Raw genomic sequence first — 55,519 nt, forward strand, 5'->3', positions numbered from 1 at the left:
CCCATCGACGGCGCAACCGGCTTGAGCCGGGAGAGCTCCGACCACGACATGACACCCGGGTTCAGGTGCGGCAGCAGCCCGGTCTCCTCCAGCACCCGGATCGACATCGCCCGAACGTAGTCCAGCGTTGAGTCGTACCCCCGCTCGTCGAGCCACTGTCGAGCTTCGTCCCAGCGCTCCTCCGGCCGGTCACCGAGGGTGAAAAGTGCTTCCTTGCAGCCCAACTCGGCACCCCGGCGGGCGACCTCGAGAATCTCGTCGGGCTCCATGTACATGCCCATGCCCGCCGCGCGCAGCTTGCCGGGCACCGTGACGAAGGTGCAGTAATGGCAGGTGTCGCGGCACAGGTGCGTCACCGGGATGAACACCTTGCGCGAATAGCTGATGGGCAGCTTGCCAGTCGGCCCGACCCGGCCCGCCGCCTCCAGACCCGCGTCGCGCACCCGCGCGGCGCTGGCACACAGGTCGGCCAGATCGTCGCCGCGGGCAGTCATCGCGATGGCGGCTTCATCGACATTGAGCGCCACCCCGTCGCGGGCCCGTCTCAACACCCGCCGCAGCGCCGCGGCACTAGGACCCGCGGCGCTAGGCCCCTGGCTGGGCTTCGGTGGAAACACGGGGCTGGGCAGGTCGGAGCCGCGCTGGGGGTTCAGAGCCACTCCCCTGTAACCCCGGAGTCGTCGAGAATCATCCGCATGTCCCCAAATCCGACATCACTGCGCCTCGCATAGGGGTCACAGTAGTCCCAGCGCGGTGGGCCGGGTCGGTGCCATATCGCCACCGATGCCCTGACACGCGCGTAAGTTCCTTGCCATCGGGTCTAGGGCGAGGGAGAGGCCCCCATGAGCGTTTCATTCCGTTCCCATCTAACCGCCGGGGTGGCCGCAATTGCCGTCTCAGCGACGGTGTTGGCGCCCGTGGTGGTGTCCGTCCCCACTCCCGAGTCGCCCGTGCTGGCGCCGCGCGTCGACCTGGCAGCCTCTGTGAAGCCGCTGGTCACCGGGCCGCTGAGCCCGGAAGCCGTCGCCACGGCGCGCGCCGTCATCGAGCGGATCGACCCGGAGGCGCAGCTTCCGCTGCAGACAGCCGCCATCGTTGTGCCGACGCCGCAGAACCCGGCGTCCGACGCGATCATCGCGGGCTACCAGTTCATTCAGTACTGGGTGGACTACGGCGTCCAGGTGGCCGACTACGTCCTCGGCTTCATCCCGTACGGGTACCTGATCGGCGACCAGGTCAGCATCGTCTACTTCAACCTGGTCAGGCCGATCTCCGACAGCGTGGTCTATGGGCTCATCGTTCCCGTGGTCAACGACCCGCTGAACATCTGGTCCTACATCAACGGGGCGGCCATCATCGGCCAGACCACGATCACCGCGCTCATCAACACGGGGATCGCCGAGTTCAACTACTTCTTCGGCTGGTTGATCCCGCCCCTGCCGCCCCTGCCGCTCGCCGCGACCGAGGCGACGGAGGCGACGACCCTCATGACGCTCAAGACCGCCGCCGTTACCGACGAACCCGCGGCCGAACCCGCCGCCGAGGCAGCCACCGTCGACAAGCACGACGCAGGTGCCACCGATGCCGGCGAGACCGTACCGGCGGAGCCGGCATCGGCCGAGACCCCGAAGGACGAAGTAACCCCGGCCGAACCCGTCGCTGCCGAGCCGGAAACCGAGACAACGACGCCGGAGTCGACCACGACGTCGGTGGGTGGCGTAGACGCTCAAGGTGAGGTGCGCGGCGGTGACGAAACCGCCAAGCCCGCCGAAAAGGCGAAGCCCGGTAATGCGAAGGCTGACGAGAATGGCCAGGAGAAGGTGAAGCCCGCAGCGAAGTCCGCCGAATCAGGCACCGACGGGACGAGCACGGATACCGACGCTGGCAAGGACACGACGAAGGACACCGGCAAGGACAGCACCAAGAAGACCGGCACGGAAGCCGGAAGCGCCAAGGACTAAACCCGCGGGTGCAGATGGCGCCACAGCAGGTACACCGGTGGCGCCGCACCCACGGCGACGAAGATCAGCGGCGCGAACTGCATCACCCCCGCACCGCCGAACACGATGTCTCCGCCAGGGCCGCCGAGCGTCAACGCGCCCACCGTCAGCAACCAGGTCCACACCGGTAGCGCAGCCACTCGGGGCGCCGAGGTCCACTGCAGCGCCGCCCACACCAGTGCGGCGTTGACCAGACCACTGATCAGGGCGCTGATCGGAAGGGGAACGGGACCGACGTAGAGCGGCAACAGCAGAGCACCCGCCACCGCCGACAAGACACCGTCGAACGCGAGAACCGCCAGGATGACGCTGCGCTTCCAGTCGGGAGCGCTGCTGGTCAGGTCGGGATGCTGTCGAGGAGCGAAACGAGCGAACCGACGACCCACTGGTAGCTGTCCACGCGGTCCTGCCAGTGCTGCAGGTTGGGATCCAGGTCCGGGTCCATCGCCATCCCTTCGTCGCGCCGCCGGTAGAGGAGGAGCTTACCGCGTCCCGTTGCCGCTATCCCAGGTTCAGTCCGGCAAGCAGGTCGGTCTCCCAGCCGTCACCGTTGCGTTCGCCTGCCGTTCCGTGCACCAGGACGTAATGCTCGGTCGGCCAAATGGGCAAGGCGAAGCCGTTCGACAGCGCGCATGCCCGTCCTTGCGCGTCCACCATGACCTGCGTCGCGTGCGCCCGAAGCGCCGCCACCTTGGCGTCCCGACTCTCGGGCGCGTCGACGACGGCGTCGATCTTGTCGTCCTCGAATCCGAACGGAAACTCCCCCGGCGACAACACCGTCCACTCCTCGGGAAGGGCGACGTCGGCCAGCTCTCGGAGGCCTGCGTCTATGGCGCTGCTCGCGATGACCGTCCAGTAGAACTTCGGCACCGACCACGGTTCGCCAGTATGGTCCGACCCAGCCGCTGCCGCGACCGCGGCGGCGGTCACCTCGTGGGCGCGGATGTGGTCCGGATGTCCGTAGCCGCCGTTCGGGTCGTAGGTGACGACGACGTGCGGACGCAGGTCCCGGATGATCGCGACCAGCGCGGCGACGGGCTCGGCGGGATCCGCATCCACGAACCGATGCCCACCACGCGGCGGCGTGTCCGCCATCCCCGAGTCGCGCCACCGCCCCGCACCGCCGAGGAACGTCGGCCCGTCCGCCCCCAAAGCGGTTAAGGCGGAGGTCAATTCGCCGATCCGGTACCCGCCGAGCTGATCTCCGGCGTCGGCAGCGAGCAGGGCCCACCGGTCGCCGATCACCTCACCCTCCTCACCGAGCGTGCATGTCACGACGCGTACGTCGGCGCCGCGCGAGGCGTAGTGCGCGATCGTGGCGCCGGTCGTCAGTGTTTCGTCGTCGGGGTGGGCGTGAACGAACAGAAGGCGAGGAACATCCATTGGCACAAGATAGATTCAGCCCGTGGCGCGGCGCACTCTGGAGTACGCATGCGCCGTTTTGATCATCGGACTGCTCGCCGGAATCGCGGGCGCGGCCACCACCCTCCTGTTGCACGCGATCGAACATCTGACCTACCACTACGACTTCGGCACGCTGCTGACGGGCGTCGGCGATAGCAGCCCGGTGCGGCGCGCCGTCGGCCCGATGCTCGGCGGCGCGCTGGCCGGGTTCGGCTGGTGGCTGCTGCGGCAGCGGGGCGACGTGCCGGGGCTGACGGCCACGATCGCCGAGCACCGTCCGATCCCGCGCTTGAAGATGTCGATCGACGCCGGACTGCAGGTGCTGCTCGTCGGCTCCGGCGCATCGCTGGGACGCGAGGGCGCACCACGACAACTCGCGGCGGCGTCCGGTGACCTCGGTACGTCCCGGCTGTCACTGACCATGCGTGACCGGGAGATCCTGTTGGCGTGCGCCGCCGGAGCCGGTCTTGGGGCGGTGTACAGCGTGCCGCTCGGTGGGGCGTTGTTCGCCGCGCGGATTCTGCTGCACACCTGGCATCCGCGGGCCGTGGGCACGGCGTTGATCACGTCGAGCCTCGCCGTCGCGGTGGCCGCCCCCGTCACGCACCTCGTGCATCCGCTGACGTGGCCCGATCAGCGGCTGTCGTATCTGTTCGTGTTCCTGGCGCTCGCGATCGCCCCGCTGGCCGTGGCGGTAGGCCTGGTGTTCGACAAGGTGATGTCGCTGGCCCGACCGAAGCCGCAGATCCGGTCGTGGGCGCTGATTCCCGCGATCGCCGCCGCCGGGTTGGCCACCGGCATCTGCTCGATCTGGTGGCCGGAACTTCCGGGGAATGGCCGCAGCATTCTCACGGTCAGCGTGAACGCCGGCCTGACGCTGGGCGGCGCCGCGATCATCTTGGTCCTCAAGCCTCTGCTGACCGCGTTGTTCCTCCGTGCGGGCGCGGTCGGCGGGATGATCACGCCCGCCATGGCGACCGGCGCGGCCGCGGGATCGGTTGCGGCGCTTGCCCTCAACCACGTGGCCGGCACCGATCTGAACGTGCCGGCGGTGTCGTTGACGTGTGCGGCGGGGGTGCTGGCAATCACGCAGCGGGCGCCGGCGTTCGCCGCGTTGTTCGTCTGGGAACTCGCGCGGCCGCCCTACTGGTTGTTGATCGTGTTCGTCGTCGCCGCGTTCACCGCACATGGCATCAGGGTGTTGCGCGATCGACGCGCGGCCCAGCAGGCGATGTCGGCTACTGCGCGAGCTTGACCCAATTGCCCGCGTCGCCGACGATCCCGACCGGCACGGCACCCGTCAGGCTGACGTTCTGCACGCTCGGGCCGGACGCCACGATCGTGGTGTCCTGCAGGATCGGCAGCACCGTCGACATGTTCCACAACCGCGGTTCGACCGCGTTGAGCACCTCGCCGATGTTCTCGGAGCCCAACAGTGCGGCGTCGATCTTCGGTTGGATGCTGCGGTCGCAGATTCCGGTCAGGTTGCTCGGTGCCTGGACCAGCTGGCCGGACTCCGGCTCGGGGCTCGGACTGGTCACGGTGCTCGGGGGTGCCGGCGGTGGCCGCGTCGGGGTGGGCTGCGGCGACGTCGTCCTGGAGGTAGTCGTGGAGGTCGTCGTGGACGTCGTCGGCGTCGGCGTGCCCTGACCGGTCGTCGTGGGAACGGCGGTGGCCTCCAATGCCGGGCAGCCGTACCGGGACGCCAGCACGGTGGCGAGATCCCCACCGGCCTGGTGCCAGCCGATGATCGCGTCGTACCGGTTCTGATCCAGCGCTTCCCCGTACAGCGCGGGCGGGTCGAGCGGCAGGACCGACGCCGAGATGCCGACGCTGCGCAGTTGGTCGGCCGCCGTGTTGGCCACCGCGACCGACGTCTGATCGTTCGCGGCGACACCGAGGACCAGCGTGAGCGGCTGGCCGTCCTTGGTGATGCGGCCGCGGTTGTTGTCCGGTGCCGGGGTGCCCGGCGTCGACGGCGGCGGCGTCTCCACGGGCTGAACCTGGTAGCCGGCCCCGGCGAGCAGCGCCAGCGCATCCTCCTTGGCCATCGCGGGCGGGGCCGTCGGCGTGTAACCCGGATCGGATGGGGAGCGGACCTGCGCCTGCGCCAGTGTCACGGTGTTGTCGCTGCCCGCGCCGACGGATGCCAGCAGGTCGACGTCGAGCAGACCCAGAATCGCCTTGCGCACTTGGGAATCCGCGAGCGCCGGCTGCTGCGCCCGCAACGTCAGCTGCATCACGCGCGGCGTCACGATGCGAGCGGTGCGTACGTCGGGGATCGCGCTCAACTGCGCGAAGGCGGCCTGACCGCCGTGCACCTGGGCCACCTGGGTGTCGCCGTTGCGGATCGAGTCCGCGAGCGCTGCCGGCGCACCACCGCGCCGGAACAACACGAGGTCCGGCTTGGCCGGGACTCCCCAGTAACGGTCGTTGCGGGCCAACAGGATCTCATCGCGTTGCGGGTCGATGCTCTCCACCCGGAATTGCCCGCCCGTGACTGGCAACGCCCGCACCAGACCGGCGGCGAATCCACCGGGCACGTCCTTGACGATGTGTGCGGGCAGGATGTCGTTGAACAGTTCGCGCCACGCGGGGTACGGCTGCGAGAACGTCACGACCGCCGTCTTGCCGCCCTCGACGGACTGCACGCCGGTGATCAGGTCGTAGCCCGCGGGGTCGACGACGCCTGGCTCGCCGACCATCTGCCGCCAGAGGTACCAGTAGTCGTCGGCGGCGATCGGGGCGTTGTCGGTCCACTGCGCCTCGGGCCGGATCTTGTAGGTGACCGTGAACGGCTCCTGGCTGGTCACCTCCGCCGACACCAGCAGCGTCGTGTCGAGTTCCCACCGGGAGCCCGTCGGCGACGCCGGATCGGGAACCGGCCGGAACGAGCTGGGCAGCACCAGCGACGAGATTGCGGCGTTCACCGGCGACTGATCGGACAGCAGATGCGAGTTGAACCCGGGGCCGATCGAGTCGATCGCCACGATGATCTGCGTGGCCTTCGTCGGCGGCGGTGGCGTGCTCTCCGAAGTCTCGGTGCTCTGCGGCGCAGGCGGCGGGCTGACGGTGCACGCGGTCAGCAGCAGCAGAGCTGCGGTCAACGAGCCGACGACGCGGGCTGGGCGTCGTGAGGTCGTCGGCACGCCGTTCAGGTTATCGGCCTGCGCTCAGACACTCGTCGCGCCTCAGTTGCGTGCCTTGGCCCGAGCCTTGGCGCGGGCCCGCAGGCTCGCCACCAACTCGACCTTGCGGACGCGCACGATCTCCGGCGTGACCTCGACGCATTCGTCCTCCGCGCAGAACTCCATGGCCAGTTCGAGGCCGAGTTCCATTGGTCGGGCGAGCGTCTCGAAGACGTCGGCGGTCGAGGACCGCATGTTGGTCAGCTTCTTCTCGCGGGTGACGTTGACGTCGAGGTCCTCGGCGCGCGGGTTGATCCCCACCACCTGACCCTCGTAGGTGTCATCACCCGGCTCGACGAAGAACTGGCCACGATCCGACAGCTGGGTCATCGCGAACGGCGTCACCTTGCCGGTTCGGTCGGACACCAGCGACCCGGTATGGCGCGCGCGGATCTCGCCCGCCCACGGCCGGTACCCGTCGAACACGGCGTTGGCGATGCCGGTGCCACGCGTCAAGGTGAGGAAGTCGGTGCGGAAGCCGATGAGCCCGCGGCTGGGCACGATGAAGTCCATCCGGACCCAGCCCGCCGCGTGGTTGGCCATCTCCTCCATGCGGCCCTTACGTGCCGCCATCAGCTGCGTGACGGCGCCGACGAACTCCTCGGGGCAGTCGATGGTCATGGCCTCGAACGGCTCGTGCAGCTTGCCGTCGATGGTCCTGGTGACCACTTGTGGCTTGCCGACGGTCAGCTCGAAGCCTTCGCGACGCATCTGCTCGACGAGAATGGCCAGCGCCAGCTCACCGCGGCCCTGCACCTCCCAGGCGTCGGGGCGATCGATGTCGACGACCTTGATCGACACGTTGCCGACCAGTTCGCTGTCCAACCGGGACTTGACCATGCGTGCCGTCAGCTTGTGTCCGGAAACCTTGCCGGCTAGCGGCGAGGTGTTGGTGCCGATGGTCACCGAGATGGCGGGCTCGTCGACCGTGATGCGGGGCAGCGCGTGCGCGTGATCCGGATCGGCCAGCGTGTCGCCGATCATGATCTCGGGCATGCCCGCGACGGCGACGATGTCGCCTGCGATCGCCTCGTCGGTGGGCCGGCGGTCGACGCCCTCGGTGGCGAGCAGTTCGGTGATCTTGGCGGTCGTGATGACGGGATGGCCGTCCACCTCGCGCATCCACGCGACCTGCTGGCCCTTGCGCATGCGGCCCTTGTAGATGCGGACCAGCGCAAGGCGGCCGAGGAACGCCGACGCGTCGAGGTTGGTCACCAACGCCTGCAGCGGGGCCTCGGGGTCGCCCTGCGGCGGCGGGATGTGCTCGAGCAGGACGTCGAACAGCACGTCGAGGTTCTCGCCGTCCGGGTTCTCGCCGTTGGCGGGCTCGGTGGTGCTGGCGATGCCTGCGCGGCCGGAGGCGTACAGGACCGGCAGTCCGAGCGCCTCCTCGGCGGCCTTCTGGGCTTCGTCATCGAGGTCCGATGCGACGTCGAGCAGCAGGTCGTGGCTTTCGGAGACGACCTCGGCGATGCGGGCGTCGGGGCGGTCGGTCTTGTTGACCACCAGGATCACCGGGAGGTGCGCGGAAAGCGCCTTGCGCAGGACGAACCGCGTCTGAGGCAGAGGCCCCTCGGAGGCGTCGACGAGCAGCAGGACGCCGTCGACCATGGACAGGCCGCGCTCGACCTCTCCGCCGAAGTCCGCGTGCCCTGGGGTGTCGATGACGTTGATCACCGTCATCGAGCCGTCGGGGTGCTGGCGGTGCACCGCGGTGTTCTTCGCCAGGATGGTGATGCCCTTTTCCTTCTCCAGGTCACCGGAGTCCATCAGGCGCTCGACGGCGTCGTCGCCGCGATGGCTCAGCGCCCCCGACTGCCGCAGCATGGCATCGACGAGCGTCGTCTTGCCATGATCGACATGGGCGACGATGGCTACGTTGCGAAATTCAGGGCGAGCATCCACTACAGGATTGTCGCAGCGCGGGTATGCATTCGCGAAAACGGCGGAAGGGTCACGTGAAGTTCAGCAAGCTCGCGAAGTTCGAACCCAAGAAGAAGTGCTGTCGCAGCAAACCACGCTGCAAACGCTGCCCAGTGGTGCTGCACAAGGTTCGCAAGGCCGAGCATTCCGGTATCCGCGGAAAGGAGCTCGAGAAGGTGTTCAAGCGGGCCAGAAAGTCCTGACGACCTCGCAGAACATCGGCGTACGGTGGATGTGTCCGACGCTGGCTGGAGGATCGATATGACTGTTTACGAAGTGGGAACCATCGCTCTCGTCGTGTTGATAGGAACTGCGGCCACCGCGGCGATCTACCTCGGTCTGCTGAACTGGATCGGTGCGTTCTACGTCGTGCGGTGTGCGGCATGTCACCACCTGACGTTCTCGTCGGCCAACGAGTCGCAGGCGTCGTGCGCGCATTGTCGGCACCCGGTCCTGCTGCATCCGATGTACACCGCCCGCCATCCGCACTCGGTGCGCGTCATCGAGGACCGCCTGCGGTACTAGCCACTAAGGCGTGGACAGCACGACCAGGACGCGACCCTCGCCCGAGGGCGCCGGGAGGTCGTGCGGGTCCAAGCCCGAGGCGGGCAAGGCGGCGAACCGGATGAACCTCGGCCACGTAGCTGCTCGCGCACCTGCGCCTCGCCGCCCCCCCCGGGTCGAGGGGTGGTGAAAATGCCCGCCTGTGAGCGACTTTCGCGGTCGACGCGGTTTCCGCCCGCAAAAAGTCGCGCTGAGGTGGGCGCATCGGATGTCGGTGGTCCTGGCGACGCGCGTGGACCTAATGGGAGCGCAGCGCGGCGGTCAACGCCGGTAGCCACCCGCGGTCGGCAGGCACCCATGCCAGGCCGTCGAGCTCCTCGGCGGTCACCCAGCGCAGTGCGCGGTGATCGCGGGGTGCCACGGTGCCGCGCGTCCGGGTGACGAGATAGGCGCGCAAGGTCATGGTGTCGCCGAGCGGCACGTCGTGACCCAGCCGCTCCCCCACGACGACGTCGATGCCGAGTTCTTCTTCGAGTTCGCGCGCGAGGGCGTCGGCGTCGCTCTCCCCCGCCGCAACCTTGCCGCCGGGCAACTCCCACAGCCCGGCCAGCTCCGGCGGCCGGGCGCGCTGCGCCACCAGCAGCGTGTCGCCGGTACCCTCCCCCGTCCCTTCGCCCGCCCTGGCGATCAGCGCTCCTGCGACGACGATCTGGTTTGGCACGGCAGCGACGGTATACCGTCGAATCATGGCTGTGTTAACGGACGAACAGGTAGACGCCGCACTGCCCGAGCTCGACGGCTGGGAGCGCTCCGACGGTGCGCTGCGCCGGTCGATCAAGTTTCCCGCGTTCCTCGACGGAATCGACGCGGTGCGGCGCGTCGGCGAGCACGCCGAGCAGAAGGATCATCACCCCGACATCGACATCCGTTGGCGGACAGTGACCTTCGCGCTCGTCACGCATTCGGAGGGCGGCATCACCGACAAGGACGTGGAGATGGCCCGCGACATCAACGGGATCGTCGCCGACTAGCGGCGATCCAGCCGAGCGTCGCCAGCGTCGCCACGATGTAGACCAGGCCGGCCCAGGCCAGATACCAGGGCCGGTCGATCCGCCAGATCGTCGGCTGGGCGAAGCTCAGCAGCCACGGCACGCCGATCAGGGTCAGCGCCAGCCAGCCCCAACCCAGGACTCGCGCGCCACTGCGTTCGCGCAGCGCGCCGTGCAACAGCCAGATCATCAGCGGTATCAACCACACCCAGTGGTGGGTCCACGAGATCGGCGAGAGCAAAAGCCCGAACAACTGGACGACGACGATGGCCCCGAGCCGGTCGTCGGCACCCACGGCACGCCACGCCAGAAACGCCAGCACCGCCGTCAGCGCCACCGCTGCCAGCACCAACGGTCCGTACCCGGCGTCGTGACCGAGGATGCGGGAGATGCCGCCGCGCCACGACTGGTTGAACGACGTACCGATCGGCCCGATCCGGCTGGCGTCGCCGAGCAGGTCGGTGAAGTAGAACTTCGCCTGGTCACCGAGCACCACGACCGACACGCCGATGGTCGCGAAGAACACCACCGCCGAGAACAGTGCCGCACCCCATCGTCGGGCTCCGACGAAGTAGAGCCCGGATATCGCGGGCGTCAGCTTCACCCCCGCGGCGAGCCCGACCAACAGTCCGGACACCCACCACCGGCTGCTGTAGACCGCGAACAGCACGGCGAGCACTAAGACGACGTTGATCTGGCCGTAGTCGAAGGTGCTGCGCAGCGGTTCCGTCCAGATGCCGACCGCGGTCCACAGCATCGCGAGACGGTGATCGGAGCGGCCGAGAAGCCGAAGGGACAGCCACACCACTCCGTACAGCGCGACGACGATCCCGACCTGCCATGCGAACGCGAGCACGCCGAACGGCACCAGGTGCAGCGGGGCGAACACGACGGCCGCGAACGGCGGATACGTGAAGGGCAGCGGAAAGTCGGGCGTCTGGTCGGCGTAGACGTAGTCGTAGAGCGGATCACCGGTGCCGATGGTGGCCGCTCCGCCGACGTAGACGTGCAGGTCGACGAAGTTCGCGCCGTTGGACACCAGGTAGGTCCATGCGAACCGTGCCGCGACGCTGGCCACGAACAGCCACGGCGCCATCGTCGCCAGGCGCGTGGCGGCCCGTTTCGCCACGGGTGGGACGGGTTGGACGTCTATGCGGACGACTGTAGCGATCGGTCACGGTATGCCGTCTTGTCCATAACGGTTGCGTTAATGCCACACGTGTCACTTGAGTAACTTCAGTAACTCCGTAGCTTCGGTGGCGGACATGCCGTCAACGGATCGGGAGAACCATGCACTTCACCAGAAAACTGTTCGCCACCAGCGTCATTGCGGCCGCGGGCGCGATCCCCGTCGCCTTGGCCCTCAGCGCTCCGGCGATGGCCGAACCGGCACCGGCACCGGCCCCCGCGCCCGCGATCCCCGGCATGCCGGGGATGCCGTTCCTCAACAACGCGCCGCAGATGTTGCAGGGCCTCGCGTCGATGTTCTCCGGCGCCTCGGCAGCACCGGCCGCAGCGGCCGCTGCCGCACCCGTCGCACCCGCACCCGCGGCGACCGCCTCGGTGACCCTGCCGCAGGCGCCCGCCGTGCCCGCCGCCCCGCTTAATACGCCTGCCCTTCCTGCCGCCGCGCCCGCAGCCGTGCAGGGTCTGGTGCCCGAGGCCGAGGTGCAGTTGCCGCAGGTCCCGATGAACCCGCTGCCGCTGCCGAAGGAGCTCAGCTTCCCCGGCGACCTGGCCTCGCTGATGCCTGCCGGCACACCGTTGGCCAACCTGCTGCCGAAGTCGGCACCGGCCGTGCCCGCCGCTGCCGCGGTTCCCGGTGCCGCCGCCGCGGCACCCGCCGCGCCGGCTGCTGCGAGCGGGTTGGCGCCGCTGTCGCCGCTGATGTTCCCGACCGCTGCGCTGCCCTGAGCCATCCCGCTCTGAGCCGCTGCAACCACTGAATACACGGGGAGATTCATGTCATCGACGAGGACGCTGCTAGTCGCACTCGGTACGTCGGCCACTCTTGTGTTGGGCGGCCTCCCGGTCGCCCACGCGGAGCCGGCGCCGCCATTGCCTCTGCCCATCAGCGGGTTGCAGGCACCGGGCCTGCCAGCCATGCAGAGCCTCGGGCCCGCCATCCAGCAGGCGGCGGGCGATCCGACGAACGCGGCGTCGATGCTGATGGCCGCCGCTGCGGCGTTCGCGGGCAACAGTGCCGCGCCGGCCGATTCGAAGAACGTGGCTGCCGCGGTCAACCAGTTCGTCGCCGATCCGCAGGTGGCGCACGTGCCCGCGGCGGGTGCGGTTCCCGGCACGGAAGCGCATCTCCCCCAGGGCGTGAACCCGGCGAATGCCGTCGGGCCCGCGCCGGAGGCGGCGCCCGCTGCCGCGCCCGTCCCCGCTCCGGAAGCGGCGCCCGCCCCGGACGCCGTCCCCGTCCCCGCTCCTGACGGCGTTCCCGCTCCGCCCGCCGAGGCCGCCGCTGCCCCGGCACCGGACGGCGCCGTCGCTCCCGGCCCGGCACCCGCACCGGAAGCGACGACGACGCAGGACTTCATGTACCCGTCGATCAGCAACGGCTGCCTGGCCGACGGCGGAAACGTTCTGGCGACGGCGATTTCAGTCGCCGGGCCGGCGAAGATCCCGGCGCCGGGCCCCGGTCCGGGCCAGACGGCCTACGTGTTCACCGCCATCGGCACGCCGGGCCCCGCCACCGAGCAGAAGCTGCCCCTCAACGTCACGTGGGTGAACCTGACGACGGGCAAGTCGGGCGGCGCCACGCTCAAGCCGCAGGCGGACATCAACCCCGACGGCCCGACGACGCTGACCGCCATCGTCGACACCGGTTCGGGCAGCATCATGTCGACGATCTTCGGCCAGGTCACGACCACCGAGAAGCAGTGCCAATTCATGCCGACCATCGGGTCGACCGTCGTCCCCTGACCGCCGCCCCTTCCATGCCGAAATAGCATTCCCCGTCGTTGCAGCGGTGGCTCAACGACAGGGAATGCTGTTTCGGCGGCCGGTCAGTAGGCCATGAAGAGGATCATTTCCCGGTCGTATTCGCGGCCGGGGTGCGCCTCAGCAAGGTGAGTCTGGGCCTTCTCGACCAGATCGTCCTCGTCGGAGCCAGAGATCGCCTCACCGCACGGGCAGTTCAGATGTGTTTTCGCCATGTGTCAACGATCCCACGAGGAGGATGAGAGGCATGGAGCTATACGACGTTATGCGCACCACCGGGGCCGTCCGGCGGTTCACCGGCGACCCGCTGCCCGACGACGTCCTCGAACGAATCCTCGACAACGCCCGGTTCGCGCCCAGCGGTGGCAACCGGCAGGGCGTGCGGGTGATCGCCGTGCGCGACACCTCGACCCGCGAGGCGCTCGCCGAACTGTCGATACCGGGCGCGCAACGCTACGTCGCGCAGATCGCCAACGGTGAAGCACCGTGGAACCCGTTGCACCCGTGCGGGGTTGACGAGGAAACCATCAAGTCGGCCAAGGTCCCCGGCGCGGTCGCCGGCACGTTGCTTGGCGCCGAGGTGGTGCTGGTGATCTGCCTGAACCTCGGCGTAGCCGCGGCGTTCGACCAGGACCTCGACCGCGTCGGCGTGATCAGCGGCGCGTCGGTCTACCCGTTCGTCTGGAATGTGCTGCTGGCCGCCCGCAATGAGGGCTTCGGTGGTGTGCTGACGACGATGGTGGTGGCCAGCGAGCCGGGCGTGCGCGAGTTGTTGGGCATCCCGGCCGAGTCCGCGGTCGCTGCGATGGTGCCGCTCGGCAAGCCCGTGCACCAAGTCAAGAAGTTGACCCGCAGGCCGGTCGAGGAGTTCGCGACACGCGAGCGGTTCGACGGCGCGCCGCTCTAGGCCCCTCCCCCCTGCGCCGACACTGCTGTCAGATCGCGAAAACGGCCCGGAATGCGATCTCCTAGCAGGCTCGGCGGGAAAGAGTTAGGCCTCAGGCTCGCGCCTTCGCTGCTGCCTTGGCGGCCTTCTTGAACGACCGCACCTTGTCCAGCGAGCCCGCGTCGACGACGTCGGCCACCGACATGTGCGTGCCCGCCTTGCCGTAATCCCCCGCGGCCTCGCGCCAGCCCTTCGGCGTCACCCCGTACTGCTTGCCGAGCAGCGCCAGGAAGATCTTGGCCTTCTGCTCGCCGAAGCCCGGCAATGCCTTGAGCCGGCGCAACACCTCGCGGCCATCGGGGTCGCCTGCCGTCCACAGTGCGGCGGCGTCTCCGTCGTAGTCGTCGACGATGGTCTGCGCCAGGGTCTGCAGCCGCTTGCCCATCGACCCCGGAAACCGGTGCACCGCAGGGCGTTCCGAACACAACGCGATGAACTTCTCGGGGTCGTAGTCGGCGATCTCGCGGGCGTCGATGCCACCCATCCGGTCGGCGATCTTCTTCGGCCCGGCGAACGCCACCTCCATCGGAATCTGCTGATCGAGCATCATCCCGACCAGCAGCGCAAAGGCATTCGACTCCAGCAGCGCATCGGCCGCCGGATCTTGAACCAGCTGGAGCTTCCCCATCGGCCCAGTCTATGGTGACGACAACCGCCCAGAAGCTGTGAGGTGATATGCCGGGCGAGATCGCGCTTGCGCTGGCGGCAGCTCTCATTCTCGCCACGGTCGTCGCCGCGGTCATCGCGGTGCGCACCCGCCGGGTCGTCGCCACCCCCACCGAGCGCGCCGTCCACGCCGCGCTGCACACTGCCTCGCTGGCGGCCCGCGCCCTGCGCCACGGGCTCGACGCCGACTCGGCGCAGCGGGCCGTGCCGCATCTGCGCCAACTCACCGGCGCCGACGCCGTCATCCTGTTCGACGAATCCGGCCAGGGGTCGGCCCGCGACCCGTCGGACAAGTCGACGTGGACACCCGATGCCCTCACGGCCGCCGAGCACGCCGCCAACGAGGCGCTGGCCGGCCAACGGCGGATCATGTCCAAGCACCTGGCGGGCGCGATCATCGCGCAACCGCTGCTCACCGACGACGGCGACGTCATGGGCGTCCTCGTCACGATGACGTCCCGGGAGCCGGGGCCTGGCATGTTGGGCGCCATCGGCGAGGTCGCCCGGTACGCGGCCAGCCAGCTCGAACTCGCGGACCTCGACGCGTCCCGCGCACGGCTGGACCGCGCCGAGGTGTTGGCCCTGCGCGCCCAGATCAGCCCGCACTTCATCTACAACGCGCTCAATACCATTGCCTCGTTCGTGCGCACCGATCCCGACCGGGCCCGCGAGCTGATCCTCGAATTCGCCGACTTCACCCGCTACTCGTTCCGGGCGGCGGGCCAGTACACGACGCTGGCCGAGGAGTTGCGCAACATCGACCGCTACCTGACGCTCGAGCGGGCCCGCTTCGGGAGCTCCCTGAACGTGCGGCTGCAGGTCGCGCCCGAGATGCTCAACGTCGTCGTCCCATTCCTCGCCTTGCAACCCTTGGTGGAGAACGCCGTCCGGCACGGACTCGCGGGCCGGGGCGGCGGCACCGTCGAAATCGTTGCGCGCGACGACGGCACCGATTGCGTCATCACCGTCGAGGACGACGGCGCAGGCATGGATCCCAACGCCTTGCGCTCGGGCCCGGCCGACGCGCTCGCCGACGCACCGGATGCCGGCGACCACTCGGCCCACGTCGGCCTGACGAATGTGGACCATCGGCTGCGCGCGGCATTCGGCAACGATTACGGTCTGGTGGTCGAGACAGCGGTGGACGCGGGCACCAAGGTGATCATGCGAGTCCCGAAGTTCCGGTCGGGTGTCCGGGCCGGCGGAGGTGCGACCAGGTGAGCAGGCCCCCCGGGAAGACGCCATCGCTGAAGACACTGACGGTGCTTGCGGTCGACGACGAGGCGCCAGCGCTCGACGAGTTGGCCTTCCTGCTCAATGAACATCCCGACATCGCCGAGGTGTGCCGAGCCGGCGACGCGACGTCCGCACTGCGGGAACTGAACCGCCGCACCATCGATGCGGTGTTCCTGGACATCAACATGCCGGGTCTGAGCGGACTGGAATTGGCGAACGTGTTGACCAACTTCTCGTATCGGCCCGCCGTCGTGTTCGTGACCGCACACGACGACAAGGCGGTCTCCGCGTTCGACGTCGGTGCGGTGGACTACCTGCTCAAACCGATCCGCCAGAGCCGCCTCGACGAAGCCGTGCGCCGGGTGCTGGCCGTGCGGTCCGACACCGCGAGCGACGGCACCGGCCAGGACGAGGACAGCGACGTAATCCCGGCCGAGCTCGGCGGCATCACGCACCTCGTGCCACGGGCGAGCATCGGCTGGGTGGAGGCCGAGGGCGATTACGCGCGGCTGCATTCGGCGTCGGGTGCGCACCTGGTGCGGATACCGCTGAGCGTCCTCGAATCCCGTTGGCAGGAGCGGGGTTTCCAGCGAATTCACCGTTCCTACCTGGTCGCGCTACGGCTAGTGGTCGGCTTGCGCACCGCCGACGGCGCGGTGCTGGTCCGGTTGCGGGCGAACGGCGCCTCGCCCGCCGTGGAACTCCCCGTCAGCAGGCGTCAGGCACGCGAGCTGCGCGACCGGCTGGTCCGCGACCCCATGCGCAACCTCCGGCCTGCGGATCCGGCGATGAAAAATGAAGCGACCGGCGCCGATGACTAGCGGACGGCCGCAACGCGAGCGCGTGGTCCTCGCCCATCGCAGGGGTGCACGGAGCATCCGCACGCGTGTGGAGGTGCAGGAGCAGACCCTCGTCGGCGACGCCTTCGTGCGGGGGCTGGTGCGCGCTCAGCTCGGGTTGGCGCTGAGACTGGCGGCCGTGGCGGTGTGCTCGGTCGCCGCAATCCCCTTGCTGATCGGCGCGTTTCCCGAGATCGACGCGGTGCGGGTGTTCGGCATCCGGCTGAACTGGCTGCTTCTTGCCGTGTTGGTCTATCCCGTGCTGTACGGGGTGGGGCGGCTCTACGTGAGGCTGGCCGAACAAAGCGAACGGGACTTCGTTCGTGTCGTGGACGGTGAACCCTGATGACCGGCGCGCCACTGACTGCCGCCGCTTTGCTCGCGGCCGCGATAGCGACCGTCGCGATCGGCTTCTACGGGATACGACTGTCCCGCACGACCTCCGACTTCCTCGTCGCGTCGCGCAGCATCGGACCGCAGTGGAATGCGGCCGCCATTTCGGGCGAATACCTTTCGGCCGCTTCGTTTCTCGGAGTCGCCGGTCTCATCGCCAAGTACGGCGCCGATGCACTGTGGTATCCGGTGGGATTCACGGCGGGCTATCTCGGGCTGTTGCTGTTCGTCGCCGCGCCGCTGCGCCGCTCGGGCGCGTACACGGTGCCCGACTTCGCGGAGTTCCGGCTGAGCTCGGCACGGTTGCGCAGAGTCGCGATGCTGGTGGTCGTGGTGATCTGCGTATTCTATCTCGTCCCGCAGTATCAGGGCGCCGGTCTCGCCCTGAAAACCCTTCTCGGCTTTCCGGTTTGGGTAGGTCCGGTTGCCGTCGGCGCCATCGTCATCGCCAACGTGGTCGGCGGCGGGATGCGGTCGATCACGTTCGTGCAGGCCTTTCAGTACTGGTTGAAGCTGACCGCCATCGCGGTCCCGGCGCTGGCCCTGCTCACCGTGTTCCTGCGCGACGGTGCGGATCTGGCCGGGCCGTTGCCCCCGACCGTCCAGCAGCAGACGACGGTGACCGTCGAGACCGACGTGGTGGTGCAGGTCGCCGAACCTGCGGGGATCACGGCAATCGGAACCATCGACGGAAGACGCGTCGACGGCGCGCCGTTTCCCGCCCCCGGCCGGTTCGCGCTCGAGCGGGGTACGACGCTCACGTTGGCGGCCGGGTCGGCCACACCGGTCGTCGACGGTGCGCCGAGTGCGGGCGACGATTGGCTGGCATCCGGGGGCGGACTGGGCGGAGAGCACCCGTCGTATCAGGTTCTTTCGATCATCGTCGCCACGTTCCTCGGCACCATGGGTCTGCCGCACGTCCTGGTCCGCTTCTACACCAATCCCGACGGCCGGGCGGCCAGGCGCACCGCCCTCGCCGTCATCGCGCTGCTGTCGCTGTTCTACCTGTTCCCCACGCTGCTCGGTGTGTTCGCCAGACAATTCGTGCCGCAGCTTCTGATCACGGGCACCGCCGACGCCGCGGTACTCCTGTTGCCCAGCGCGGCGATCGGCGGGGTCGCGGGCGCCGGTCTCGCCGCACTCGTCGCGGCCGGCGCGATCGCCGCCTTCCTTGCGACGTCGTCGGGCCTACTCGTCAGCATCGCGGGCGCCTTGTCGACCGACGTGTTGCGTGGGCGCGTCCGCGACTTCCGGGTCGCGGCGCTCATCGGTGGCATGGTCCCGATTCCGCTCGCGCTGCTGGCGTCGTCGCTGGAACTGTCCCGCAGCGTCGGCCTGGCGTTCGCCGTCGCCGCGTCGACACTGTGTCCGCTGTTGGTGCTCGGGATCTGGTGGCGCGGACTGACGAGCGTGGGTGCGGCGTGGGGACTGGCCGTCGGCGGCGTGTCCTCCGGAGTGGCAACGACTTTGGCGATCACCGGCGCCGTCGACCAATACGTCCTCGGCGGCTGGCCGTCGGTCGTCATCGGCTACCCGGCCGCGGTCAGTGTGCCTCTCGCCTTCGTCACGATGATCGTCGTCAGCCGCTTCACGCGGGCATCCGTGCCGCCCCACGTGGCGCAGATCTTCGCCAGGATGCACGTCCCCGAGCGGTTGGGCATGGGCGTCGAGCGGCTGCCCGCCGGCTGACCGCTCGTCGCCGCCGATCTACCGCTCACCGCACCGGCCCCCGGCTTCACCGTGTCGACCCTCGGAAGAGCGGGTATGTGACTCACATCTCATTTAACTTCGGCCCGGAGCCGATTCACAGACGAGGTCAGGAGTCACCGTGTCCGAAACCGACTTTCCACCCCGGGAAGCGCCCACGCCCGGCGGTGACCGGTTCCTGGAGATCCAGGCCAGTTCCGAATTCCAAGACCTGCGAAGCAGACTGCGCCGCTTCGTCTTCCCGATGAGCGCAGTGTTCCTGCTGTGGTACGCGGCCTATGTGGTGCTCGGCGCGTTCTTCCACGACTTCATGGCCACCCCGGTGTTCGGCAACGTCAACGTCGGCCTGCTCATCGGCCTCGGCCAGTTCCTGTCCACCTTCATCATCACCGGCATCTACGTGCGATTCGCCAACCGCGAAATCGACCCGCGCGCCGAAGCCATCAGGTCCGAGCTGGAAGGCCGTGCATCGTGAAACTCTTGGCCGCCACCGCTGAAACGGTCGGCAACCCGGCCGCCAACATCGGCATCTTCGCGCTGTTCGTCGCCATCACCCTCTACATCGTCATCCGCGCCAGCAAGAAGAACACCACCGCAGCCGAGTTCTTCACGGCGGGCCGCTCGTTCACGGGGCCGCAGAACGGCATCGCCATCTCCGGCGACTACCTGTCGGCTGCCAGCTTCCTCGGCATCGCGGGCGCGATCGCCGTTTACGGCTACGACGGCTTCCTGTATTCGATCGGCTTCCTCGTCGCGTGGCTCGTCGCACTGCTGTTGGTGGCCGAATTGCTGCGCAACGCAGGCAAGTTCACGATGGCCGACGTGCTGAGCTTCCGGCTCAAGCAACGACCGGTACGACTTGCCGCCGCGACCACGACCCTGGCCGTATGCCTGTTCTACCTGCTGGCCCAGATGGCAGGCGCCGGCGGGCTGGTCGCCCTGCTGTTGGACGTCACCAGCAGCCTCGGCCAGGCCGTGGTGATCGCGGTCGTCGGCTTGCTGATGATCGTCTACGTGCTGATCGGTGGCATGAAGGGCACCACCTGGGTGCAGATCATCAAGGCCGCCCTGCTGATCGGCGGCGCCGCGTTGATGACGGTCATGGTGCTGGCCAAGTTCGGCGTCAACTTCTCCGAGATGCTCGGCGCCGCCCAGACGGCGGTGTCCGACTCCAGCAGCGAGGCAGTGGCCAAGCGCGACGTGCTGGCACCGGGTGCCCAGTACGGCGCATCGCTGACGTCGCAGATCAACTTCATCTCGCTGGCGCTGGCGCTGGTGCTCGGCACGGCGGGCCTGCCGCACGTGCTGATGCGCTTCTACACCGTGCCCACGGCCAAGGAAGCCCGCCGCTCGGTGGTCTGGGCGATCGCGCTGATCGGCGCCTTCTACCTGTTCACCCTCGCACTCGGCTACGGCGCCGCGGCACTCGTCGGGCCCGACCGCATCCTGGCCGCGCCAGGCGCACAGAACTCGGCAGCACCGTTGCTGGCGTTCGAACTCGGCGGGGTAGTCCTGCTCGGCATCATCTCCGCGGTCGCGTTCGCGACGATCCTCGCCGTGGTCGCCGGACTGACGATCACCGCGGCCACGTCGTTCGCGCACGACATCTACGCCAGCGTGCTGAAGAGCCACCAGGTGACCGAGGCGGAACAGGTCCGGGTCTCCCGCATCACGGTCGTCGTCCTCGGCATCGTCGCGATCGGCCTCGGCATCCTGGCCAACGGTCAGAACATCGCGTTCCTGGTGGCGCTGGCCTTCGCCGTTGCCGCCGCCGCGAACCTGCCGACGATCCTGTACTCGCTGTACTGGCGGCGGTTCAACACCCGCGGCGCCCTGTGGAGCATGTACGGCGGCCTGATCTCGACCATCGTGCTGATCATCTTCTCCCCCGCCGTATCGGGCGCGAAGACGGCGATGCTGCCCAGCCTGGACTTCGCCTGGTTCCCGCTGGCCAACCCGGGCATCGTGTCCATCCCACTGGCGTTCATCCTCGGCATCGTCGGCACGCTGACGTCGCCGGACGACGAGGATCCCGAGATCGCCGCAGAAATGGAGGTGCGGTCGATGACGGGGTACGGCGCGGAGAAGGCCTCAGCCTACTGAACTCAAGCGCACTGACGTCGCGGAATAAGGCACCGGGAAGGCGTCGCTATTCTTCAACGTGGCCGAAACCCCGATGAAGACGCGCTTCGCCTTCCCGCTGTTGGCCTATGCGTTCGCGGCGATCATGGTGGGTACCACGCTGCCGACGCCGATGTATGCGCTATACGCCGAGCACATGCACTTCGCGGTACTCACCACCACGGTGATCTACGCGACCTATGCCGGCGGCGTGCTGTTCGCCCTGTTGGCGTTCGGCCGGTGGTCCGACGCGATCGGGCGACGACCGATTCTGCTGGCCGGCGTGGTGTTCGCACTCTCCAGCGCCGTCGTCTTCCTCGTCGCGGACTCGGTGCCGCTGCTGTTGGTCGGCCGCGTGCTGTCGGGCTTCTCAGCCGGAATCTTCACCGGGACGGCCACCGCCGCCGTCATCGAGGCGGCGCCGCCAGTCTGGCGCACCAAGGCGGCGGCGGTGGCGACGGTCGCCAACATCGGCGGGCTGGGCATCGGACCACTGCTGGCCGGGCTGTTGGTGGAATACGCGCCCGCGCCGCTGCACCTGAGCTTCATCGTGCACATCGTGCTGGCGCTGTTGGCTGGGGCGGCGGTGCTGATCGTCCCGGAAACGTCCGAACGTTCCGGCAGCATCGGCCTGCAGCGACTGTCGGTGCCCGTCGAGGTCCGCACGACGTTCGTCATCGCGGCGCTGGCGGCGTTCGCGGGCTTCGCGGTGACCGGCCTGTTCACCGCGGTGGCGCCGTCGTTTCTGGCCAACGTCGTCGGGATCGACAACCACGCCGTCGCCGGCCTGATCGCCTGCTCGATCTTCGCTGCGTCCGCGGTGACCCAGGTCGCCGCCCGCAACATGTATCCGCAGCGCGCGGTCGCCGTCGGCTGCGCGATTCTGGTGGTCGGAATGGTGATTCTCGCTGTCGCGCTGCACCTTTCGTCGCTGCCGGGCCTGATCGCCGCCACCGTGGTGTCCGGCGTCGGGCAGGGCATGAGCTTCTCCCGCGGCTTGGCCGCGGTCTCCGAACTCACCCCGCCCGACCGTCGCGCCGAGGTCAGCTCCACCTACTTCGTCGTCGCGTACGTCGCGATCTCGCTGCCCGTCGTCGGCGAGGGACTGGCGGCCCAGCACTGGGGATTGCAAACGGCCGGTGTGACTTTCGCGGTCGCCGTTGCGGTTCTGTCGATCATCTGCCTGGCCGCGATTCTCGTGCAGGAGCGACGCTCGTCCCGGACTGAAGTGTCCGCCCACGTTTGAGTGGTTTTACCTATGCCGAACGCGGCGGCGCGGCCCTAGATTCGAGCCATGCCGCTCACGTTTCCCGGTGCCGCCGACATCGAGGCGAGCACTCCCGCCGCCCGCGACCGCGCCATCGACGTCATCCGGATCGCGGCGCTGGTCGGCGTCGTCATCGGGCACGCCGTCATGGCGACCAGCATCATCACGAACGACGACGTGTTCATCTGGGGCAACCTGCTCACCACGTCGGTGGTGTTCCAGGCGCTGACCTGGGTGTTCCAGATCATGCCGCTGTTCTTCTTCGCGGGCGTCGCGACCTCGGTCGGGTCCTACCCACCACCCGGCGGCAGCTGGGGCGGCTGGCTGATGAAGCGGTGCACGCGGCTGTACCGGCCGGTGTTCTACTACCTCGCGTTCTGGGCGGCGGCGCTACTCGTGCTGCACCGGCTGCTGCCCGAGCACGTCTACGAACCGGTCGCCGGGATCAGCATTCAACTGCTGTGGTTCCTCGGCGCCTACGTGCTGGTGCTCGCGGCGATGCCGCTGCTCGCCCGCATCACCACCGTCGCGCATCTGGTGACGGGAACCGTCGGGGTGTATGCCCTCGTCGCGGTGGTCGACGTCGTCCGCGTCACCGCTACCGGCTGGTCGATGATCGGCTACCTGAACCTGGTGGCGTGGCTCATCCCCGGCATGTTCGGGGTGGCGTACCGGCGCCAATTGATCTCCACCCGCGCGGCCGCGCGCCTGGGCTTGGCGATGTTCCTGGTCAACGTCGGCCTGCTGTGGTTCGGGCCCTACGAGCTGAGCCTGGTCGGCATCGAGTCGCAACAGCTGAAGAACATGACGCCACCGTCGTTGCTACTCGCCGGACACGCAATCATGCTGTGCGCGTTGGCCATTGCGGCGGCCCCGGCGATCGGCCGATGGGCGCACCGGCCCAGGGTGTGGCGGCTCGCAGTGATCGGGAACACCGGCGCGATGACGCTGTACCTGTGGCACATGCCGGTTCTGCTTGGCGTGCATCTCGCGTTCGACTACCTCGGTTTCCCGCGGTACCCCGGTCAACCGCACTTCCTGGCGCTCGGTGTCGTTCAGGTCGTCGTGGTGGGCGTGCTGGTGGCCGCGACGTTCGTGACGCTGCGGCCCCTGGAGACCGATCCGCTGCCGCTGTGGGACGGCGGCAACGTCGCGGCGCCCGGCCGGCGCAGCGCAGCGGTGGGCGCGCTGCTATGCATCGCTGGTGCGGCCACCCTGGCCTCGGTCGGATGGGGGCTGAAAGAGCAAGGGCTCTTCTGCATTTCGGTGGTGCTGCTGGCGCTGTTCGGCGCACGGCGCCTCGCCAGCCAGAGCGCTGCCGACGCCGTGGCGAAGGTGGGTTAGCCGCTCTTGCGCCGGAACTCGCGGCGGCTCTGCTCGGGGCCGTGCACCTTCGGTTGCTTCTTGCCGCCGTCCCTGTGGGCGGCGCCGCCCGCCGAGCTGGCCTTCTTGCGTTCCAGCGCTTCGCGGAACTTGCGCTTGTTCTCGTCCTCGGGTTCGTCGGCCATGTTCGCAGGGTAGCGCGCGGACCGCGGCGCCGTCGCGCGGATTACCCACAGTGACGGTGACTCAGCGGATGCCGGGCGGCAGGCCGTACACGTGTGAGATCGGCAGGGTCAGCAGCACGCGGCGATCCTCGACCATCGCGCGCCGGTAGTCGTCCCAGTCGGAGTGCTCACCGGCGATGTTGCGGTACAACGCAATCAGCGCCTCGACGGTGTCGTCGTCCGGTGACGCCGCAGGCGGCGTGAGGATCGCGTCACCCTCGGCCACCGCATATGCCCAGCCGTCGTCGGACCGCACGTGAATCGACGCCCGCGGGTCACGGCGCAGGTTGCGGGTCTTGGCCCGCGGCTCCGTGATCGACACTTGAATGGCGACGTTGCGTGGGTCGAAGTGATAGGAGACGTTCGACAGCTGCGGCCGACCGTCACGCTTGATGGTGGCCAAGACGCCGAGCGAGTTGCCACTGATCACGGCCAACAACTTGTCATCGAATACGAGCCGCGTCATGGCAGCCAGCCTACGACTGCGTGACGGGAAGCCGACCGCTTTGGGCCACCACGTCCCTACGATGAGTGCATGACCGCCAGCCACGGCAGTCCCGCGGGCACGCTGCTGGAGTTCCGATGACGCGCTACGCGGCGTTCCTGCGCGGCGTCAACGTCGGCGGTGTGAACCTCAAGATGGCCGAGGTCGCCGACGCACTGACCGCGGCGGGCTTCACGGCCGTCAAGACCGTACTCGCCAGTGGCAACGTGTTGCTGGACAGCACGTCGTCGGTGACGGCCGTGCGCACGAAAGCCGAAGCGGCGCTCCGCGAGACGTTCGGCTACGACGCGTGGGTACTGGCCTACGACCTCAAGACCGTCGCAGCGATTTCCAAGGCCTACCCCTTCGAGCGAGAAGTCGAGGGATACCACTCCTACGTCACGTTCGTCACCGACGCGAAGGTGCTCGACGAACTCGCGGAGCTGGCCGCCGACCCGGGTCCCGACGAGAAGATCGAGCGCGGCAAAGGCGTGCTCTATTGGCAGGTATCCCGCGCCGGCACGCTGAACAGCACGATCGGCAAGACCATGGGCAAGAAGCGGTACAAGTCGTCGACGACCACCCGGAACCTCCGAACCATCGACAAGGTCTTGAAGGCCTGAGCTTCGGTAAGTTCGCGACCGTGAATTCAACACCCAGGATCGACGGTGCCGCACTGACCGGTGTCTCCGAGACCGCCTTGCTGACGCTGAAGGTCCGGGCGACCGAAGCCCGCAGACCCGACGGCGTCATCGACGATCCGATGGCGATCCAACTGGTCGACGCCATCGACTACGACTACGCCAAGTTCGGCTTCACCCGGCGCCAGGACATGGCGCTGCGCGCACTGGCCTTCGACGCGGCGACCCTCTCGTATCTATCGGACCACCCGGCGGCCACGGTCGTCGCGTTGGCGGAGGGCTTGCAGACCAGCTTCTATCGCATCGAAGCAAGCGGGGTGAGCGAGCGATTCCGCTGGCTGACCGTCGATCTACCGCCCATCGTCGACCTGCGCAACCAGCTGTTGCCGACGTCGGAGCGGGTGACGGTGTGCGCGCAGTCCGCGCTGGACTACGGGTGGATGGACGCCGTCGACCAGTCCGAGGGCGTGTTCATCACCGCGGAGGGACTGCTCATGTATCTGCAGCCCAGCGAGGCGATGGGCCTGATCACCGAGTGCGCGAAGCGGTTCCCCGGCGGCCAGATGATGTTCGACCTGCCGCCGTCGTGGTTCGCGTTCTGGGCGCGCCGCGGGATGCGGACGTCGCTGCGCTACAAGGTGCCGCCGATGCCGTTCGCCATGTCGGCTGCGGAGGCCGCGCACCTCGTCGACGTCGTACCGGGCGTCCGTGCGGTGCACGACGTGCCCTTCCCTCGCGGCCGGGGCGCCCTGCTGAACGCAGCGATGTGGATGGTGCAGCGAATCCCGCTGTTGGACCCGGTGCGCCCGGCCACGACCCTGCTGGAGTTCGGCTAGCTAACCGAACGCCGCCTCCACGTAGCGCAGCGCGGTCGCCTTGTTGACCCCCAAGGCGCGCGCGGTCACCACGTAGGAGTGCGCCGCGGACGCCATCGCCGAATCCGACGGGTCCGCGCGCGCCACGAAACTGCCGAATCGGCCTCGAGTTTCGAGTAACCCGGCCGCTTCCAGCTCGCGATACGCGCGCGCGACGGTGTTCACCGCCATGTTCATCTCGACGGCCAGCTCGCGAACAGTCGGCAACCTCGTCCCCGGTGAAAGCCTGCCGTCCCTGATGCCCTCTATGATTTGGGTCCGCAACTGATCGAACAGCGGCCTTGCGGCGCGCGGGTCGACCTGGACCCATTCCCCCAAATCGGTCACGTGCCCAGTATCACAAAAACCGGCTAGTTTGGTGGCGTGCAAGTGACCGTGCTCAGTGGCGCGGGGATTTCCGCCGAGAGCGGGGTGCCGACCTTCCGGGACGTCGAGACTGGTCTGTGGGCGAAGGTCGACCCCTACGAGATCTCCAGCGCCGACGGTTGGCGCCGCCATCCCGAGAAGGTGTGGGCGTGGTACCTGTGGCGCCACCACATGATGAAATCGGTCGAACCGAACGACGGCCACCGCGCCGTAGCGGCGTGGCAGGACTACGCCGAGGTGCACGTCGTCACCCAGAACGTCGATGACCTGCACGAACGTGCCGGTAGCTCGCGGGTGTACCACCTGCACGGCAGCCTGTTCGAATTCCGGTGCGACCGCTGCGACCGGCCCTTTCACGGACCGCTGCCAGACATGCCGGAACCGGTGGAGGTGGTCGAACCGCCGACGTGTTCGTGCGGCGGCATGATCCGGCCCAACGTGGTGTGGTTCGGCGAGGGGCTGCCGAACGAGGCATGGGAGCGGTCGCTCGACGCCGTCACCGCCGCCGACGTCGCCATCGTGGTGGGCACCTCGGCGATCGTCTATCCCGCGGCGGGCCTGCCCGAGCTGGCGCTGGCCAACGGGATCCCGGTGATCGAGGTCAACCCCGAACGCACCCCGCTGTCGGACAGCGCGTCGATCTCGCTGAGGGAGACGGCGGCCACGGCGCTGCCCAGCCTGTTGCAGCGGCTGCCCGCACTACTCGGCTGACTCGTCCGCCGATCTCAGCCCTCCGCCAGTGCCTTGATCCGCGCGACGGCCTCCTGCGGTGGCACGTCGACCCCCATCGCGCCCGTCACGATGTGACCGGCACACACCGACCGCAACGCCCGGTCGGCGAACTCCTCGGCGTCGCCGAATGGCAGGTGGGGCTTCGAGATCAGTAGCGAGGACACCCCGTGCGCGACGGTCCACAGTTCCAGTGCCGCCATCGTGGGGTCGTCGCCGGGCGGGAAGATGCCTTCGTCGATCAGCGCCTCGACGGACGCGCGCATGTGCACGAAGGCCGAGCTGTCTAGCGCCGCGTCGACACTGCTGCCGGGCCGGCCCTCCCCCATCGTGGCGATGCGGTACAGCTCCGGAGTGTCCATGGCGAAGCGGACGTACGCCAGCCCCTGTGCGCGGAGCCGTTCGATGTTCGACGGTTGATCGGCCGCGACGCGTTGCATGACCTCGTCGAGTCGCTCGAAGTACCTGGCGCACACCGCATCTAGCAGCGCGTCCTTGTCCGCGAAGTGCAGGTAGATCGAGGGCGGGGTGACGCCGACGCGCTGCGCCACCGACCGGATCGAGACCGCCTTGGCGTGGCCGGTCTCCAGGAGCAGATCGGTGGTGGCGTCGAGGATCTCCTCGCGAAGCTGCTCACCAGAGCCGCGGGCGGCGCGGCGACGCTTGAGTGGCTGGACCGTCACGCTAGCCAGTGTCCGCTACAGCGACCATGGTGCGGCCGGATTTCGGTGGCGCGCCGCCGTCATCGGAGTCCGTGCCGGACTCGCTGATGCCGATCCGGCGATGCAGCCGGACCAGCGGTCCCGGCGCCCACCAGTTCCAGCCGCCCATCACGTGCATGAAGGCGGGCACCAGCACCATCCGGATCAGCGTGGCGTCGACCAGTACGGCCAGCGTCAACCCGACGCCGAACATCCGCATGAACGACACCTGTGCGGCGATCAGCGCGGCGAACGAGATGGACATGACGACCGCCGCGGCGGTGATCACCCGACCCATGCGGGCCGCCCCGAGCGCGACCGCCTCGTCGTTGTCGGCGCGGGCGAGTCCGATGGCCTGCCGGCCCGACGGAGCGGCGTCGTCGTTGGCCCTCAACTGCAGCCAGTACTCGCGGATCCGGGCCAGCAGGAACACCTCGTAGTCCATCGAGAGGCCGAACGCGATGCAGAACAGCAGCACCGGCATGTTCGCCACCAGGGTGCCGGTGGCGGTGGTGCCCAGCGCGTCGAGATGCCCGTCCTGGAAGATCCACACCAGCGCACCGAACGCCGCAGTCAACGACAAGACGTTCAGCACAACGGCTTTCAGTGGTAGAACGACGCTGCCCGTCAACAGGTACAGCAGCCCGAACATGATCACCGCGATCAGCCCGAGCACCCACGGCAGCCGTTCGGTGATCGCCTGGACGCTGTCGCGGTTGATCTGCGCGCTACCGGTCATCTCGACCGAACGCCCGTCGGGTCCCGGCACCTGGTGCAGGCGATCGAGTTGGGCTCCGGAGGCGTCGGAGAACAGCGGTGCGTTGCTGGCGACGGTGAGGAATGCGCTGCCGTCGACGGCGCCCGTGGCAGCGGTGGGCGGCCCGACCTTGGCTCCGTCGACGAACGCCCCCGTCGGCGCGGACACTGCCCGGACGTCGGGGATACGCGACAGATCGGCGGCGTAGCGCTCGATGTCCGCGGGTGCGAGCCCGGCCGCGTTCGGTACGACGATGCTGACGGCGGTCGAGGAGTCGTCGGCGAAGTCGTTGCGCAACTGGTCGCCGACCTGATGCGCCGACGCCGACGTGGGCAGCACCCGCTCGTCCGGGAAGCCCCACCGCACGCCGAGGAAGGGTGCGCCGAGGGCCAGCAGCAACACGACGACTGCCAGTCCGATGGGGACGGCGCGGCGCATCACGGCCTTCGTCGAGCGGTACCAGAACAGCTGCTCGACGGTCTTTGGCGTCGGATCGGGCCTGCCGGTGATCCGCCGAAACAGGCGGCGCACGTCGAGCCCGTCGAGCCGGTCGCCGAGCAACCAGATGGCTGCCGGGGTGACGATGACCGCCGCAGCGGCCCCGAATCCCACCGTCGCGATGCCGGCATAGGCGAATGACTTCAGGAAGTACATCGGGAACAGCAGCATCGCCGACATCGACAGCCCGACCGTCGTCGCCGAGAACAACACGGTGCGCCCGGCCGTCGACATGGTGCGGATGAGGGCGCGATCGCGGGGCATGCCCTCGGCCAGTTCGTCGCGGTATCGGCTGATGAGGAGCAGCGTGTAGTCGATGGCCAGCGCCAACCCCAGTGCGGTCGACAGGTTGAGCGCGAAGATCGAGACGTCGGTGCCGAACGTGATCAGTCGCAGCACGGACATCGACCCGACGATCGCCATGCCGCCGACGACCATCGGCAGCGCCGCGGCGACCAGTCCGCCGAACACCCACACCAGGAACAGGAAGCTCAGCGGTATCGCGATGGCCTCCATCATCACCAGGTCGCGCTCGGTCTGCGCGTTGATCTGCGCGTACACCATCGCCGCGCCGCCGGAGCGCACGGTGACGCCGTCGCGGTCGTGCACGACGTCGTCGGAGAGCGCCTTGGCGTACTTCTGCGCGTCGTTCTCCCCGCCGGTGATGCCTGCGACGATGAGCCCGGTCTTGCCGTCCTCGCTGGTGAGGCTGGCTGCGGCCTGGGGTGGCACGGTCCACGGTGACGTCACGTTGGCGACGTGGGGCGACTGCTTCAAGTGGTCGACGATGTCTCCTGCGACGGCCTTGGCGTTCGACGCGTTGACGCCGTCGGGCGCGGTCACCGTGATGAGCAACTGCATGTCACCCTGGTCGAACTTCTCGGTCAGCAGCTTCGTCGCCTGGGCCGACTCGGACGTCGGGTCCTGAAAGCCACCCGCCGAGAGGCTCTTGGCCACCGGTATGCCGAACACCGCAGCCGCCACCATGACGAGAGCCGCCACGACGAGGATGCGCCGCGGGGCGGCGATGGCCAGTAAGGCGATTCTGCGCAACATGTTCGGGTCCTCCCGAATGACGACAATACCGATGTTAAGTTATCAACGGTAACTTGAGCCCGTCAACGACTACCTCCTACCCGTCTACCACGGCATCGACCGCCCGGACGTTCACCGATTCGACTCACGAGGCTTTCCGAGCGTCTTCCCAGACACCTAGGCTCCTTGCCATGGCAACGACCGAAGTGATCTCGACCAGGCACGACCATCACCAGACGGACTCACTGAGTTCATTCGGCCTGCTCGTGCTCCGCATCGCCACCGGCGCCACGATGCTGCAAGCCGGCCTGATCAAGGCCTTCGACCTCGACGCCGCCGTCTCCTTCATGGAAGGCAGCGGCTGGAAGATGTCGAAGTTCGCCGCGATCCTGGTCACCGCCGCCGAGACCGCGGGCGGAATCGGGCTGCTCTTGGGTTTGCTGACACCGATAGCGGCGTGCGCCATCATCGCCGCGATGATCGACGCGTGGGCCGTGAACGTCTCGGCGGCAGCGTTCTGGTCGGACCCGTTCAACGTGCCGTTCCTGGCGGGATTGGGCGCAATGACCCTGCTCTTCACCGGTGCGGGCGCCTACTCGGTGGATGCCAAGGTGTTCGGCCGATCGCGCTGGCCCGGCTTCGTCACCGTCGCGCTATTCGTCGTGGCAATCGCCGCCGCAGTAGCCACCTGGGTCTTGCTGAACGGAACCAATCCGATTCACTTGGAGAAGTCGGCGGCCTGAACCTACTCCGAGGTAAGAATTGCCACCGTAGTCACAATCGTGACTCAATGAACTCTTAATAGTGATGGTTACTGTCCAGTACATGTGGATCGACGACACCAGTGCAGATGTCATCAAGGTTGACTTCGAGGCGCTCTACCACGGAGATTTCCTGGTCGAGGGCGACACCTCCGAGCAGTTCCCCGACTTCGCCCAAGCGGTCTGACGTTACGCACGCCGTTGGCGTGCAGCTAGACCCCTGACATGCGGTGATTCCGCGTATGAGGCCGCCACGGGGCCGAACGGTCCACCCATATGTCTTGACACGAAAGAGCCGCCGATGGATGCCATCGGCGGCTTCTTCGTCCCTAGCGGCTCCTCCTTAGACGGTCGCCGGAGCCGTCACCATTCCGGCGAGCCGGCCGTTGATCAGTTCCTCGGCCTCGCCAACGATCCTCGAGACCAGCTCCGCGACCGTCGGGATGTCGTCGATCAGCCCCATCACGGTGCCGACGGTCCAGATCCCGGCGTCGACGTCACCCTCGTCGAACACCCGCCGCCCGCGCACCCCGGCCACCAGATCCTTGACGTCCTCGAACTGGCCGCCGACCTTGAGGATCTCCACCACCTCGCGCGACACCACGTTGCTCGCGACGCGCGCCGTGTTGTGCAGGCTGCGGAAGATGAGCTCGGTGCCCCGCTCGTCGCCCGCGACGATGGCTTCCTTGACGTTCTGATGGATGCACGACTCGACCGTGCACATGAATCGCGTGCCCATGTTGATGCCGTCGGCGCCCAACGCCAGCGCCGCGACCAGACCGCGGGCGTCACCGAAGCCGCCGGAGGCGATCATCGGGATCTCGATCTGCTTGGCCGCCGCAGGAATCAGCACCAGACCCGGTACGTCGTCCTCACCCGGATGGCCCGCGCACTCGAAACCGTCGATGCTGATGCCGTCGACACCCAGGCTCTGCGCCTTCACCCCGTGCCGCACCGAGGTGCACTTGTGCAGCACCTTGATGCCGTGATCGTGGAACATCGGCAGATGCGGCGCCGGGTTGGATCCTGCCGTCTCGACGATCTTGACGCCGGAGTCGACGATCACCTGCCGGTACTCGTCATACGGCGGTGGGTTGATCGACGGCAGGATCGTCAGATTCACCCCGAACGGCTTGTCCGTCAGCTCGCGGGTCTTGTCGATCTCGCGGGCCAGGTCGGCCGGCGTCGGCTGCGTCAGCGCAGTGATGAATCCGAGCCCGCCCGCATTGGCAACGGCTGCAACGAGTTCGGCGCGGCCGACCCACTGCATGCCACCCTGCGCGATCGGATGCTCGACACCGAAGACCTCGGTGAACTTCGTCGTGATGGCCATCAGCGCGGCGCCATCCGGATGGCCCCGTCCAGGCGGATCACTTCACCGTTGAGCATCGGGTTCTCGACGATGTGCACGGCCAGCGCGCCGTACTCGTCGGGATCGCCGAGGCGGGCCGGGTGCGGCACCTGCTGGCCAAGGGAGCGCTGCGCCTCCTCGGGCAGGCCGGCGAGCAACGGCGTCTTGAACAACCCCGGCGCGATGGTGACGACGCGGATCAGGCTGCGCGACAGGTCGCGTGCGATCGGCAGCGTCATGCCGACGACGCCGCCCTTGGATGCCGAGTAAGCGGCTTGGCCGATCTGACCGTCGAACGCCGCGACCGACGCGGTGTTGATGATGACACCACGCTCCTCGCCGACGGGCTCGGTCTTGGCGATCCGCTCGGCGGCCAAGCGCAGCACGTTGAACGTGCCGATCAGGTTCACCTCGACGACCTTCCGGAACCCGTCCAACGGGAAGGGGCCGTCCTTGCCGAGGGTCTTGATGGCGTTGCCGATGCCCGCGCAGTTCACGTTGATGCGCAGCGGCCCAAGCGATTCCGCGACGTCGAGCGCCTTGGACACGGCGTCCTCGTCGGTGACGTTCGCGGCGACGAACTTGGCGCGGTCGCCGAGCTCGGCCACCACTTCCTCACCCTTGAGGTCGATGACGACGACGCTGGCCCCGGCGTCCAGCAGGCGTTTGGTGGTGGCGAGTCCGAGGCCGGACGCACCTCCGGTTACGACTGCTACGGCGTCCTTGATCTGCACAGATGCATTCCCTTCGGTACGGCGTCAAAGGCCGCGGCACCATGCCCGACCCACTGGTTGGTTGGGACTATACCCAGTCGCGCAGGACGGCTTCGGTGTCGGCGCCCTTTTCACCGGGAGGCGTCGGCGTCGGCGGCACGCTGCGGGAGAAGCGGGGAGCCGGCGACGGCTGCAGGTTGTCGCCGTCCGCAGAGCGATCGTGGAAGAAGGTGTCCCGCTCGGTGATGTGGAGCTCGGTCTCGACCTCGCCGAAGGACAGCACCGGTGTCACGCACGCGTCGGTGCCGTTGAACACCTTCGCCCAGTGGTCGCGGTCTTGAGCGGCGAAGGCCTCGGTGAACGCGGCGCGCAACTCCGGCCAGCGCGCCATGTCGTTCTGACCCGGCAGTTCAGCGGATTCCAGGCCAAGCCCCTGCAGCAGTAGCGCGTAGAACTGCGGCTCGATGGCACCGACCGCGACGTAACGGCCGTCGGAGCATTCGTAGGTGTCGTAGTAGGGCGCGCCGGTGTCGAGCATGTTGGTGCCGCGCTCGTCGGACCACATGCCGCTGGCGCGGAAGCTCCACATCATCTGCGTCAGGACGCTGGAGCCGTCGATCATCGCGGCGTCGACCACCTGGCCCTTGCCGGAGGTCTGCCGCTCCCACAGTGCGGCAAGGATTCCGACGATGAGGAACATCGAGCCGCCGCCGAAGTCGCCGGCGAGGTTCAGCGGCGGAACGGGCCGCTCGCCCTTGCGTCCGACGGCGTGCAGCACGCCGTTCAGCGAGATGTAGTTGATGTCGTGCCCCGCCTGCAGCGCCCGCGGACCCGTCTGCCCCCAGCCGGTCATCCGCGCGTAGACCAACCGCTCGTTGACGGCCTCGCAGTCCTGCGGCCCGAGACCCAGGCGCTCGGTGACGCCCGGTCGATAGCCCTCGATCAGCACGTCGGCCTTGGCGATCAGACGCAGCACGAGCTCGCGGCCCTCGTCGCTCTTGAGGTCGGCGGCCAAAGAGCGCCGGTTGCGCAGCATCGAGTCACGGGTGCCCACGGGCACGCCGCCCTTGCCGGGCCGCTCGACGCGCACCACGTCGGCGCCCAGATCGCCGAGAATCATCGCCGCATGCGGACCGGGGCCGATGCCCGCCAGCTCAATGACTCGCAATCCCTGCAGTGGTCCAGCCATCGCTCAAAGCCCTTCAGCAGTAGTCTCAGTTGACCGCCGACATAGCTTACTTGTATAACCAAGTCGATCGGCCGCGGGCCTCGGCTCGCCAGACAAGAGGCGAGGCAAATGACGACCACCCAGCCCAGTTCCGACTCCTATACCGGCATCGACGATCTGACCGTCTCGCTGGACGATGGGGTGCTGTCGGTGACGCTGAACCGCCCGGACAGTCTCAATTCGTTGACGGCGCCGATGCTCGAGACCATCGGCGCCACCTTCGAGCGCGCGGCCACCGACCCACGCGTCAGGGTGGCGCGATTCGGCGGCGCGGGCCGCGGTTTCAGTTCCGGGGCGGGCATCGGCGAGGCGGATCACGCCAACCCCGGCGCAGGCGGAACTCCCGACGACGTCCTCGCCGCGGCCAACCGCGCCGTCCGCTCGATCGTGGCACTGCCCAAGCCGGTGGTCTCGGTGGTGCAGGGACCGGCGGCGGGCGTCGGTGTTTCGCTAGCCATTGCGGCCGACGTCATCCTCGCCTCCGAAAAGGCTTATTTCCTATTGGCTTTCACCAAGATCGGGCTCATGCCCGACGGCGGCGCGTCGGCACTGGTGGCCGCGGCGATCGGCCGAACCCGGGCGATGCGGATGGCACTGCTGGCCGAACGGATGTCCGCGGCGGAGGCGCTGGCGACGGGTCTGGTCAGCGCGGTGCACCCGGCCTCGGAGCTCGACGCCGCGGTGGACGACGTGATCGACCGGCTGAAGTCCGGCCCGGCCGTCGCGCTGCGCAACACCAAGCAGGCGATCAACGCCGCGACGCTGACCGAGTTGGAGGCCTCGTTTGGGCGCGAGACGGAGGGTCAACTGACGCTGTTGCACTCCGGCGACTTCCGCGAGGGCATCAAGGCGTTTCAGCAGCGCCGGCCGGCCAACTTCACCGACGACTGAGCCGCAGCTTCGCGAAACTGAGGCCACGCAACAAAAGTGCGAGTGGGTTGTTGCGTGGATTCAATCTCGCGGTGACGGGACAGCTCCGGAACGCCGCACGCAACGAAAATCGCTCGACTCGACGGGGTCCGATGCGCCACCATCGTTAGGTGAGTACGCAATTCGACATCGAACAGCCGGTCCGGGGCACCGGCGGCTGGCGCGTGCTCGCACCGTTCCAGGTCCGCGAGTACCGCTTCCTGATCGGTGCCGTCGCCCTCTCGATCTTCGCCGAGGGCATGTGGGCGGTCGTCATGGCGCTGCAGGTGATCGAGCTGTCCAACGACCCGACGTCCCTGTCGATCGTCGCGACGTGCCTCGGCGCAGGACTCGTCGCCTTCGTACTGGTCGGCGGAATCGCAGCCGACCGCCTCAACCAGCGCAGCATCATCATCGTCGTCGAGACCGTGAACGTGATCGTGGTGTCGACCGTGGCGGTGTTGAGTTCGACTGGCGTGCTGCGGATCTGGCACATGGCCGCCGCCGCGGCGGTGCTGGGCATCGCTGCTGCGTTCTTCTTCCCTGCCTACAGCGCACTGCTTCCGCGGATTCTGCCCGCCGAGCAGCTGCTGGCCGCCAACGGCGTCGAGGGCGTGGTGCGTCCGGTGTTCCAGCGCGCCGTCGGCCCGGCGATCGCCGGGCTGGTGGTCGGGGCGACCTTCCCAGCGCTCGGCGCGTACGTCGTCGCGGCGCTGTTCGCCATCGGTCTGGTGCTGCTGATTGCCACGCGCCCGGCCACGACGAACTCGGCGCCGACACACGACGGTGAGCGCGCACACGTCTTGCGTGACCTGCGCGAGGGCTTCTCGTTCGTCTGGCGCACCCCGTGGCTGTTGTGGACGCTGCTGTTCGCCAGCATGTTCGTGCTCGTCGTGCTCGGTCCGATCGAGGTGCTGCTGCCGTTCATCGCGCAGGATCGCTTCGCCGACGGCGCGAGGGCGTACGGGTTCATCCTGGCGTTCTTCGGCGTGGGCAGCGCTCTCGGTGCGCTGGCGGTGTCGTCGCGGCGGCTCCCCCGGCGCTACCTGACCGTGATGATGGTGATGTGGGGCGCGGGTTCGTTGCCCCTGGTGGTCGTCGGCATCACGTCGTCGTTTCCCGCCATGGCCGCCGCGACGTTCGTCGTCGGCGTGACCGACGGTGCGGGGATGGTGATTTGGGGAACGCTGCTACAGCGGCGGGTGCCGACGGCGATGCTGGGCCGGGTGTCGAGCCTGGACTTCTTCGTCTCGCTGGCATTCATGCCGGTGTCGTTCGCGATCGTCGGTCCGCTGTCGAAGGTGGTGTCGATGGAGGCGATCTTCCTGGCGGCCGGCATCGTGCCGGTACTGCTCGGGGCGATCGCCATGGCGGCGGCGCGGATGCCGCGCGACGAGATCGCCCACCCGCTGCGGTAATTCGCCGTCAGACGCCGAACATCGGCGGTAGTGCCAGCACCATGACCAGACCCCAGAAGAAGTGGGTCAGCATGGGGGCGAGCACTCCGCCGGTGATTCGGCGTTCGTAGGCGCACACCGCGCCGAGGATGATGCCGGCGAAGCCCAGCATCGGGTTGCCGGCGGCCGATACCGCGATGACGTAGACGAGCGTCGACGCCGCCTCGGGATGGAACCCGCCGAGTGAGGTGTACAGGGCGCCGCGGAAGAACATCTCCTCGGCGATGCCGTTGATGACCGTGATGAGCACGACGAGCCACAGCGCGCCGGTGTTGGAGAACTCGAGCACCCGCACGACGAAGTCGCGGACGGGATCGATCTCGCGTGCCACCAACCCGCCGACGATGAACACGGCACCAAGGAGCAGGCCCACCACGGTCCCGGTGATGACGGGTCGCCGATTGCGGCCGCGGAAGCGCACGCATCCCAGATGCAGCGGACCAGACGCCAACGCGCCCACCGCCCAGACCGCGGCCAGCGCCAAGGTGAGCAGGATGAACGAGCCGTCACCGGGGGGACGGTTGAGCGAGAACCCAAGCAGTGTCGCGCCGATGACCAGCACGACCACCACGACGATGCGGCGCCTGCGGATCGTCGACGGCGGCTCGCTGGACGGCACGGCGGCGGAGGCGACGATTTCGCCGATCTCCGTCACCAACCGCGTCACGACATGCCCTTCGGTGCGAGACCGATCAGTGCGTCGAGTCCCGTCCGCACCGCAGCGGCGGCGGGGCCGGGCATGGCGTCGAAGAGTCCGAGGGCGGGTCTCGTCGATGCGGGCGTCACCATGGCGGCGAGTTGCCTGATGCGCGATACGTCGCCGCCGGCCCAGTCCGGGTCGGTGTCGGCGAGGTGGTGAAAGTCGGCCAGCGCGTTGACCGGAAGCCGCCGCCGGCTCGACAGCGCGCGGGCAATGGCATCGTCGATGCCGACCAGACCGCCGTCGGGGGCGGGCACCAGACCGGCCAGCCCCTGCTCGGACGCCATCATCGGATGATCAAGGGATTCAACGAGATCCGCCGCGAGACCGCCGGGCACAGGCAATGCCACCGCCGTCATGCGCGACAACAGCGCCGTGGGCACGCCCCACACCGGAACGCCTGCCCGCCACTTCCCCGACAGCCGTGCGTAGGCCAGCATCAGATCGCGGTAGGTGGTGGACTCGGGCCCTCGGATGTCGTAGGCACCGGCGGGCACGTCGTCGGCGTCCGCGGCCGCGACGAGGTAGTGCAGCACGTCGCTGATGGAGATCGGGTCGATCGGGTGGTTCACCCAGTTCGGCATCGGGATCAACACGAAGCGGTCGCCGACGTAGCGCAGCATCTCGAACGACGTCGAACCGGCGCCGATGATCATCGCCGCGCCGAGCCACACCACCTCGGGACCGTCGTCGAGCGACAGCGCGTGGGCCACCTCGGCGCGGCTGGCGAGGTGTTCTGACAGCGCGTCGCCGTCGGGCACGAAACCACCCAGGTACACGATGCGACGGACTCCGGCGTCGCGTGCGGCGGCGGCCACGTTGGCGGCGGCGCGGTTGTCGGCGTCGCGGAAGTCGGGTTGCCCGATGCCGTGGACGAGGTAGTAGACGACGTCGACGGGGCCGGCTTCGGCGAACGCCAGCTTCGCGGAAGCCGCATCGTGGGCGTCGAGTGAGACCGACGTCACATCGTCATACCAGCCGAAGTCAGCCAACTTGGCGGCGTCCCGACTGGTCGCAACGACGTCGTGTCCGTCCGCCAACAGGGCGCTCACCAGCCGTGAGCCAACGTAGCCGGTAGCGCCGGTAACCAGGGTTCGCACGTCGTTCACCGTAGGGCTGTACCCACTGCGACGCTATTGCATTGCGTCGCGGTGCAACTCGATGAGTCCCTGATACGCCTGCGCATTGAGGCGGTTGTGGGCCACCTCGTCGTCGCTGAGGTCACGCCGCACCTTGCCGGGCACGCCGGCCACCAGCGACCGCGGCGGGATGACGGCGCCCTGGGGCACCACGGCGCCGGCCGCGATCAACGACCCCGCGCCGATCGTGGCGCCGTTGAGCACGATCGAGCCCATCCCGATGAGGCAGTCGTCCCCTACGGTGCAGCCGTGCAGCACCGCGTTGTGACCCACGGTGACACCCGCGCCGATGGTAAGAGGGAAGCCGGGATCGACGTGCACGGTCGCGCCGTCCTGGACGTTGGAGCCCTCGCCGATCTCGATGGGTTCGAACTCCGCCCGCAGGGTCGCGCCGTACCAGACGCTGGCACGCGCAGCGAGTGTCACGGGACCGATCACACTGGCGTTGGGGGCAACCCAGGACTCGGCGTGGAGTACGGGGCCGCGTCCGCGGATGGATAGGATGAGCGGCTCTGGCATGGGTGTCATCGTATGCAGAGCGCGCTCAAGCTCCTTGATAGACCTTGCGATAACTCGACGGCGACATGCCGACCCCGCGGCGCAGGTGGTGACGCAGGTTGCCGCCGGTGCCGAGCCCGGAGAGCCGCGCCACCTCGTCGACGGGCAGGTCGTGTGACTCCAGCAGTTCGCGGGCGCGGTCGATGCGCCGCTGCCGGATCCACGTTCCCGGCGCCTGACCGGTCTCCTCGCGGAACCGGCGGCTGAACGTCCGAGGGCTCATGTGGGCGTGCCGTGCGAGCCGCTCCACGGTCAGGTCGTCGTCGAGCCGGCGCAGCGCCCACTCGCGGGTGGCGGCCGTCGACGAGTCGTCGCCCTCCGGGAGGTGGCGATCGATGAACTGCGCCTGTCCGCCCTCGCGCCATGGCGGCACCACGCAGTACTTGGCCACGGCGTTGGCCACCTGCGCGCCGTGGTCGGAGCGAATCATGTGCAGGCACAAGTCGATTCCGGCGGCAAGGCCTGCCGAGGTGAGCACGTCGCCGTCGTCGACGAACAGCACTCGCTCATCGACCAGGACGTCCGGGTGCAGCCGGCGCAGCGCGTCGGCGTGCTTCCAATGTGTGGTCGCGGGGCGCCCGTCGAGGCGGCCCGCCGCGGCCAACACGAACGCGCCTGTGCAGATGGACACCAGTCGCGTGCCCGGCCGGATCGAGTCCAGCGCGGCGCGGACGTCGGGCTCGAGGACGCCGTCATCGCGGGCAGGCGCATAGCGAGTGCCGGGCACGATCACGGTGTCCGCGTTCACGAGCGCCTCCGGCCCCGCAGCGGGCACCATGTCGAAGCCGTGGGTGGTCGCGACGGGCCCAGTGGTCAGGCCGCAGGTCACCACCTCGTAGAGCGGGTTGCCGTCGCCATCCTCGGCGGAGCCGAACACCATCGGCGGAATCGTCGCGTCGAACCCGACGACCGGCGGGAGGAGAAGCACGCAAACAAGATGGGCGCGGTGCACGTCGCTAGTTTGGCATGTTTTTGATGGCTGGTGTCATTCATGCCACTGGCGCGATCGGTTTCCGGACGCAACAGTGATCGGGTGACGGTCACCATTCGAGACGACACCGGACGCCAACCCCGCCTGCACTGGGCCTGGGTGGTGGCCGCCGTGAGCTTCGTCGCGATCCTCGGCGCAGCCGGGTTCCGCTCGGTGCCCGGCGTGATGATGAACCCGCTGCACCACGAGTTCGGCTGGTCGCACGGCACGGTCGGGCTCGCGATGTCGGTCAACATGACGCTGTTCGGCCTCACGGCGCCGTTCGCGGCCGCGCTGATGGACCGCCTCGGCGTGCGCCCGGTGCTCTCGGCCGCGCTGGTGCTGATCGCGTCGGGCTCGGCGCTGTCTGTCTTCATGACTTCGAGCTGGCAGCTGGTGTTGCTGTGGGGCGTCCTGGTGGGAGTCGGCACGGGCGCCATCTCGATGGGCTTCGTCGCGACCGTGGCGACGCGCTGGTTCGAACATCGGCGCGGGCTGGTCACGGGCGTGCTGACCGCCGCAAGTGCGACCGGGCAGCTGATCTTCCTGCCCGTCGTGGCGGAGGTGACCACCCGGCACGGCTGGCGCTGGGCCTCGCTGATCGTCGCCGCCGCGGCGCTGTCCGTGGTGCCGTTGGTGCTGGTGTTCATCCGCAACTACCCAAAGGACGTCGGACTAACTGCCTATGGGGCCACCGCGGACGCCCCGGCCGTGGTCCCGACGGGCAGTTTCCGCGCCGCGTTCGACGGGCTGCGGATCGGCACGCGCGTGCCGGCCTTCTGGCTGTTGGCCGGCAGCTTCGCGATCTGCGGGATGACGACGAACGGGCTGATCGGCACGCACTTCATCCCGGCGGCCAATGATCACGGAATGCCGACGACGGTGGCCGCGGGCCTGCTCGCCACCATCGGCATCCTCGACGTGGCGGGCACGGTGTTCTCCGGCTGGCTCACCGACCGCGTCGACCCGCGCCTGCTGCTCGTCGTCTACTACACGGGACGCGGCATCTCGCTGCTCCTGTTGCCTGCGCTGCTTTCGCCGCACGCCAACCCGAGCACCTGGGTGTTCATCATCTTCTACGGCCTGGACTGGGTCGCCACCGTGCCGCCGACCATCGTGCTGTGCCGCAACTACTTCGGCGCGCGGACACCGGTGGTCTTCGGCTGGGTGTTCGCCTCCCACCAACTCGGCGCGGCCGTCGCCGCCGCGGGCGCGGGCTGGGTGCGTGACCTGCGCGGCGACTACGACCTCGCGTTCTACGTCGCTGCAGGCCTGTGCGCGGTTGCCGCGCTACTTTGTCTGAACGTGCGAAAAGCCCAGGTCATCGCTACTTAAGCACCGTCAATTAGGCAATCTGACTTTGCCGTTTGACGTTGCGAGCACATACGATTCCCCAGGCGTCGCCACGAGAGTCGGGCTCTGGGCGACACGATCGAAAAACGTTGAGGAGCCGAAGTGAAGACTCGCACCAGTCGAGCCGTAGGACTTTCCGCCGCCATCGCCGCGCTTGCCGTGTCGCTGCCGCTGGCGATCACCGCGCAGGCCGATCCGCCACCGCCCGAGCCCACCGCGGTCAAGCCGCCGCCCGACCCGCAGGGCGACTGCGATCCCCTGCGCAAGGAGATCGCCCCCAACACGGTGGCCAGCCTCGACACGCTGCCCATCAGCCAGGCGCTCGCCAAGATCCCGTCGCTGAGCACCTTCACCGCGGCGATCTCGGGTGGGCTCAACCCGGCGGTCAACATCATCCCCGTTCTGGAGAACGGGCCGTACGTTCTGTTCGCGCCCAACAACGACGCGTTCGCCAAGCTGGATCCCGCGCAGTTCGACGCCATCAAGGCCGACCCGGCGGCGCTGACCAAGCTGGACTACTACCACGTGTTCCTGGGTCTGTTGGGCCCCGACGACGTGCAGGGTCAGCGGCCGACGCAGCAGGGCGAAGAGATCAAGGTGACCGGCAAGGGCGGCGACATCAAGGTCAACGGCGACACCAAGGTCATCTGCGGTGGCATCCAGGCCAGCAACGCCAGGATCTACATCATCGACACGGTGCTGGACCCGGCTGCCCCGCCGGAACCGCTGACCCCGACCGGTGCGTCGACCACGACGACGACCACCACCACGTCGACGACGGCGCCGACCCCGGCGGCCGACGCCCCGATCGGCTAGCCGGACCTACAACCCGAGGTCGCGGCCGATGATCTCCTTCATGATCTCGGTCGTGCCGCCGAAGATGGTCTGGATGCGCACGTCGACGTAATCGCGGGCCACCTTGTACTCGTTCATGTAGCCGTAGCCACCGTGCAACTGCACGCAGTTGTCGACGACGCGCTTGCCGAGTTCGGTGCACCACCACTTGGCCTTCGAGGCCTGCACCGCGGTGAGTTCGCCGTCGACGACGGCGCGCAGGCACCGGTCGACGTACTGCTCGGCGATCTCGAGCTCGGTGGCCATCTCGGCCATGACGAACCGGTTGTGCTGGAAGGTGCCGATGGGCTGCCCGAATGCCTTGCGGTCCTTGACGTATTGCAGTGTGTCGTTGAACGTCGCACGGGCACCGGCGATGGCGGCGATCGCGATCGACAGCCGCTCCGAGGGCAGGTTCTGCATCAGGTGGTAGAAGCCCTGCCCCTCCTTGCCGAGCAGGTTCGCGCTGGGCACCCGCACGTTCTCGAAGTGCAGTTCAGCGGTGTCGGCGGCGTGCAGGCCCATCTTGTCGAGCTTGCGGCCCCGGGTGAATCCCGGCATGCCGCGTTCGACGACGAGCAGTGAGAAGCCCTTGTGCCCGGCCTCCGGGTCGGTTCGGGCGACCACGATGACGAGGTCGGAATTGATACCGGCGGAGATGAATGTCTTGGAGCCGTTGAGGATCCAGTCGTCCCCGTCGCGCACCGCCGAGGTCTTGATGCCGGCCAGGTCGCTGCCCGCGCCCGGTTCGGTCATCGCGATCGCGCCGATCAGTTCACCGGTGATGTAACCCGGCAGCCAGCGCTCCTGCTGCTCGTCGTTGGCCAGGTTGGCGAAGTACGGGCCGACGATGTCGTTCTGCAGGCTGAGCCCCGGCGTGGCGGGCCCGAACTTCGAGAACTCCTCGACGATCACCGCGTTGAACCGGAAGTCGTCGACGCCGCCGCCGCCGAACTTCTCCGGCAGGTTGAACCCGATCAGGCCGTATTTGCCTGCCGCGACGTAGGATTCGCGGTCGACCAGACGCTCGCTCTCCCACTTCTCGACGTTGGGCGCGCACTCCTTCTCAAGGAATTGCCGCGCGGTCTCCCGCAGCTGTTCGTGCTCGGGCTCGAATACCAGACGCTTCATCGGGGCTCTCTCTTCTTCGCGCAAGCGCTCATCAACGTGCCTTCCATACGGGCTGGCGCTTCTGCGCGAAGGCCAGCGGTCCCTCCTTGGCGTCCTCGGACGTGATCAGCTCGGTGATCTCCCGCATGGTGCGTGACCACCCCGCCTCGTCCGCGGTGATGACGCCCTCGTCGACGCCGACAGCCACCCGCTTGCTGGCCTGTACTGCCAGCGGCGCGTTGACGGTGATCCGCTCGGCGAGCGCCAGCGCGGCATCCAATTCGGTGCCGTCGGGCACGACTTCATTGATCAGTCCCCACCTGAGCGCATCGTCGGCCGACATCGGCTCACCGGTGAACATCAACTGCAGTGCGACCTTTCGCGGCAGTTGGTCGACGATGCGGAAGACGCCACCCGCGGCGGCGATGAGACCGCGCTTGACCTCGGGCAGGCCGAACTTGGCGCCCTGCCCCGCCACGACGAGGTCACTGGCCAGCGCGAGTTCCGTGCCGCCGCCCAGCGCGACGCCGTTGACCGCCGCGATGGTCGGCTTGTCGATGAAGTGGCGTACGTATCCGGCGAATCCCCACTTGGGTTGGTCCGGGTGCATGATGTTCTCGCCCTTGGAGAGCGCCTTCAAATCGGCTCCGGCGCAGAAGGACTTGTCGCCGGCGCCGGTGATCACGACAACTCGGACTTCGGGGTCCCGCTGCGCTTCCTCGATCGCGTCGCCCACCGCGATGCTCACCGCGGCGTTGATGGCGTTGCGCGCCTCGGGGCGGCTGAGCGTGATGATCATGACGTTGCCCCGCCGCTCCGCGAGAGCGGCGGGGGCCTGCACGTCGGACGTCACAGAAGTTCGAGGATCGTCGCGTTGGCCTGGCCGCCGCCCTCGCACATGGTCTGCAGTCCGTACTGAATTCCCTTGTCCCGCATGTGGTAGAGCATCGTAGTCATGATCCGGGCACCGGAGCCGCCGAGCGGATGGCCGAGTGCGATGGCGCCGCCATTCGGGTTGAGCTTCTTCTCGTCGGCGCCGAGGTCCTTGAGCCACGCCAGCGGAACCGGTGCGAACGCCTCGTTGACCTCGAAGACGCCGATCTCGTCGATGGACAGCCCGGAACGCTTCAGTGCCTTCTGGGTCGCCGGAATCGGCGCGGTCAACATGATCACCGGGTCGGCGCCTGCCAGGACGGCGGTGTGCACCCTGGCGAGCGGCTTGAGGCCAAGGGACTTCGCCTTCTCGGCGGACATGAACAACAGCGCGGCGGAGCCGTCGGAGATCTGAGATGCGTTGCCGGCGTGGATCACCCCGTCCTCCTTGAAGGCGGGCTTGATGCCTGCCATCTTCTCGATGGTGCCGCCACGGCGAATGCCCTCGTCCTTGAGCACGGGGTTGCCGTCCTGGTCCTTGATGGCCACGATCTGATCGTCGAACGCACCGGAATCCTGTGCGGCGGCAGCCTTCTCGTGGGAGCCCAGCGAGAACTGATCGAGCGCGGTGCGGTCGAAGCCCCACTGCTCGGCGATCATCTCCGCGCCGACGCCCTGGTTCGGCGTCTGGGTGTAGCGGGCGCGGAAGGCCTCTGGGTACGGGTGCCCACCGTTGGCCAGCGACGCGCCCATCGGGGTCCGCGACATCACCTCGACACCGCCCGCCACGACGACGTCGTAGTGGCCTGCGACCACGCCGGCCGCCGCGAAGTGCACGGACTGCTGACTGGACCCGCACTGCCGGTCGACGGTCACGCCGGGCACGGACTCGGGCCAGCCGGCTGCGAGCACGGCGGTGCGGGCGATGTCGAGGGCCTGCTCACCGGCCTGCATGACGCAACCCCAGATGACGTCGTCGACGAGCCCAGGATCGACACCGGCGCGCTGGACCAGCCCGTTGAGCACCTGCGCCGACAGTTCACCGGGATGCACGCCCGACAAACCACCGTTGCGCTTGCCGACTGGCGACCGGACGGCCTCGACGATGACGGCTTCAGCCATGAGATTTCTCCTTTGAAGTGGGTTGATCAGGGTTTGTTGATCGGATGGAAGTCAACTCCGAAACTAGAACAGTAGGTTTACTAGGTCAACCTACTGGTTGGTAGGCTAGCGACGGTTCCGGCGGCGATGGCGTCGTCGAGATGGTTTACTGAGTTGTACAACATGGCCGTCTTGGCCAGATGACCGGGAGACTCGTTGCCTCGCACCACACCACTTGCGCCCATGATCGGGCCGGACTCCGTGCCGGCGTTGGCCGGCGCGGCGATCCGTTCGCCGAAGACCGCCGAGCTCGTCGCGGGGACGCTGCGCCGCATGGTGGTCGACGGCACGCTCAAGGACGGCGACTTCCTGCCCAACGAAGCCGAGCTGATGGCGCATTTCGGCATTAGCCGCCCCACGTTGCGCGAGGCGATCCGCGTACTCGAGTCCGAGCGACTGGTCGAGGTGCGACGCGGCTCGCGCACCGGCGCACGCGTACGCGTGCCCGGCCCCGAGATCGTCGCCCGCCCCGCGGGCCTGCTACTCGAACTGTCCGGCGCCACGATCGCCGACGTCATGGTGGCGCGCGCCGGCATGGAACCGATGGCGGTGCGCCTGTTGGCCGAATCCGCCAACTCGCAGGCCTTCGACGAGCTCGACAAGATGTTGGAAGAACACATTCCTGCCGGATGGCAATCGGGCCGGCTGGCCGAGACCACCGGGGACTTTCACCGCAGGGTGGTCGAGCTGTCGGGCAACTCGACGCTAGGCATCGTCGCGGGCATGCTCCACGAGATCACGGTGCGCCACACCGCGTTCGTCTTCAAGGAGGGGCGGCCGGTCTCGAAGGCGGACTACGAGAAGCTGATGCGGTCCTACCGGCGGCTGATGGAGCTGTTGCGCTCGGGCGACGGCCCCGCGGCCGAAGCCCACTGGCGCAGGCATCTGGATACCGCGCGCACGCTGATGCTGAAGGGGCTGGAGACCGTCAAGGTCCGCGACGTGATGGGCTGAGCGCGCCTTACTGCGCCACATCCCGATCCGTGCGCGGTTCCGACGCCGCAGACCACGTCACGTGCACCGGGATGTCGTCGGTCCACGGCTGCCCGGTCACCATGTCGGAGACGTTGACGTAACCGCGCTCGAACTCGCCCGTCGCAGCGTCGACCAACCGGTATTCCTGCCGCTGCCGATGGAAGGGCTGGGCGTCGAGCAGGATGACGCGCACCTCGTCCGGCTCGAAGTGGCACCGCTCCTGCATCGCGTTGATCAGCTGCTCGTTGTGCATGTGGCCGTCCCCGAAGTTCCAGCCGACCGCGGTGCTGCACAGCCGCTCGCCTTCGGTGATCACGTAGTCGTCCTCGTTGCGTCCGGCCAACGCGTTGTGCACCAGGGTGAGCAAGGCCTTGCCGTGAGAGTTGAAGCCGCGGAACGCATATCCCTTGTACAGGTAGATCATCGCCTGCTCGGGGCTGCCGTAGACCTTCTCGAGTTGCGAAGCCGGCATGCTGGCGATCGCGACGAGCCCGCGCTCGATCTTCTCGTTGGCCGACGGCTTGATGCACCACCAGGTGGTGTCCCAGTTGCCTGCGTAGTACCGCATGCCGGGCAGGAACGAGATCTTGCGCGGGAACAGGTTGCCGAGCACCACGATGGTGGCCAGCAGCACGAAGAGCATCACCGGAAGCGGCGTGGTCATGTCAGAGAGGCCGACGTCGGCGTGGCCGACGAACAACGTCACGACGCAGAACATCATGAACACGTTCCACTCCAGCGGCACCCCCATCGGGATCGCCGACAGGATGCCGAAGTGGAAGACCAGCATCACGAACGCGGCGATGGCCGTCGGCCAGCCGCCGTGGGAGAACAGCAGCGCCAACGGCACCAACATCTCGATCGCGGTGCTGAAGTGAGCGATGAACCGCGACACCGGGCCCGGCCGTAGGTCGTCGGGGAACTTCTCGAAGAACCTGCGCTTCAGCCACTTCGTCCGGATCAGTGGGTTGTTGCTCATCATCGTCGAGATGACGAACGGGAAGTGCTTGTTGAGCTTGGAGGTCGCGGCCCCCATCCAGATCGCCACGCAGACGAGCTTCGCGGCGATGATCATGTCCACGCCGTAGCCAACGAACAGGAAGGCCACGGTGAACGACGCGTACACCTCGCCGCGCGCGGCCAGGAAGATCACCTTGTCCCGCAGCCCCGCCACCGCCAGTAGACCGAGGATGGTCCAGATCTGCCACAGCGGCAGCACGCCGACGGTGGTGCCGAGCGACGGCATCGGCCCGCTGCCGTTGGTGAACAGGGCGACGACGAGCATCACCAGCAGGGCGGCATAGAGCAGCACGTCGACCGGTGTCCGGGCGGTGCCCCCGGTGAGCGGCACCCGGTTCGGCCACGGCGGTAGCCGAATGGTGCTCGGCCGCAGCCAGTACAGAATCGATCCCAGCGGGGGGAAGAAGCGGTTGTTCAGCGGGCCGAACCCGCATCCGAGGCCGACGACCTCGAACAGCATGGTGTAGAGCACGACCTTCTGGAAGACGATGGGCTCCGTCCACCAGTCGCCGATGTTGGTGAACCCGTCGACGCCGGTGGTGGCCAGCGCGAACAACCAGCCACCGAGGATGTACAGCAGGATCTTGACGACGTAGAACAGGTGCATCACGACCGGTGTGCCGAAGCCGACCTCGGCCCAGTGCTGGGCCATCGGCCGGATCTTCTCCGAGCGCGTGCCCTTGCTCCACTCGGCGAAGTCGACGACGGGCATGTCGGGCTTGAGAAATCCCATGACCACTAAGACTAGAACGTGTTCTAGATTTGCGGAACCGTTCGTCGTCCTTGGCCGTGACGGTCCTTTTAGGTGTACGCCGTCATCCCGGCATGCGGTGCGGACATCACGCTGCGAACCAGATCCCCAGCGGGTACGGCGACCCAGGCAACAAAGTCACACGACTTCCTCCACGCTGCGCATCACGGGACGACGCCCGCAGACAGGCAACAGAGGCCGAGTGCACGCGCTATCCCTACGCCCTGTGGCCTACCGGTGCGATGCACGCACCCCATGACGCCGTAGCGTCTGGCACTCGCGTTTGCTGACGCGCGCCATATCTGCCGGATATCGTGAAACCACAAGCAATACCAGGGGAGACAAATGACTGAGGACTTAGCGAGCACCGAGTGGCCGCAGCAACCAAAGAGCGGTAGGGGTTCGGCTATCTATAGGAACATCATGTTAGGACTCTTGACCGTTGCGGCCATCGCCGCAGTCGGGCTGCTGTCCACGTTGACCTATTACCAAGTGACCGATCACAAGGCTGCCGCCGAGGCCGCGGCCGCAGAAAAGGCAGCAGAGATCGACAAGACCGCCTTGGCCTCACAGGTGACTACCGGAATCCAGGGCATGGTCGACAGCAATGAGACGACGAAGGAGTACAACATCCAGTTCGACCAGGATCTGACGTTGTTCCAGCTGGTCGAGAATGGCAGTGAGTATCGAGGCCTCGTCACTGCCAGAACACAAGCGGGTACCGACGTTCCCGTCGTGGTGACGGTCTTCGCAGACGACAGCGGTTCACTGTTCTATCAGCTCGACCCGGCGTCGAATTTGCGACTCACTCAAATCGCCGAGGACGAGCAACCGAAGGAGTGCACCGGCTACTACTGCTGACCGTCCAAGCGTCGTCAATCGAAGCTGACCGACACCGATGCTCTCGACGAGCAGATTGGCCTCATCTCGCAGAACAGTCACCCAGGCCAGCGCGCCTTTGGCCGAGTGATGAAAGGGTCACACCACCGATCGCCCGGGCGCGTCGCTGCTGACCTAGCCGAAGTGTGTCTGCGGCCGCTCCAGCGCAACGCCGTCGACGGTGACGTCGACCTTCTCGTTGTAGAACGCGATCATCCGCGCGATCGGGGCGACGGCCGGTAGCGGGTAGTCGTAGGTCCACGCCAGATCCGGATGCACGGTTTCGCCCACTCGCACCGACCAGTAGCCCGAGGTGGTCCCCTTGTACGGACACAACGACTGCGTGTCACTGGGCTCGAGGTTGGCGAACGAGACGTCGGTTCGGTCGACGTAATACCTTGTTGGCAAGCCGGTTTCGAAGAGCAGCACCGGAGTGTGCGTCTCGGCGAGCAGTACGCCCTCGAGTTCGACCTTGACGTGGCGGTGCGAACGCAACGCGTCCACGCGCGCGTACGGGTTGCGCGGATGGCCGACGATCGGCTCGTCCTCCTCGAACCAGTCGAGGGCATCCCAGTCGAACCTCACGGTGCCCGCCGCTACGCCTCCCCCGTCGGCGTCGAACACCCGGACGGCGCCCTTGCGAACGACTCCTGCCCCGGTCAGTGAGTACAGCCGCGACGGTCCGAACTGGACCTTCTGGGCGTGGCCGTCGTCGACGAGGAACTCATCGCGCACGTCGGCCCGCGGGATGTAGTACTGGGGGTAGTACGGCACCTCCCACACGTAGAGCGCGCGTGTCGTGTCGAAGACCACCTCGCCGCCGAGGAACCCGCGGATGCGTCGCGGAACGGGCTCGACGCGGCCACGCTCGGCGGCCCCCTTTGGATAGTCCGGCTCCAACGCCACGATCGGTTAGCTCTCGCTCTTGACTGGCGGTCGGTAGAAGATCGCCAACTGGCCGATCCCGCCGGCCAGGCCGAGCACGACGGCGATCAGCAGACCCCACCAACCGTGCAGGTAGTCGTACAAGGCGCTGGTGTGGAACAGGGCGTAATCAAGGCTGAGCTGGCCCGCCCCGATGGTCGCAATAGCGATTGCCGTTACGGCCAGGATGAGGTTGTACTCCCAGCCCTCCTTGACGATGAAGAAGCCGTTGGGGCGATGCACCGTCCAGTAGGCCACCAGCATCAGCGCGACGAACCCGGCGGCGGGAATTGGGGTCAGCAACCCGACGGCCAGGCCGAGGCCGGCGGCCATCTCGGTGCTCGCGGCGACCCGGGCATGGAAGATGCCGGGCTTCATGCCCATGCTGTCGAACCAGCCTGCCGTTCCCGCCAGGCCGCCCTTGCCGAAGAACTTGTTGTAGCCGTGCGCGGCCATGGTCAGGCCGATCACGACCCGGAGTACGAGGATCCCGAAATCGTAAGCAGTCACGCAACAGAATCTAGGCCATCTGTTAAGTGGCTGCGTCGCCACTGGGTCAAGTCGCTGCCCAGCCGCCGTCAACACTGAGAACCGCACCGTGGATGTTGGCCGCGTCATCGGAGGCCAGGAATACCACCGCGGCCGCCACCTCTTCCGGAGTGCTCGGCCGCCGAGACGGGAGCTTGGGGGCAAAGATCAGCTGTTGCTTGCGGTGGCCGAACTCGCAGCGGCACGCATGCTGAGCGATCACGGGTCATCGCTTACGCGAGAATGAGGCTAATATAAAAAGAATAGTATCTCACCGTGGACCGGATTCACCTAAATTCTTAAACCCAGATCGGCACATTCAAATAGTCCCAACACGTCACTCTCGATCGATTTTTCGACCAATCGTTAGATCATACAGGACGTCTAGTACGTATATAAATAATGCGCCGACAAAACCCAGACTGATACCGGCAAACGTCAATATCAACGTGTCAGATCTTGAAGTCGACCGATTACTTACAATAATCGTCGGAAGATCCGTATAAGCTATACAGGTTAATCGGAAGGACGCAAGCTCTCCGAGCAACTGCGTACCAAGTGGCGACAGCTGCGGATACGACTCTGTGACGATAGAGCCTGGCGTACGCGTGAAGCTGACAGACGCCAACGTATATACGGTATCAACCGGGCAGGGTTTATTCTCAGAGTTTGTAAATTCGAGTTTCGGCACTAGCGCCGAGGACGATGCGCCGGAGGCTTTCCATATGCTGTCTTTCTTAAAGGTGCAGTCCACTACTTCACCTTCCGCGGCATCCCATGACGTGGTCCAACCTTTGAAATAGTGCCGCGGTTTTAGCTGGGTGACGTACGTGTACGCTTGCGCATCTTCATATGTGTCCTTACTCAAAGAACCTGAACGTCCGGCCAGCTCCGATTGACTCGCATCCCACTGCGCTGCGATTTTGGTGCCTTCGTTGATTTCTCCGACCTTTGCCTGGCCGGATGTCCCGCCAGATTTGCAACTGAACTTTTCACGGTCGAAATCCTTATCTATGATCGAGACCGTTACGTCAACCTTCCGCTCGATAGGCTTCTTCGAAGCCAAAAACATGTATATATGGCTATCTTTGTCGTATTCTATTTGCCAGAACGCGGCCACCGCGTAGATATCATTATTCTGAGGTGCGGTAACGATTATTAGCGGCCGAGAGCCTAAGTCGACGGGATCATCCCGTTCGAAATACTGGTATAAACCGGGAATCGTGACTATTAGGAGAACAACTATTATAATGGAGGCCAGCGAAGCCTTTACTGCCAAATTCTGACGGTACCGCTTACGGCGAAGCAATTCTCTCTTTGTAACCAATCCCCGCCTCCACATTCCACCGAGTTGCTTCGAAGCACGCCGCGCCATCATTGCATCAGGCAGACGTTCTCGCACGTCATATCGAACGGGCGGGGCCGTCCTACCGACGTGTGCAACATCTTCAAGATTTACGAGTCTACGCAGGAGGCGCGTTCAGCTAGCGTGTGCGGGTCAACAAACAGTCAGTTTCGAGATCCTGACTGCGGTTCAACTCGTCAATGAACTCCGAGGCCACCCGCGGATCTGTGATCGATGCCATGCGACCCGCAAGCCGCGTAATGTTTGGACTCAGGAGTCCAAGAATGGTGAGCCAAATATGGACTCGCAAGCCCAGAAATTTACAGCGGAGGTCCAAGCCACGCGCCAGCGGATCTTCGACGGTGCCGCTGCCGGGATCCGCGTGCGCGGCGCAGTGGGCACCACGCTCGACGACGTGCTGGCCTGCAGGCGGACGTCGAAGAGCCAACTGTTCCACTACTTCCCGGGTGGCAAGGATCAACTGCTTCTGGCAGTGGCCGAGCTCGAGGCGGAGAGGGTGCTAAGCGATCAGCAGCCGCACCTGAGCAAGCTGACGTCCTGGGCTGCGTGGCAGCGGTGGCGCGACGTCGTCGTCGAGCGCTACCGCAGTCAGGGGCAGCAGTGCCCGCTGTCGACCGTGATGTCCGAGATCGGCCGCACGCCGGGAGCGCACGCGGTGACGTCGGCGCTGATCGAGCAGCGGCGCACCGAGATCGAGACCGGGATACGCGCCATGCAGCAGCAGGGCAAGATCGCCGCATCGGTCGACGCGTCGAAGGCCGCGGCGGCACTACTGGCAGGCATCCAGGGCGGAGTCTTGGTGTTGCTCAACACCGGTGACCTCGGCTACCTCGAGGCCGCACTGGACTTCGGCATCGCCGCGCTTCGCGGCTGACATCAGACGGACTCGTGGAGCTTGCCCCACGCACACATCGCCTCGGTCACCGGTCGCAGCGACTCGCCGTATTCGGTCAACGAGTACTCCACCCGCGCAGGCACTTCGGCGAACACTTCACGGCGTACGATTCCCGCGGCCTCTAGTTCGCGCAGTTGACGCGTCAGCACCCGCTCGCTGATCCCGTGAGTCTTGCGCCGGAGCTCGGCGAATCGGTGGGCGCCCCCGCGCATCATGTGGAAGATCAGCACGGCCTTCCACTTCCCGCCGATCACCTCAAGGGTGGTCTCGACGGGGCACTGGTCGTCTTCGTCGGAAGCCTGCACACTAACCTCCAGGTCCGTACCCCACCTTGAAGTGCGTTATTGTCCCTGACCGGGCACGGCCGTAGCGTAACCCGACATCAGAATCGCAATCATCGGGGCAGGCAACGTCGGACGGGCGTTGGGCGCGGCGTGGGCTCGCGCTCACGACGTCACCTACGGAGTCCGAGTCCCCGCAGACGACAAGCACGCCGACCTCGGCGCGCCCGTGGCGGATACCCGCGGCGCAGCTGCCAACGCAGACGTGGTGGTGCTGTGCACCCCTTGGCAGGGCACCCGGCAGGCAGTCGCCGATTGCGGTGACCTGACGGGCAAGGTACTGATCGACTGCACCAATCCGTTGACGCCGGACTTCAGCGCACTGGAGATCGGGCACACCACCTCCGGTGCCGAGCAGATCGCCGCATGGGCGCCGGAAGCGCTGGTGTGCAAGGCGATGAATCAGATCGGTGCGCCGATGATGGACCGCCCTGCGGTAGCGGGCACGCCCGTGATGCTGGTCTGCGGTGACGACGAGGCCGCCAAACGGACCACGACGGACCTGGTGTCGGAGTTGGGTTTCGAGGTGGTGGATGCCGGTGAACTGGCGCTGGCGAGGTTGCTCGAACCGTATGCGCTGATCTGGATCCACTTGGCGCTGCGCCGCGGCTTCGGCACGGGCTTCGCCTTCGGATTACTACGCGGCTGAGACGGGCAATTCGGCCTCCAGCCGTGCCACGTAGGCGTCCAACCCGTCCGGGCCGCCGACCGCGGATTCCGCCGCATGCACGCTGATCGACAGGGTGTCCCCCACGCCGACGACCACGTGCGTCAGGCCCATCATCGGTGACAGCCCGGCGAACGCCGCGGCCACCGTCACCGGCGCGCCACCGAACCCGAAGTCCGCGGCACCGCAGTTCACGCTGGACACGATGGTGTTGCCCGTCACGGCCGTCACGCGCTGATCGGGGTCGAATCGGTCCATCCCCCAACGCAACAGCGGTGCCGGCGTCGCGGCGAACGCCCGGTCCGCTGCCCGGATCGCCGGATGCGCGGCACGGCGCCGCCGAGCGTCGAGGTCGGCCGCGATCCTGGCGCGGCGCGCGTCGGCGACCAGATCGGGGTAGAGGCCGACGCCGACGTTGCCGAAGTGGTTGTACGCCACGCGGGGCGCGGGCTTGGCCATGGGAACTTCGGCACCCAGCGCCGACGGGTCCTCACCGAGAGTGCGGAGATGGGCGGCGAGCGCGCCCGACACCCCCGCCAACACGCCCACCGTCACCTTCGCCCCGGACAGGTCGGTGCGCTTTCGGATCACTGTTCGCAGGCCCGTCGTTCCAGTCGGTCGGGCATTGGTGCGCAGCACCGGCCGCAGCTCCGCCTGCGCCGGAACGATTCCCGCCTCGGTGTCGGCCACCAGCCGCCGATGCGCCCTGGCGGCACGAAAGCCGAGCAACGGCAACATGACCGGGCCCGTCGACGATGGACTGATCGCGGGCACCACGCCACCGGCCCGGCCGAACATCACCGCCGCCGCCGCGCAGGTCCGTCCACCGCCACCGAGTGCGTGCGAGATCTGCAAAACCGCCACCGTGCCCGGCCCCGCGACTCCTGGTACGCCTTCGACGGCGACGAAGACGTGCAGCCGCCATGCCGAGACGCGCGCGTCCACTTGGTCGCCGATGAGCCGGCTCACCTTGGCGAGACAGCCCGCCCACGAGCGGTCGTCGAGATCATGCACGACGAACTGCGACCGGTCGACGTCCCGATGTACCCAGGCCGGGTAGGTGAGCGTCCCGCGGTCCTCGATGCGCACCGTCAGGTCGGCACAGCCGCGGGCCTGCGATGCGATGTCATCCAACGTCTGTTCGAGATCCGTTGGCACCCCGGCGAATCCGAACAAGAGAAATGTGTCGTTGGGAATCTTGGCCGACAGCCAGAACGTCTGCGCATCGGTCGGCGTCAGCCGCCGCGTCGTCATGCCCGTCCGACGAAGTCCAGGATATGACGGGCGACGACGTCGGGCCGGTCGAGCTGCATGAAATGGCCTGCACCGTCGACGATCTCGACGCGGCTGCCGTTGGGAAGCACCGGCTTCACCCACTCGGCGTAGTCCGGCGAGGCGCAGCCGTCGTCGGTGCCATGCAGGTACAGAGCGGGCAGCGTCGGCGCCGACAGCCAGTGCTCGTGCAGTTCGGCGTAGCGGGGAGGCGGCTTGCTTCCGCGAATCGTAGCCCGGTAGTACCCCAGCGCGGCGCGCCAGTTCGCCGGTGCTCCGATCGCATCGAGCACCAGGGAGACGTCCTCGTGTGCGGTGTATCCGGGCGACCACTGCCGCCACAGCCGCGGGACCACCCATGACGCGGAACGTTCTGGCAGCCCTGGCAATTGGAAGAACATGATGTACCAACTGCGCAGGAGTTGGCGCGGCAACCGCGCCAACAGTCGACCGGCGTCGAAGACCTTGTCGATCCGCCGGAACGACGCGGCCGGAGGCACGGACATGATCACGGCCTTGCTGAACGGACTGTCCGGCATCGCCGCCAGGCCGGTGCCTGCGATCGCTCCCCAGTCGTGTCCGATCACGACGTCGCGTCCGGTTGGGCCCGCGGCGTCGAGTACGCGCAGCGCATCGTCCATCAGCGCGCCGACGTGGTAGCTGCCGTCGGAGGACGCCGACGACGGGGCGTAGCCGCGCATGAACGGTGCGACCACTCGCCACCCGGCGTCGGCCAGCACGGGGGCTACCTTGCGCCAGCCGTGTGCCGTGTCGGGAAAACCGTGCAGGCACAGGGCGACTGGGCCGTCGTCGGGCCCCCACGTCAGTGCCCGAAGCGTGACGTCCGGGGTCACGACGTCGAGAGTCTCGGGACCGGTCACCGCCGCCCGCCTAGACGGGTTGGAACTCGGAGATCAGCCACTTGTCGCCGTGCTTCTCCAGCGTCACCTTCACACTCG

Annotated in this window: 60 protein-coding genes and 2 pseudogenes (1 of these 62 cut by a window edge); 29 read left to right on the forward strand and 33 right to left on the reverse strand. The window is 67.5% G+C overall.

Annotation, left to right across the window (positions count from 1 at the left end; translation table 11 throughout):
• Nucleotides 1-659 (reverse strand): annotated as a pseudogene (locus tag N536_RS38400) (radical SAM protein); the annotation flags it as partial.
• A gap of 183 nt (nt 660-842) precedes the next feature.
• Between N536_RS38400 and N536_RS0113850 the strand changes: the two are divergent.
• On the forward strand, nt 843-1,961 hold the full coding sequence (locus N536_RS0113850; protein WP_155948588.1) for a hypothetical protein: 1,119 nt from the start codon (nt 843-845) through the stop codon (nt 1,959-1,961).
• Here the strand turns inward: N536_RS0113850 and N536_RS0113855 are convergent.
• Both N536_RS0113855 and mshB read right to left on the reverse strand, forming a co-directional pair.
• Entirely contained in the window at nt 1,958-2,386 is a 429-nt protein-coding gene (locus tag N536_RS0113855; protein WP_029114149.1) for a hypothetical protein, read from the reverse strand. The genes N536_RS0113850 and N536_RS0113855 overlap by 4 nt on opposite strands.
• Before the next feature lie 115 nt (nt 2,387-2,501).
• Nucleotides 2,502-3,383 (reverse strand): N-acetyl-1-D-myo-inositol-2-amino-2-deoxy-alpha-D-glucopyranoside deacetylase, encoded by an 882-nt coding sequence (gene mshB, locus N536_RS0113865; RefSeq protein ID WP_036436395.1) that lies wholly within the window; start codon nt 3,381-3,383, stop codon nt 2,502-2,504.
• Nucleotides 3,384-3,405: 22 nt separating this feature from the next.
• Between mshB and N536_RS0113870 the strand changes: the two genes are divergently transcribed.
• Nucleotides 3,406-4,659 carry a chloride channel protein gene (locus tag N536_RS0113870; protein ID WP_029114151.1) on the forward strand — a complete coding sequence of 418 codons (1,254 nt, stop codon included), beginning with the start codon at nt 3,406-3,408 and terminating at the stop codon, nt 4,657-4,659.
• On the opposite strand, the gene N536_RS0113875 is transcribed toward N536_RS0113870, so the two are convergent.
• Both N536_RS0113875 and typA read right to left on the reverse strand, forming a co-directional pair.
• A complete protein-coding gene (locus tag N536_RS0113875) occupies nt 4,643-6,562 on the reverse strand; it encodes an ABC transporter family substrate-binding protein (RefSeq protein ID WP_051574487.1) in 1,920 nt (639 codons plus the stop codon). The two genes, N536_RS0113870 and N536_RS0113875, sit on opposite strands and share 17 nt — an antisense overlap.
• Nucleotides 6,563-6,595: 33 nt before the next feature.
• Nucleotides 6,596-8,497: a translational GTPase TypA gene (gene typA / locus N536_RS0113880; protein WP_029114153.1), complete on the reverse strand. Its 1,902-nt coding sequence runs from the start codon at nt 8,495-8,497 to the stop codon at nt 6,596-6,598.
• 53 nt (nt 8,498-8,550) lie between these two features.
• Here typA and N536_RS38405 point away from each other — a divergent pair, with 53 nt between their 5' ends.
• Entirely contained in the window at nt 8,551-8,718 is a 168-nt protein-coding gene (locus N536_RS38405; RefSeq protein ID WP_155948589.1) for a hypothetical protein, read from the forward strand.
• Nucleotides 8,719-8,776: 58 nt separating this feature from the next.
• Nucleotides 8,777-9,040, forward strand: coding sequence for a hypothetical protein (locus N536_RS0113890; protein WP_029114154.1), 264 nt, complete (start codon nt 8,777-8,779; stop codon nt 9,038-9,040).
• A gap of 277 nt (nt 9,041-9,317) precedes the next feature.
• Here the strand turns inward: N536_RS0113890 and N536_RS0113895 are convergent, their stop codons facing one another.
• Nucleotides 9,318-9,740, reverse strand: a complete 423-nt coding sequence (locus N536_RS0113895) for a (deoxy)nucleoside triphosphate pyrophosphohydrolase (protein WP_029114155.1) — start codon at nt 9,738-9,740, stop codon at nt 9,318-9,320.
• Between the two features lie 25 nt (nt 9,741-9,765).
• Here N536_RS0113895 and N536_RS0113900 point away from each other — a divergent pair, with 25 nt between their 5' ends.
• Nucleotides 9,766-10,050, forward strand: coding sequence for a 4a-hydroxytetrahydrobiopterin dehydratase (locus N536_RS0113900; RefSeq protein WP_029114156.1), 285 nt, complete (start codon nt 9,766-9,768; stop codon nt 10,048-10,050).
• Here the strand turns inward: N536_RS0113900 and N536_RS0113905 are convergent.
• Nucleotides 10,028-11,164 carry a mannosyltransferase gene (locus N536_RS0113905; RefSeq protein ID WP_051574524.1) on the reverse strand — a complete coding sequence of 379 codons (1,137 nt, stop codon included), beginning with the start codon at nt 11,162-11,164 and terminating at the stop codon, nt 10,028-10,030. The genes N536_RS0113900 and N536_RS0113905 overlap by 23 nt on opposite strands.
• Before the next feature lie 194 nt (nt 11,165-11,358).
• On the opposite strand from N536_RS0113905, the gene N536_RS0113910 reads away from it, so the two are divergent.
• Both N536_RS0113910 and N536_RS0113915 read left to right on the forward strand, forming a co-directional pair.
• On the forward strand, nt 11,359-11,982 hold the full coding sequence (locus N536_RS0113910) for a hypothetical protein (RefSeq protein WP_029114158.1): 624 nt from the start codon (nt 11,359-11,361) through the stop codon (nt 11,980-11,982).
• Nucleotides 11,983-12,030: 48 nt separating this feature from the next.
• Nucleotides 12,031-12,999, forward strand: coding sequence for a hypothetical protein (locus tag N536_RS0113915; RefSeq protein ID WP_029114159.1), 969 nt, complete (start codon nt 12,031-12,033; stop codon nt 12,997-12,999).
• A gap of 83 nt (nt 13,000-13,082) precedes the next feature.
• On the opposite strand, the gene N536_RS41080 is transcribed toward N536_RS0113915, so the two are convergent.
• A complete protein-coding gene (locus N536_RS41080) occupies nt 13,083-13,232 on the reverse strand; it encodes a DUF1059 domain-containing protein (RefSeq protein WP_064751549.1) in 150 nt (49 codons plus the stop codon).
• Between the two features lie 32 nt (nt 13,233-13,264).
• Between N536_RS41080 and N536_RS0113925 the strand changes: the two genes are divergently transcribed.
• On the forward strand, nt 13,265-13,924 hold the full coding sequence (locus tag N536_RS0113925; RefSeq protein WP_029114160.1) for a nitroreductase family protein: 660 nt from the start codon (nt 13,265-13,267) through the stop codon (nt 13,922-13,924).
• Between the two features lie 91 nt (nt 13,925-14,015).
• Here the strand turns inward: N536_RS0113925 and N536_RS0113930 are convergent, their stop codons facing one another.
• Entirely contained in the window at nt 14,016-14,591 is a 576-nt protein-coding gene (locus tag N536_RS0113930) for an HhH-GPD-type base excision DNA repair protein (RefSeq protein ID WP_029114161.1), read from the reverse strand.
• 47 nt (nt 14,592-14,638) lie between these two features.
• On the opposite strand from N536_RS0113930, the gene N536_RS0113935 reads away from it, so the two are divergent.
• The 8 genes from N536_RS0113935 to N536_RS0113970 all read left to right on the forward strand — a co-directional run bounded on the left by N536_RS0113935 (nt 14,639) and on the right by N536_RS0113970 (nt 23,536).
• Nucleotides 14,639-15,850, forward strand: coding sequence for a sensor histidine kinase (locus tag N536_RS0113935; RefSeq protein ID WP_029114162.1), 1,212 nt, complete (start codon nt 14,639-14,641; stop codon nt 15,848-15,850).
• Nucleotides 15,847-16,686, forward strand: coding sequence for a LytTR family DNA-binding domain-containing protein (locus N536_RS38410; protein ID WP_155948590.1), 840 nt, complete (start codon nt 15,847-15,849; stop codon nt 16,684-16,686). The genes N536_RS0113935 and N536_RS38410 overlap by 4 nt, the downstream gene beginning before the upstream one ends.
• Nucleotides 16,679-17,050, forward strand: coding sequence for a hypothetical protein (locus tag N536_RS0113945; RefSeq protein ID WP_029114163.1), 372 nt, complete (start codon nt 16,679-16,681; stop codon nt 17,048-17,050). Before N536_RS38410 ends, N536_RS0113945 begins: the two co-directional genes overlap by 8 nt.
• On the forward strand, nt 17,050-18,786 hold the full coding sequence (locus tag N536_RS0113950; protein ID WP_029114164.1) for a cation acetate symporter: 1,737 nt from the start codon (nt 17,050-17,052) through the stop codon (nt 18,784-18,786). Before N536_RS0113945 ends, N536_RS0113950 begins: the two co-directional genes overlap by 1 nt.
• 139 nt (nt 18,787-18,925) lie before the next feature.
• A complete protein-coding gene (locus tag N536_RS0113955; protein WP_029114165.1) occupies nt 18,926-19,279 on the forward strand; it encodes a DUF485 domain-containing protein in 354 nt (117 codons plus the stop codon).
• The gene (locus N536_RS0113960; RefSeq protein ID WP_036436400.1) at nt 19,276-20,907 is read left to right on the forward strand and encodes a cation acetate symporter; all 1,632 of its coding nucleotides are present in this window, start codon (nt 19,276-19,278) and stop codon (nt 20,905-20,907) included. The genes N536_RS0113955 and N536_RS0113960 overlap by 4 nt, the downstream gene beginning before the upstream one ends.
• Before the next feature lie 73 nt (nt 20,908-20,980).
• Nucleotides 20,981-22,171, forward strand: coding sequence for an MFS transporter (locus tag N536_RS0113965; RefSeq protein WP_036436402.1), 1,191 nt, complete (start codon nt 20,981-20,983; stop codon nt 22,169-22,171).
• A 48-nt stretch (nt 22,172-22,219) separates the two neighbouring features.
• A complete protein-coding gene (locus N536_RS0113970; RefSeq protein ID WP_029114168.1) occupies nt 22,220-23,536 on the forward strand; it encodes an acyltransferase in 1,317 nt (438 codons plus the stop codon).
• Here N536_RS0113970 and N536_RS42595 read toward each other — a convergent pair.
• Complete coding sequence (locus tag N536_RS42595; RefSeq protein WP_197040138.1) at nt 23,533-23,700, reverse strand: DUF5302 domain-containing protein; 168 nt, start codon at nt 23,698-23,700, stop codon at nt 23,533-23,535. The genes N536_RS0113970 and N536_RS42595 overlap by 4 nt on opposite strands.
• 61 nt (nt 23,701-23,761) lie before the next feature.
• A complete protein-coding gene (locus N536_RS0113980; protein WP_029114169.1) occupies nt 23,762-24,205 on the reverse strand; it encodes a PPOX class F420-dependent oxidoreductase in 444 nt (147 codons plus the stop codon).
• A 116-nt stretch (nt 24,206-24,321) separates the two neighbouring features.
• Here N536_RS0113980 and N536_RS0113985 point away from each other — a divergent pair, with 116 nt between their 5' ends.
• Together N536_RS0113985 and N536_RS0113990 are read left to right on the forward strand one after the other, a co-directional pair.
• Nucleotides 24,322-24,846 carry a DUF1697 domain-containing protein gene (locus N536_RS0113985; protein WP_029114170.1) on the forward strand — a complete coding sequence of 175 codons (525 nt, stop codon included), beginning with the start codon at nt 24,322-24,324 and terminating at the stop codon, nt 24,844-24,846.
• 20 nt (nt 24,847-24,866) lie between these two features.
• A complete protein-coding gene (locus N536_RS0113990) occupies nt 24,867-25,700 on the forward strand; it encodes a class I SAM-dependent methyltransferase (RefSeq protein ID WP_029114171.1) in 834 nt (277 codons plus the stop codon).
• Here the strand turns inward: N536_RS0113990 and N536_RS0113995 are convergent, their stop codons facing one another.
• Entirely contained in the window at nt 25,701-26,066 is a 366-nt protein-coding gene (locus N536_RS0113995) for a GntR family transcriptional regulator (protein WP_029114172.1), read from the reverse strand.
• Nucleotides 26,067-26,102: 36 nt separating this feature from the next.
• Between N536_RS0113995 and N536_RS0114000 the strand changes: the two genes are divergently transcribed.
• Nucleotides 26,103-26,816, forward strand: a complete 714-nt coding sequence (locus N536_RS0114000; RefSeq protein ID WP_029114173.1) for an NAD-dependent deacylase — start codon at nt 26,103-26,105, stop codon at nt 26,814-26,816.
• Nucleotides 26,817-26,830: 14 nt separating this feature from the next.
• Here the strand turns inward: N536_RS0114000 and N536_RS0114005 are convergent, their stop codons facing one another.
• Together N536_RS0114005 and N536_RS0114010 are read right to left on the reverse strand one after the other, a co-directional pair.
• Nucleotides 26,831-27,517 carry a TetR/AcrR family transcriptional regulator gene (locus N536_RS0114005; protein ID WP_029114174.1) on the reverse strand — a complete coding sequence of 229 codons (687 nt, stop codon included), beginning with the start codon at nt 27,515-27,517 and terminating at the stop codon, nt 26,831-26,833.
• Between the two features lies 1 nt (nt 27,518).
• Entirely contained in the window at nt 27,519-29,846 is a 2,328-nt protein-coding gene (locus N536_RS0114010) for an MMPL family transporter (protein ID WP_029114175.1), read from the reverse strand.
• Between the two features lie 170 nt (nt 29,847-30,016).
• Between N536_RS0114010 and N536_RS0114015 the strand changes: the two genes are divergently transcribed.
• Both N536_RS0114015 and N536_RS43340 read left to right on the forward strand, forming a co-directional pair.
• Complete coding sequence (locus N536_RS0114015) at nt 30,017-30,568, forward strand: DoxX family protein (RefSeq protein WP_029114176.1); 552 nt, start codon at nt 30,017-30,019, stop codon at nt 30,566-30,568.
• Between the two features lie 82 nt (nt 30,569-30,650).
• Nucleotides 30,651-30,773, forward strand: a complete 123-nt coding sequence (locus N536_RS43340; RefSeq protein ID WP_155948591.1) for a hypothetical protein — start codon at nt 30,651-30,653, stop codon at nt 30,771-30,773.
• 156 nt (nt 30,774-30,929) lie between these two features.
• On the opposite strand, the gene N536_RS0114025 is transcribed toward N536_RS43340, so the two are convergent.
• The 3 genes from N536_RS0114025 to N536_RS0114035 form a co-directional block, all read right to left on the reverse strand.
• On the reverse strand, nt 30,930-31,919 hold the full coding sequence (locus N536_RS0114025; protein WP_029114177.1) for a nitronate monooxygenase family protein: 990 nt from the start codon (nt 31,917-31,919) through the stop codon (nt 30,930-30,932).
• Nucleotides 31,919-32,671: a 3-hydroxyacyl-CoA dehydrogenase gene (locus tag N536_RS0114030; RefSeq protein ID WP_029114178.1), complete on the reverse strand. Its 753-nt coding sequence runs from the start codon at nt 32,669-32,671 to the stop codon at nt 31,919-31,921. Before N536_RS0114030 ends, N536_RS0114025 begins: the two co-directional genes overlap by 1 nt.
• A gap of 67 nt (nt 32,672-32,738) precedes the next feature.
• Nucleotides 32,739-33,839 (reverse strand): CaiB/BaiF CoA-transferase family protein, encoded by a 1,101-nt coding sequence (locus N536_RS0114035; RefSeq protein WP_029114179.1) that lies wholly within the window; start codon nt 33,837-33,839, stop codon nt 32,739-32,741.
• A 108-nt stretch (nt 33,840-33,947) separates the two neighbouring features.
• Between N536_RS0114035 and N536_RS0114040 the strand changes: the two genes are divergently transcribed.
• Nucleotides 33,948-34,769, forward strand: coding sequence for an enoyl-CoA hydratase (locus N536_RS0114040; RefSeq protein WP_029114180.1), 822 nt, complete (start codon nt 33,948-33,950; stop codon nt 34,767-34,769).
• Between the two features lie 167 nt (nt 34,770-34,936).
• Nucleotides 34,937-36,205 carry a tetracycline efflux MFS transporter Tet(V) gene (gene tet(V), locus N536_RS0114045; RefSeq protein ID WP_197040144.1) on the forward strand — a complete coding sequence of 423 codons (1,269 nt, stop codon included), beginning with the start codon at nt 34,937-34,939 and terminating at the stop codon, nt 36,203-36,205.
• A 7-nt stretch (nt 36,206-36,212) separates the two neighbouring features.
• On the opposite strand, the gene N536_RS0114050 is transcribed toward tet(V), so the two are convergent.
• The 4 genes from N536_RS0114050 to N536_RS0114065 are packed head-to-tail and all read right to left on the reverse strand — an operon-like array spanning nt 36,213 to nt 39,521.
• Nucleotides 36,213-36,911, reverse strand: coding sequence for a type II CAAX endopeptidase family protein (locus N536_RS0114050; protein ID WP_036436405.1), 699 nt, complete (start codon nt 36,909-36,911; stop codon nt 36,213-36,215).
• Nucleotides 36,908-38,053, reverse strand: coding sequence for an NAD(P)H-binding protein (locus N536_RS0114055; protein ID WP_029114183.1), 1,146 nt, complete (start codon nt 38,051-38,053; stop codon nt 36,908-36,910). Before N536_RS0114055 ends, N536_RS0114050 begins: the two co-directional genes overlap by 4 nt.
• Nucleotides 38,054-38,077: 24 nt before the next feature.
• Entirely contained in the window at nt 38,078-38,602 is a 525-nt protein-coding gene (locus N536_RS0114060) for a gamma carbonic anhydrase family protein (RefSeq protein WP_029114184.1), read from the reverse strand.
• A gap of 25 nt (nt 38,603-38,627) precedes the next feature.
• On the reverse strand, nt 38,628-39,521 hold the full coding sequence (locus N536_RS0114065) for a GlxA family transcriptional regulator (protein ID WP_081809224.1): 894 nt from the start codon (nt 39,519-39,521) through the stop codon (nt 38,628-38,630).
• A gap of 111 nt (nt 39,522-39,632) precedes the next feature.
• Here N536_RS0114065 and N536_RS0114070 point away from each other — a divergent pair, with 111 nt between their 5' ends.
• Both N536_RS0114070 and N536_RS0114075 read left to right on the forward strand, forming a co-directional pair.
• Nucleotides 39,633-40,946, forward strand: coding sequence for an MFS transporter (locus N536_RS0114070; RefSeq protein WP_081809223.1), 1,314 nt, complete (start codon nt 39,633-39,635; stop codon nt 40,944-40,946).
• Between the two features lie 120 nt (nt 40,947-41,066).
• Nucleotides 41,067-41,780: a fasciclin domain-containing protein gene (locus tag N536_RS0114075; RefSeq protein ID WP_029114187.1), complete on the forward strand. Its 714-nt coding sequence runs from the start codon at nt 41,067-41,069 to the stop codon at nt 41,778-41,780.
• A 6-nt stretch (nt 41,781-41,786) separates the two neighbouring features.
• Here the strand turns inward: N536_RS0114075 and N536_RS0114080 are convergent, their stop codons facing one another.
• From N536_RS0114080 to N536_RS0114090, 3 genes are read right to left on the reverse strand one after another with little or no spacing between them, the layout of a single operon-like run.
• Entirely contained in the window at nt 41,787-42,929 is a 1,143-nt protein-coding gene (locus tag N536_RS0114080; protein ID WP_029114188.1) for an acyl-CoA dehydrogenase family protein, read from the reverse strand.
• Nucleotides 42,930-42,960: 31 nt separating this feature from the next.
• Entirely contained in the window at nt 42,961-43,761 is an 801-nt protein-coding gene (locus N536_RS0114085; protein ID WP_029114189.1) for a crotonase/enoyl-CoA hydratase family protein, read from the reverse strand.
• Nucleotides 43,758-44,903 carry a thiolase family protein gene (locus tag N536_RS0114090; protein ID WP_029114190.1) on the reverse strand — a complete coding sequence of 382 codons (1,146 nt, stop codon included), beginning with the start codon at nt 44,901-44,903 and terminating at the stop codon, nt 43,758-43,760. Before N536_RS0114090 ends, N536_RS0114085 begins: the two co-directional genes overlap by 4 nt.
• Nucleotides 44,904-45,098: 195 nt before the next feature.
• On the opposite strand from N536_RS0114090, the gene N536_RS0114095 reads away from it, so the two are divergent.
• Complete coding sequence (locus N536_RS0114095) at nt 45,099-45,896, forward strand: FadR/GntR family transcriptional regulator (protein ID WP_029114191.1); 798 nt, start codon at nt 45,099-45,101, stop codon at nt 45,894-45,896.
• Between the two features lie 7 nt (nt 45,897-45,903).
• Here the strand turns inward: N536_RS0114095 and N536_RS0114100 are convergent, their stop codons facing one another.
• The gene (locus N536_RS0114100; protein ID WP_029114192.1) at nt 45,904-47,670 is read right to left on the reverse strand and encodes a DUF3556 domain-containing protein; all 1,767 of its coding nucleotides are present in this window, start codon (nt 47,668-47,670) and stop codon (nt 45,904-45,906) included.
• 441 nt (nt 47,671-48,111) lie between these two features.
• On the opposite strand from N536_RS0114100, the gene N536_RS0114105 reads away from it, so the two are divergent.
• Nucleotides 48,112-48,549 carry a hypothetical protein gene (locus tag N536_RS0114105; RefSeq protein WP_155948592.1) on the forward strand — a complete coding sequence of 146 codons (438 nt, stop codon included), beginning with the start codon at nt 48,112-48,114 and terminating at the stop codon, nt 48,547-48,549.
• 153 nt (nt 48,550-48,702) lie between these two features.
• On the opposite strand, the gene N536_RS0114110 is transcribed toward N536_RS0114105, so the two are convergent.
• The 4 genes and pseudogenes from N536_RS0114110 to N536_RS42200 form a co-directional block, all read right to left on the reverse strand.
• Nucleotides 48,703-49,467: a DUF427 domain-containing protein gene (locus N536_RS0114110; RefSeq protein WP_036436485.1), complete on the reverse strand. Its 765-nt coding sequence runs from the start codon at nt 49,465-49,467 to the stop codon at nt 48,703-48,705.
• A gap of 12 nt (nt 49,468-49,479) precedes the next feature.
• Nucleotides 49,480-50,001 (reverse strand): DoxX family protein, encoded by a 522-nt coding sequence (locus tag N536_RS0114115; protein WP_029114195.1) that lies wholly within the window; start codon nt 49,999-50,001, stop codon nt 49,480-49,482.
• A gap of 46 nt (nt 50,002-50,047) precedes the next feature.
• A pseudogene (locus tag N536_RS0114120) lies at nt 50,048-50,176 on the reverse strand (SDR family oxidoreductase); the annotation flags it as partial.
• Between the two features lie 180 nt (nt 50,177-50,356).
• Nucleotides 50,357-51,139, reverse strand: coding sequence for a hypothetical protein (locus N536_RS42200; protein ID WP_155948593.1), 783 nt, complete (start codon nt 51,137-51,139; stop codon nt 50,357-50,359).
• Nucleotides 51,140-51,662: 523 nt separating this feature from the next.
• Here N536_RS42200 and N536_RS0114125 point away from each other — a divergent pair.
• Nucleotides 51,663-52,259 carry a TetR/AcrR family transcriptional regulator gene (locus N536_RS0114125; RefSeq protein ID WP_029114197.1) on the forward strand — a complete coding sequence of 199 codons (597 nt, stop codon included), beginning with the start codon at nt 51,663-51,665 and terminating at the stop codon, nt 52,257-52,259.
• 2 nt (nt 52,260-52,261) lie between these two features.
• Here N536_RS0114125 and N536_RS0114130 read toward each other — a convergent pair whose 3' ends face one another.
• Nucleotides 52,262-52,585: a helix-turn-helix domain-containing protein gene (locus N536_RS0114130; RefSeq protein WP_029114198.1), complete on the reverse strand. Its 324-nt coding sequence runs from the start codon at nt 52,583-52,585 to the stop codon at nt 52,262-52,264.
• A 91-nt stretch (nt 52,586-52,676) separates the two neighbouring features.
• Here N536_RS0114130 and N536_RS0114135 point away from each other — a divergent pair, with 91 nt between their 5' ends.
• Entirely contained in the window at nt 52,677-53,270 is a 594-nt protein-coding gene (locus N536_RS0114135; protein WP_255358458.1) for an NADPH-dependent F420 reductase, read from the forward strand.
• On the opposite strand, the gene N536_RS0114140 is transcribed toward N536_RS0114135, so the two are convergent.
• The 3 genes in view from N536_RS0114140 to N536_RS0114150 are tightly spaced (at most 10 nt apart) and all read right to left on the reverse strand, a layout consistent with a single transcriptional unit that may run on beyond the window.
• Nucleotides 53,259-54,542, reverse strand: a complete 1,284-nt coding sequence (locus N536_RS0114140) for a hypothetical protein (protein ID WP_029114200.1) — start codon at nt 54,540-54,542, stop codon at nt 53,259-53,261. The two genes, N536_RS0114135 and N536_RS0114140, sit on opposite strands and share 12 nt — an antisense overlap.
• Nucleotides 54,539-55,441 (reverse strand): alpha/beta fold hydrolase, encoded by a 903-nt coding sequence (locus N536_RS0114145; RefSeq protein WP_029114201.1) that lies wholly within the window; start codon nt 55,439-55,441, stop codon nt 54,539-54,541. The genes N536_RS0114140 and N536_RS0114145 overlap by 4 nt, the downstream gene beginning before the upstream one ends.
• Nucleotides 55,442-55,451: 10 nt before the next feature.
• Nucleotides 55,452-55,519 carry the 3' portion of a hypothetical protein gene (locus N536_RS0114150; protein WP_029114202.1) on the reverse strand. 601 nt of this gene lie beyond the right edge of the window, so the window shows 68 of its 669 coding nt (coding positions 602-669); its start codon lies off the right edge, out of view; its stop codon occupies nt 55,452-55,454.

The sequence above is a fragment of the Mycobacterium sp. URHB0044 genome, assembly GCF_000620625.1.
GTDB lineage: Bacteria > Actinomycetota > Actinomycetes > Mycobacteriales > Mycobacteriaceae > Mycobacterium.

What these genes read in the sequence shown, in the direction of transcription:
- N536_RS0113900 (WP_029114156.1), top strand. Translation starts at nt 9,766, where the DNA reads ATGGCTGTGTTAACGGACGAACAGGTAGACGCCGCACTGCCCGAGCTC.
- N536_RS0113965 (WP_036436402.1), top strand. Translation starts at nt 20,981, where the DNA reads ATGAAGACGCGCTTCGCCTTCCCGCTGTTGGCCTATGCGTTCGCGGCG.
- N536_RS43340 (WP_155948591.1), top strand. Translation starts at nt 30,651, where the DNA reads ATGTGGATCGACGACACCAGTGCAGATGTCATCAAGGTTGACTTCGAG.
- N536_RS0113925 (WP_029114160.1), top strand. Translation starts at nt 13,265, where the DNA reads ATGGAGCTATACGACGTTATGCGCACCACCGGGGCCGTCCGGCGGTTC.
- N536_RS0114060 (WP_029114184.1), bottom strand. Translation starts at nt 38,602, where the DNA reads ATGCCAGAGCCGCTCATCCTATCCATCCGCGGACGCGGCCCCGTACTC.
- N536_RS0113850 (WP_155948588.1), top strand. Translation starts at nt 843, where the DNA reads ATGAGCGTTTCATTCCGTTCCCATCTAACCGCCGGGGTGGCCGCAATT.
- N536_RS0114025 (WP_029114177.1), bottom strand. Translation starts at nt 31,919, where the DNA reads ATGGCCATCACGACGAAGTTCACCGAGGTCTTCGGTGTCGAGCATCCG.
- N536_RS0114015 (WP_029114176.1), top strand. Translation starts at nt 30,017, where the DNA reads ATGGCAACGACCGAAGTGATCTCGACCAGGCACGACCATCACCAGACG.
- N536_RS0113980 (WP_029114169.1), bottom strand. Translation starts at nt 24,205, where the DNA reads ATGACGCGGCTCGTATTCGATGACAAGTTGTTGGCCGTGATCAGTGGC.
- N536_RS0114035 (WP_029114179.1), bottom strand. Translation starts at nt 33,839, where the DNA reads ATGGCTGGACCACTGCAGGGATTGCGAGTCATTGAGCTGGCGGGCATC.
- N536_RS0113890 (WP_029114154.1), top strand. Translation starts at nt 8,777, where the DNA reads ATGACTGTTTACGAAGTGGGAACCATCGCTCTCGTCGTGTTGATAGGA.
- N536_RS0113945 (WP_029114163.1), top strand. Translation starts at nt 16,679, where the DNA reads ATGACTAGCGGACGGCCGCAACGCGAGCGCGTGGTCCTCGCCCATCGC.
- N536_RS41080 (WP_064751549.1), bottom strand. Translation starts at nt 13,232, where the DNA reads ATGGCGAAAACACATCTGAACTGCCCGTGCGGTGAGGCGATCTCTGGC.
- N536_RS0113930 (WP_029114161.1), bottom strand. Translation starts at nt 14,591, where the DNA reads ATGGGGAAGCTCCAGCTGGTTCAAGATCCGGCGGCCGATGCGCTGCTG.
- N536_RS0113910 (WP_029114158.1), top strand. Translation starts at nt 11,359, where the DNA reads ATGCACTTCACCAGAAAACTGTTCGCCACCAGCGTCATTGCGGCCGCG.
- N536_RS0114090 (WP_029114190.1), bottom strand. Translation starts at nt 44,903, where the DNA reads ATGGCTGAAGCCGTCATCGTCGAGGCCGTCCGGTCGCCAGTCGGCAAG.
- N536_RS0114105 (WP_155948592.1), top strand. Translation starts at nt 48,112, where the DNA reads ATGTTAGGACTCTTGACCGTTGCGGCCATCGCCGCAGTCGGGCTGCTG.
- N536_RS0114070 (WP_081809223.1), top strand. Translation starts at nt 39,633, where the DNA reads ATGCCACTGGCGCGATCGGTTTCCGGACGCAACAGTGATCGGGTGACG.
- N536_RS42595 (WP_197040138.1), bottom strand. Translation starts at nt 23,700, where the DNA reads ATGGCCGACGAACCCGAGGACGAGAACAAGCGCAAGTTCCGCGAAGCG.
- N536_RS0113915 (WP_029114159.1), top strand. Translation starts at nt 12,031, where the DNA reads ATGTCATCGACGAGGACGCTGCTAGTCGCACTCGGTACGTCGGCCACT.
- N536_RS0113970 (WP_029114168.1), top strand. Translation starts at nt 22,220, where the DNA reads ATGCCGCTCACGTTTCCCGGTGCCGCCGACATCGAGGCGAGCACTCCC.
- N536_RS0113935 (WP_029114162.1), top strand. Translation starts at nt 14,639, where the DNA reads ATGCCGGGCGAGATCGCGCTTGCGCTGGCGGCAGCTCTCATTCTCGCC.
- N536_RS0114125 (WP_029114197.1), top strand. Translation starts at nt 51,663, where the DNA reads ATGGACTCGCAAGCCCAGAAATTTACAGCGGAGGTCCAAGCCACGCGC.
- N536_RS0113950 (WP_029114164.1), top strand. Translation starts at nt 17,050, where the DNA reads ATGACCGGCGCGCCACTGACTGCCGCCGCTTTGCTCGCGGCCGCGATA.
- N536_RS0113905 (WP_051574524.1), bottom strand. Translation starts at nt 11,164, where the DNA reads ATGGCGCCGTGGCTGTTCGTGGCCAGCGTCGCGGCACGGTTCGCATGG.
- N536_RS0113985 (WP_029114170.1), top strand. Translation starts at nt 24,322, where the DNA reads ATGACGCGCTACGCGGCGTTCCTGCGCGGCGTCAACGTCGGCGGTGTG.
- N536_RS0114065 (WP_081809224.1), bottom strand. Translation starts at nt 39,521, where the DNA reads ATGGTGTTCGGCTCCGCCGAGGATGGCGACGGCAACCCGCTCTACGAG.
- N536_RS0114140 (WP_029114200.1), bottom strand. Translation starts at nt 54,542, where the DNA reads ATGACGACGCGGCGGCTGACGCCGACCGATGCGCAGACGTTCTGGCTG.
- N536_RS0114080 (WP_029114188.1), bottom strand. Translation starts at nt 42,929, where the DNA reads ATGAAGCGTCTGGTATTCGAGCCCGAGCACGAACAGCTGCGGGAGACC.
- N536_RS0114010 (WP_029114175.1), bottom strand. Translation starts at nt 29,846, where the DNA reads ATGTTGCGCAGAATCGCCTTACTGGCCATCGCCGCCCCGCGGCGCATC.
- N536_RS0114100 (WP_029114192.1), bottom strand. Translation starts at nt 47,670, where the DNA reads ATGGGATTTCTCAAGCCCGACATGCCCGTCGTCGACTTCGCCGAGTGG.
- N536_RS0114040 (WP_029114180.1), top strand. Translation starts at nt 33,948, where the DNA reads ATGACGACCACCCAGCCCAGTTCCGACTCCTATACCGGCATCGACGAT.
- mshB (WP_036436395.1), bottom strand. Translation starts at nt 3,383, where the DNA reads ATGGATGTTCCTCGCCTTCTGTTCGTTCACGCCCACCCCGACGACGAA.